This is a genomic window from Spongiibacter sp., from assembly GCF_041602295.1.
In the GTDB taxonomy this organism is placed as follows: Bacteria; Pseudomonadota; Gammaproteobacteria; order Pseudomonadales; family Spongiibacteraceae; genus Spongiibacter.
In genome coordinates this window covers 1-55,726 of record NZ_JBFIGO010000008.1, presented here as the reverse complement: position 1 = coordinate 55,726, position 55,726 = coordinate 1, and the positions used below count along the sequence as shown (strand labels likewise).

The window sequence follows — 55,726 nt, the reverse complement described above, 5'->3', positions numbered from 1 at the left end:
TCATCGTCAATGCCACCGCCTTCCGCACCGACATTGAGCAGTTCCAGGACCGCCTGTTCGACGGCCTGGGCTTTAATGTGGTGAATGCCGGTGAGCTGCGTCAGCAGGGCGTGGAAGTGGATCTGCAATCCCAGCTGACCTCGCGCCTGTTCCTCGCTATGGGGCTGAGCTATCTCGATTCGGAGTTTCTCGACTACCCCAATGGCACTAACCTGCCGGGTTTTGACGCCAGTCAGCCTCAGGACCTGTCGGGTACACGCAATAACTTCTCGCCCGAGTATCAGGGCTCGCTGACACTGGAGTGGCGCGACACCCTGGGTGACGAGTTAGAGTGGTTTTTGCGCGGTGAGTACCAAACGGTGGCGGAGCAAAGTGTGTCGGGGCAAACCGACAACAATCCCGCTTCCCGACAGGACGCCTACAGCGTGATGAACCTGCGCACCGGTATCAGCGCGGTGGCGGGTAGCTGGAGTGTTACCGGCTTCGTCAAAAATCTCACTGAGGAAGGTTACTGCCAGGCGACCTTCTATCAGCCGCTGGCGTCGGCGATTGGTTTGACCGACCCCGATACTGGCAATGCCATGACGCGTTGCGCGGTGGCAGAGCCGCGTAGCTACGGCATCGAGTACCGATACCGCTTCTGAGTGTGATTCCCTCCAGCGTCACTTCTTTGCCGCCTTCGACTTTGTCGGGGCGGCTTTTTTGTGGGCCTAGTTTGACCGGCGCGGGCCAGTATTTCCTGTGGCGCGGCATGATGTTCTGGTTTGGTGGTGGCTGCGTGTTGAAAATAAGCGGGAAATTGCGCTCGGCGGGATAACCAGCGTTATGCTGTCGGACCTTGCGGGTTTGGGTTGAGGCGGTTTCAGCGCTGGCAGGGGGCATAAAAAAAGCCGGCATAAGCCGGCCTTTTTCGAATATGGTGCCCAGGAGAGGACTTGAACCTCCACGGCCGTGAGGCCACTAGCACCTGAAGCTAGCGTGTCTACCAATTTCACCACCTGGGCGGGGTAAAACTACGACGTTTGCTGTCGAGGCGCGCAATTTACTGACATCGCGCTTTTTTGTCAACGCTTGAGTTACACTAGGAGCAATTTTTTATATCCCTAGTTTAGAGGAACTGCCACTGCATGCCAAAAGGCCGCAATCAACACAATGATCCCCACGCCGCTCGTGAAGCTGAACGCTATGAAAACCCTGTGCCCAGTCGCGAATACATTCTTGAGCAATTAAGCAACTCTGAGCAGGGCATGACGGCGGCTGCGCTGCGCAAGCGTCTGGATATTTCTGGCGAAGAGCAGGAGGAAGGGCTGCGCCGGCGCATCAAAGCGATGTTGCGCGATGGTCAGCTGATTGAGGGGCGTCGGGGCAAGTTGATGGCGCCGGTCGCTGGCGAGGCGATTCGCGGCCGGGTTCAGGGTCATCGCGATGGTTTTGGCTTTGTGCTGGTGGAGGATGACGAGGATGTCTACCTGCACAGCCGGCAGATGCAACAGCTGTTTGATGGCGATGTGGTGTCTGTCGAAGTCACGGGCAGCGATAGCCGTGGCCGCCGCGAGGGCGTGGTGGTAGAGGTGCTTGAGCGCAACACCCAGCAGCTGGTGGGCAAATTGATGAACCATCGCGGTCGCTGGATGGTGGTGCCGGATAACAGCCGTATCCAGAATTGGGTTGCGCTGGAAGATGACGATACCCAGGGTGCGCGCGAAAACGATTTTGTAATGGTGGCGATTACCCGTCAGCCGGGTATGCGCCAACAGGCCCAGGGCAAGGTAGTCGAGGTGCTGGGCGACCCAGCGACGGTGGGTGTGGCCACCGAGCTGGCGCTGCGCAGCCATGAAATCCCCTTTGAATGGCCGGATGCGGTGGAGGAGGAAGCGCGGCGTTTTGGCAGTGCACCTGCCGAAGCCGATAAGACGCACCGGGTCGACTTGCGCAAGTTGCCCCTGGTGACCATCGACGGCGAAGATGCGCGGGATTTTGACGACGCTGTGTATTGCGAGAAAAAGCGCTTTGGCGGCTGGCGCCTGTGGGTGGCTATTGCGGATGTTTCCCACTATGTGGCCATCGGTTCGGCGCTGGACGCCGAGGCTCACCGCCGCGCGACCTCGGTGTATTTTCCCGATCGGGTAGTGCCGATGTTGCCGGAGGCCCTGTCCAACGGCCTGTGTTCGCTGAACCCGGAGGTGGATCGTCTGTGCATGGTCTGTGAAATGACCATCAGTGCGCGCGGGCGTCTCAGTGGCTACCAGTTTTACGAAGGCGTTATGCGCTCCCATGCGCGGCTGACCTATAACGAAGTCGGCGCGATGTTGAAGGTTGAGGGGGCAGATCCGGCGAAAGACAGCGGTCGTCACCACAAGCTGCTGCCCCAGTTAAAGGAGCTGCACAAGCTTTATTCTGCCCTGCGTGATGCCCGCAGCAAGCGCGGCGCCATCGATTTTGAAACCGTTGAGACGCGCATCGTTTTTGACGACGAGAAGCGTATCGATGCGATTGTGCCGGTGCATCGCCACGATGCCCACCGGATGATTGAAGAGTGCATGCTGATCGCCAATGTGGCCACGGCCAAGACGCTGGAAAAGTCGGGGCTGGAGGCGCTGTTTAGGGTGCACAACGGCCCCTCTGAACAGAAGCTGAGCAATCTGCGCGAGTTTCTCGCTGAGATTGGTTTGGGCTTGAAGGGCGGGGATGACCCCTCACCCAGTGATTATCAGAAGCTGCTGGCCAGTTTGAAAGAGCGCCCCGACGGGCAGATGATTCAGACGATGATGCTGCGTTCGCTCAGTCAGGCGGTGTACCAGCCGGACAACGACGGTCACTTCGGGCTGAATTACAGCGGCTACACCCATTTTACCTCGCCGATTCGCCGCTATCCGGACTTGCTGGTGCACCGCGCGCTGCGTTACCTGTTGCGCAATGGCGGCGGCAAGGCGCCCAAATGCTTTAAGCCGGTGAAGGGTGCGCCAGCGCTGCCGCAGAAGAAGATCTACCCCTATGACATGGCAGCGCTGCTGACCTTGGGCGAGCACTGCTCGACCGCAGAGCGCCGTGCTGACGACGCCAGTCGCGATGTGATGGCTTTCCTCAAGTGTGAGTTTTTGCTGGAGCATGTCGGCAGTGAGTTTGACGGCGTGATTGCGGCGGTAACCGGTTTCGGGCTGTTTGTTGAGCTGCAGGACTTGTACATCGAGGGTTTACTGCATATCTCGGCCTTGCCCCAGGACTATTACCAGTTTGACCAGGCGCATCAGCGGCTGGTGGGTGAGCGCAGTCGGCGGGTTTATCAGCTCGGGGACAGTCTCAAGGTGCAGGTGCTCAGCGTTGACTTGGACGAGCGAAAAGTCGATCTCGGGATGGCGGTCGGTGAGGAAAAGCGCCGCCGCAAGCCCTCGGTGCGCGAGGCCCTGGCCAAGGGGCAGGTGCCAGCCGCCAAGGCGGGGAAATCTGGCAAGTCGGGTCGCGGTCGCGGCAAGGCGTCAAAGGCGGGTGCTAAAGACGGTGCCGCTGCCAAGAAAGCGGGCACGGGCAAGAAGCGCCGCCGCTAGTTGCAAGGGTTTTAGCGTTTGTCGGCAGCGGTCATAGAGGGCCGCTGCCAGCAGGGCTCGTTTGAGATAGGAAACACAGTGAAAGAACAGATTTTTGGCTTGCATGCCGTGACCACGGCACTGCAGCGCCGACCTGCGAGTGTCAGCGAAATTCTGGTTATGGAGGGGCGTCGCGACAAGCGGCTGGCGGCGGTGCTGGCGTTGGCGCAGCGCCACGGTATTTTAGTGCGCGAATGCTCGCGCAAGGCCCTGGACGAGATGGTCGATGGCCGGCATCAGGGGGTGGTGGCGCAGGCCGAGGCGCCCGCCCAGGCCCATGAAAAAGATTTGCCGGGCTTGGTAGCAGAGGCCGGTGGCCGTGCACTGCTGTTGGTGCTCGACGGGGTGACGGATCCTCACAATCTCGGCGCCTGCCTGCGCAGCGCCGATGCGGCGGGGGTAACGGCGGTGATTGCGCCCAAGGATAACTCCGCCAGTCTCAATGCCACGGTGCGCAAAGTCGCCTGTGGCGCCGCGGAAGCGGTGCCCTTTGTGCAGGTGACGAACCTGGCGCGCTGCCTGCGTCAGCTGCAAGAGGCCGGTGTGTGGACGGTGGGGCTGGCGGGCGAGGCCACGCAGTCGCTTTACGACTGCGACTTGCGCGGCCCGGTGGCGTTGATTATGGGCGCCGAGGGCGCGGGCATGAGGCGCCTGACCCGCGAGCAGTGCGACTATCTCGCCCACCTGCCGATGGCCGGCGAGGTGAGCAGCTTAAATGTGTCGGTGGCGACCGGGGTGTGCCTGTTTGAGGCGGTGCGCCAGCGGCTGTAATCGCGCGATTTGATTAAAAAATGCGCGAATTGCTTGCATCTGCTCAGGCGCTTGCCTAGAATTCGCGCTCTTGTTTTAACGGTAAACCCGCCGCCAGCGGCTGGCTTGCCCTCCTTGCCACACCATAAAGGGTGGCTTAACCCGTAAGGAGCATACAATGCGTCACTACGAAATCGTGTTCCTGGTCCACCCGGATCAGAGCGAACAGGTACCTGGTATGGTCGAGCGTTATACCCAGGCTATCGAAAAAGATGGCGGTAAAGTTCACCGCCTGGAAGATTGGGGCCGTCGTCAACTGGCTTACCCGATCAACAAAATCCACAAGGCCCACTATGTGCTGATCAACGCTGAAGCCAGCGCCGAAGCCATTGATGAGCTGACCACTAACTTCCGCTACAACGATGCCGTTCTGCGTAACCTCATCATCCGCCAAGATGAAGCCGTGACTGAAGAGTCGCCAATCATGAAGGCTGAGAAAGAGAGCCGTGAGCGTCGCAGCCGCAGTGATCAGCGCGGTGAGCGTACTGAGCGCCGTGACAGCGAGCAGTCAAATGATCAGTCTGAATCTTCAGAAGCCGCTCCGGCTGCTGAAAATAACGCTGAATAATTGCGGATTAAGTGAGGATTTAAGAGATGGCACGTTTTTTCCGTCGTCGTAAGTTTTGCCGCTTCACCGCGGAAGGTGTTAAGCAGATCGATTACAAAGATCTGGATACCTTGAAGGCCTATGTTTCAGAAACGGGCAAAATTGTTCCCAGCCGTATTACCGGGACTAATGCCAAGTATCAGCGCCAGCTGTCTACCGCGATTAAACGCGCGCGTTTTCTGGCACTGCTGCCGTACACCGACAGCCATAAATAAGCTGGGCGGTTAGCCATGCGCCCCTTAGCAGAGTTCATTATGAAAGGGCGCCTCCAGGCAGTCGCGGTCGCTGGTCTGGGGATTGGCAGCTTGATGTTTGCCTGGGTCGGCGCTGCGGCGGCTGCCCTGGTTACCCTGAGAAAGGGCATGACCGAAGGCGCCTTTGTCGTATTTTGGGCGCTGTTGCCAGCCATAGCTGTACTGAGTTACGGCCAGGATGTCGGTCCGCTGTGCATGTTGTTGGTGTCGGCGGTGGCTGCGGAAGTATTGCGCAGTAGCCGTTCTTGGCCGCTGGCGCTTTGCGCGGCGGTGGTCGGTGGTTTGGTCAGTGCGCTGATTTTGTACCACAGCGCCCAGGACTACTTGGCCGGGATTCTGGCGACGGTGCAGCCAATGCTGGACCAGTTGCAGACCCAGTCCCGCGGCCAGCTGCCACAAATCCTGACCGGTGATATTGCCGCAGTGATTGGCAGCAGTACGGTGCTGTGGAGCGGGCTGGCGCTAATGTTGGCGCGCTGGTGGCAGGCGTTGCTGTACAACCCCGGTGGTTTTCGCGAAGAGATGTGGTCTTTGCGCTTGCCGGCGGTAGTCACGGTGGTGTTGGTGGCGGCGATGTTGCTGTTTAGCCAGGCTGGCGAGGTTTACCGCTTTTGGGGGGTGATGTGTTTGTTGCCGCTCATTGCGGCGGGGCTGTCACTGGTACACGGGCTTGTCGGGCGACTGGCGCTGGGCCGCGTATGGTTGGTGGTGTTTTATATCGCGCTGTTATTGTTTGGACCGCTGTGGGCGGTGCTGATATTGGCAGCGATTGTAGATAGTTGGATTGATATCAGACGGCGTTTGCCGACGGCTCAGTAGAGCCTCGAGACAGGCGCGCAGAAGAGGGTTAGAACCATGCAAGTGATTCTGCTTGAGAAAATTGGCAAGCTGGGCAACCTGGGCGACCAGGTAAATGTAAAATCCGGCTACGGCCGTAACTTCCTCATTCCTTTCGGCAAGGCAGTTCCTGCCACCGACGCGAATGTTGCAACTTTTGAAGCCCGCCGTGCCGAGCTGGAAGCTGCTGCCGCTGAAAAGCGTGCTGAAGCTGAAGCCCGTGCCGCGAAGTTGGCCGAAGTGTCTGCAACTATTGAGGCGAATGCAGGTGAGGGCGGTAAGCTGTTCGGCTCTATTGGTACTCGCGACATTGCTGAGGCAATCACTGCTGCTGGCGTTGAAGTGAACAAAAGCGAAGTGCGTATGCCAGAAGGCCCCATTCGTGAAATTGGTAGCTATGAAATTGCTATCCAAGTACACAGTGATGTGGTGCAAAATGTTGCACTGGCGGTTGTTGCTGAGTAATCAGCCCTGGGGCAGTTCGCTGCCCTGTAGTGCATTGGCGTGATCGGTGGCGGGCTGGGGCTCGCGGCGGTGATCGCTGTGAAGAACGCGTGCGGCCTCGCTGGTCGGCGCGTTTTTTTTTTGCCACAATGGCCGACCCCATAGCCTGTGAGTGTGTCCGTGCAAACCGACGCCTATCCTGAATCTGAAGCGCCGCCAGAGTTTGATGATGGCGACTTTGCCAAACTGAAGCTGCCACCGCACTCGCTGGAGGCGGAGCAGTCGGTGCTCGGCGGTCTGATGATCGCCGGCGATGTTTGGGACTCGGTGGCCGACATGGTCGGCGAGGGCGACTTCTTCCGTCCTGAGCACCGCCTTATTTTTGCCTGCATGGCCCGCTTGGTCGCGCAGGAGCAGCCGATTGATGTGGTTACCCTGGCCGAGACTTTAGCCCGTAATGGTGAGCTGGAGTCGGTGGGTGGCACGGCCTATCTGGCAGAAATCGCCGGCGCCACGCCGTCGGTGGCCAATATTCGCGCCTATGCCCAGGCGGTGCGTGAACGGGCGATTTTTCGCTCGCTGATTTCCGCCGCCAACGCCATCGCCGATACCAGCTTCAACCCCGAGGGGCGCAGCAGCGACGAGGTGTTGGACGAGGCTGAGCGCTGCATCATGCAGATCGCGGAGGAGCGCCCAAAAGCCGGTGGTCTGGAGCCGATCAACCCCCTGTTGAAACAGGCCGTCGATAAAATTGACGAGCTGTTTAATAACGATGACGCGATTACCGGACTCAGCACCGGCTTTGAAAAGCTCGATGAGATGACCTCGGGCATGCAGAAGTCCGATCTGGTGATTGTGGCGGCGCGTCCGTCGATGGGTAAAACCACGTTCGCCATGAACCTGGTTGAAAATGTGCTGCTGCGCTACGATCAGCCGGTGCTGGTGTTCAGTATGGAGATGCCCGCCAATCAGCTGATGATGAGGATGTTGTCGTCGGTGGGTAAGATTGATCAGGGGCGGGTGCGCAGCGGTAAACTGGAAGAGGAAGATTGGCCGAAGCTGAGCGCTGCGGTCAGCAAGCTCAAAGATCGCCCTCTGTTTATTGATGATACGGCGGCACTGACGCCCACCGAGGTGCGCTCGCGGGCGCGCAAGGTACTGCGTGAGCACGGCAGCATCGGCATGATCATGCTCGATTACCTCCAGCTGATGCAGGTGGCGGGTAAAGGCAGCGAGGGGCGCACCGCGGAAATCTCGGAAATTTCCCGGTCATTGAAGGGCATTGCCAAGGAGTTCGACTGCCCGGTGATCGCCCTGTCGCAGTTGAACCGGGCCCTGGAGCAGCGGCCCAACAAGCGGCCGGTTAACTCGGATCTGCGGGAATCTGGCGCGATCGAGCAGGATGCCGACGTGATTATGTTTATCTATCGCGACGAGGTCTACAACGAGGAAACTCAGGACAAGGGGGTGGCGGAAATCATTATCGGCAAGCAGCGTAATGGCCCGATTGGCACCGCGCGCCTGGGCTTTATCGGCAAATTCACCCGTTTCGAAAATCTCGCCTTTGGCGACTACGACGATGCCGGCTACTAAGTAGTTAGTTGTGCCGGTCTACAGCGACGGCTGCTGGTCGTCAGCCTTTGGGCGCGACTGAGTGAAGCGACCAAAGAAAATTCCCACCTCAAACAACAGCCACATCGGCAGTGCCAATAGCATTTGTGAGATCACGTCGGGTGGCGTAAGCAGCATGCCGGCTACAAAACAGCCGACGATGACATAGGCCCGCTTGGCGGCGAGTTTGTCGGCGCTGGTGACGCCGGCGCTGATTAGCAATACGGTGGCGATGGGGATTTCAAAGGCAACGCCGAAAGCCAGAAATAACTTAAGCGCGGTGTCCAAAAAGCGGGAGATGTCCGGGGTATAAGCCACGCCTTCTGGCGCAATACTGCTGAAGAAACCAAATACCAGTGGAAATACCACGACATAGGCGAAGGCTAGCCCTAGGTAGAAGAGCACGACACTCGATGCCAGCAGCGGCACGGCTAGGCGCTTTTCGTGGCGGTACATGCCGGGTGAAATAAAGGCCCAAAGTTGGTGGAGTATCACCGGAATGGCCAGGCAGATTGCGGCAACCAGCACCAATTTAAAGGGCGCGAGAAAGGTTGAGGCGATCTCGGTGGCGATCATGCCGCCGCCGGGCGGCAGGTATTGTTGCAGGGGCTGGGAGACAAAAGTATAGATCTCTGCAGAGAATGGCATCAGGGCCAGGGCGCAAATCAACACCGCTAATACTATCCGCAGCAGGCGGTCGCGCAGTTCGGTAAGGTGGGCGATCAGCGGCTGCCCCTGATCCTGATCGGCGTCGATACTCATGGCGTCTTGTCGTGGTTGTCGGGCTTGTCGCCGCGGCTGGGGTCGTCGTTGGGCGACGGCGCGCTGTCGGCGTGGCTGCCAGTCAGTGAGCGCTCAGCCGCACGCACCTGGTCTGCGGCGCTGTCGAGATCACTCTGCAGCTTCTGCTTGCTTTCTTTCAGCGAGGCCATGATCGACTCGTTGTGTAATTGTCGGCGAATTTCGTCGGCGCCAACTTCTCGTTCAATCTCCTGGCGAATGCTGGCAAAGCTGCGTCGGAGTCGCCCCAGCCAAAGGCTGATGGTGCGCACTGCACTGGGCAGGCGTTCGGGGCCTAGCACGAGTAAGGCGAGCACAGCGATCAGCAGCAGCTCTGAAAAGCCGATGTCAAACATGGATTATTTTGACTCGTTCTTGTGTTCGCTGTCGGCTTTGCTGGGGTCTTCGTCGGCTTCTTTGTTTTCCAGGTTTTTGGCTTTGTCGTCGTCGCCGTCGAGGCTGTCTTTAAAGCCTTTGACTGCGCCGCCCAAGTCACTGCCAATATTTTTCAGTTTCTTTGTGCCGAACAGCAGCACTACGATTGCCAGAATGATCAGCAGTTGCCAGATACTAATACCGCCCAGTCCCATAACTGTTTACCTCATTTACTTGTCGTTATTGCCGCGTTGTGCTTTTTCTTCGTGGCCGGATAGGCCAAAGCGTCGCGCCAGCTCATTTAAGATATCGCCGTGGTCGGCGCCCAGTGTTTGTAGCATGACCATGCTGTGAAACCACAGGTCGGCGGTTTCGTAGATCACCTCGCTGAGGTCGCCGCTGCGCTCCGCGTCTTTGGCGGCGATGACGGTTTCGACGGCCTCTTCACCGACTTTTTCCAAAATCTTGTTCAAGCCCTTGTGGTACAGACTGGCCACGTAGGAGCTGTCGGCGTCGGCCTGTTTGCGCTCGGCCAGTACGGCGTCGAGTTGGGTCAGCAGGGGGTCGCTGTGCAGCTTATTTGTCATAAATTTGATCCGGGTCTTTAAGTATCGGCTCTCGGCTTTGCCATTGCTCATCCTGTAGGCCGCGGTAAAAACAACTTTGGCGGCCGGTGTGGCAGGCAATGTCGCCTATTTGCTCTACCTGTAATAACAGGGTGTCGCCATCGCAGTCCAGGGCGATATCGTGAAGGACTTGTACGTGGCCTGAGCTCTCGCCCTTGCGCCACAGTGCCTGGCGAGAGCGTGACCAGTAGATAGCGCGTTGTTCGCGAATGGTAAGCGCCAGTGACTCGCGATTCATCCACGCCATCATCAGCACGCGGCCGCTGTGTATATCTTGCGCAATGGCGGCGACAAGACCGTCGTTATTCCACTTTACTTCATCTAGCCAGTGCTTGCTGTTGGGCGCGGGCATTACACAGTATCCGGTTAGTATTACAGGCCGCTTACTTTAACTCAGCGGGAGCGAATTAAGAAATACAGGCCGGCGGCTGCCAGTGCCAAGCTACTGCTGGGCAGATTTTGCAGGTTCAGGCTGATCTCCGGATCGGCCAGCAGCGCGGCGCCCAGCAGCGCGACAATGCCCAGCCGTTGGTTGCGGGCGCGGCGTTCGCGCAGCGCGGCTTGTTGTTCGCTGTGCTGGAGCTGTTGTCGAAACGCCTCTTGTGGGTCTTGTTGAGGGAAGTGGCCGCGCTCAAGCAGTGCCTCGGGCAGTTGGGGCAGTTGTTCCAGCCAGCCGGGCAGGCGGTGACTGACGCGCTTCAACATGCTTTGTGGCGAGTAGCGGTCGCGCACCCAGCGTTCCAGGAAGGGCATGGCGGTGGCCCAGAGGTCCAGTTGTGGGTAGAGCTGGCGGCCTAGGCCCTCGACATTTAGCAGGGTTTTTTGCAGCAGAACTAGCGAGGGCTGTACCTCCATGTCAAAGCGTCTGGCGGTCTGGAATAAATAGACCAGTAATTGGCCAAATGAGATGTCTGCCAGCGGCTTTTCAAAAATGGGTTCGCTGACGCTGCGGATCGCGGCTTCGAATTCGTGGACCTTGGTGTGTGCGGGAACCCAGCCGCATTCCACATGTAATTCGGCCACTTCGCGGTAGTTGCGTTGGAAGATTGCCAGTAGATTGCGAGCCAGGTAGTACTGGTCGAAGTCGCTGAGGCTGCCAATAATGGCGCAGTCGATGGCGATGTATTGCGGTGATTGCGGGCGACCCTCTGCCACAAAGATATTGCCGGGGTGCATGTCGGCGTGAAAGAAGCTGTCGCGGAAGACTTGGGTAAAGAAGATTTCTACGCCGCGCTCGGCGAGCTTCTTCATATCGGTGCCCTGGGCCTTCAGGGTGTCGACATCGGTAACCGGTGTGCCGTGGATGCGTTCCATAACCAGGACATTGCGGCGAGTGTAGTCCCAGTAGACATCGGGCACGTAGAGCACTTCGGAGTCAGCGAAGTTGCGGCGCAGCTGTGAGGTGTTGGCGCCTTCGCGCTGCAGATCCAGTTCGTCGTAGATGGTGTGTCGGTAGTCTTCGACCAGCTCTTCGGGACGCAGTCGCCGACCATCGGGCAGGTGGCGGTGGACTAAGCGGGCGATGCTTTGCATCAGCTTGATGTCTTCGCCAATGGTGCGCTTGATACCTGGGCGCACCACTTTAACAACGACTTGCTGGCCGGTTTTGAGTGTTGCGCAGTGTACTTGGGCAATGGATGCGGAGGCCAATGCCTCGCGTTCAAATTGCTCGAAAACCGCATCGACGCTTTGGCCTAGTGCTTTCTCAATAACCGCGACCGCCTGTTCGCTGGGAAAGGGTGGGACGCGGTCTTGCAGGTGGGCCAGCTCATCGGCGACGTCGTCGGGCAGCAGGTCGCGGCGGGTGGACAGGAGTTGGCCAAATTTAATGAAGATGGGGCCCAGGGATTCCAGTGCTAAGCGCAGGCGCTGGCCGCGGCTCAGCGGCGGCGCGGGGCAGAGGCGCCAGGGGCCGAAGCGCAATAATAGTCTTGCGCGCAGCGGCAGCTGCTCCCGGGGGATTAGCAGGTCGACGCGGTAGCGACAGATGATGACGAGGATGGCGAGCAGCCGTCGCAGGCCCATGTTGTATTCCTTGCTCTAGGGCTTCAGGCGCTGCTGTAGCCGGCGAAGTTTGGCTTCCAGTCGTTCGCTGCGAGCGCTGACTGCATCGATGTCGCGAAATAGGGCTTCGGCCTGCAGCGGGTGGGGTAGCAGGCGGCTTTCTTCCAGTAGAAAGTCGCCGAGCTGACGCCGTAGGTTTTTGCCGGTGTGCCGCAGCCATTTGTGCCCGGCGCGCAGGCCGCGACCGATTTGGTGGGCGGCAATGTCACCAAAGGTGTCGGCCAGTGGTTGCTCCCAGTCCAGCTCTAGCTCGGCCAGTAATTTGCGCAGGGCCAGCAGTGGTGCGGTGTCGCCGCTGACTTGAATATTGCCATTGATCAGCGCGGCGCCGGGGTCTTTGGCGCTGGCCACGGTGGCGAATTCGCTCCAGCGACCGCGCAGCGCGGTACTGGCCGGTGTCGGTGCCTCAAGCATTAACTTGAGTCGCGAGCCGCTGACGACCAGGCCGAGATTGAGGTCGGGTTCGAGCAGTTCAAGGGCAAAGCGTTCGCCGTCGAGCTGCGCCAATTTGGCGCCACTGCTGGGGTCTAGCTGCAGCGCGCGGTTGACGGCGTCTTCCAGGCCGCTTAGCGCCGTGCTGCTTAGAATCGGCGGTATCAAGGTTTGATGCCCCGGTGCACGGCGACGACGCCGGCCGTCATATTGTGGTAGCGCACCTCGGCAAAGCCGGCCTCGGTCATCATGGCTTTCAGGGTTTCTTGATCGGGGTGCATGCGAATGCTTTCTGCGAGGTAGCGGTAGCTGTCTTCGTCATTGGTGATCAGCTTGCCCATGCGCGGCAAAATATCGAAGGAGTAGCGGTCGTAGACCTTACTCATCAGCTCGTTGGTCGGCTTGGAAAATTCTAATACCAGCAGGCGTCCGCCGGGCTTGAGGACTCTCAGCATGGAGCGCAGGGCGGCGTCCTTGTCGGTGACGTTGCGCAGCCCAAAGGCGATGGTAATGCAGTCGAAGCTGTTGTCTGGGAAGGGCAGGCATTCGGCATTGGCCTGGACGTATTCGATGTTGCCGACAATGCCGCGGTTGGTGAGTTTTTCGCGGCCCACTTTGAGCATCGAGTCGTTGATGTCGGCCAGTACCACTTTGCCTTCGCTGCCGACGATGCGGCTGAATTTGGCGGCCAGGTCGCCGGTGCCGCCAGCGATGTCGAGTACCGCATTGCCGCGGCGCACGCCGGATAGCTCAATGGTGAAGCGCTTCCACAGACGGTGGATGCCGCCGGACATCAGGTCGTTCATCAGGTCGTATTTGCCGGCCACCGAGTGGAAGACGCCTGCGACCATATTGACCTTGTCGCCTCGGTTGACGGTTTTAAAGCCGAAGTGGGTGGTTTTGTCGTCTGCCATAATCGTGTATTCCGCGGGGCTGGATAGGACTCTGTCGCTAATAATGCGAGCGCTATTGTATCTGCTGAGGCGGCGGCCTGCACGGCCGTCGTGTCAGATATCGAGTTTGTTGCGCATTTCCCTCATGCGGCGGCGCTGCTCTTCGGGGGCCAGTGGTCGCGGCTCGGGCTCTGGCAGGGCCTCGGGCTGCGGCGGGTTGAGTGCCTGGCCTTTGCGCACCTGCTCGCAGAGTGCTTGATAGTGACGGCGAAAAACCGGAAAGGCTTGTTGCTCGCTGTTGTTGGCGAGGAAGTACCAGTCGCTTTGGCGGCCTGCGTGATAAACCGCAGGGTGCGACCAGCGGTAGTCGTTCTTGGGTGACGGTGCGCGGCAGGCTTCCACGTAGGCGCTGTGTGGGTCGGGTAGGCCCAGCTCGCGGTCGTCGGGCTCGCAGTATTTTAGGATGCCCTTGATCGTAGGCAGAAATTCTGACTCGCGGATGGCGCGGTGGCAGGCTGCGGTAATTTGCTCAGGGGGAATATGGCAGAGGTTGCTGAACCAGAGTTTTTTGGCGTAGGACAGCTTTTCGCTATTGGCGAAGGCCTTGTTGTACTGGTTGTGATAAACCAGCTCAAACTCCGCGAACATGCGGTTGATGGCGTCGATCACCGCGCCCTTGTCGGGCATTGGTTCAGAGGCCGTCGGCCCAGCTGCGGTCGGTGTGCTTGTCGATGAAGCCAGTTGCTGCTTGGCCTGATCCAGAAGCTCTTTGCTGTCTCGCATCGTGTTTGTCCAGTTGGTGGCTGTGTGCCCAGCGGTATTTTACATGTTGCAAAAATTTTGTATTCCAGGAGCGTTGTGCCTGGCCACTGTCTCGCCAAAACAGGATGAATTCTGCTACCTGCTGGCGAGCGAAGTCGGCGTCAATGCGCGCCATGCGCAGTATCTCGAAGACCTCGGGGCTAGGTTGCCAGTTGTTGCTAATCGGCACAAAGGCCTGTTCGTGACTGACGGCGTTGGTGTAGCGGGCCCATTGCAGACGAATATGCTGCAGAAAGCGCGAGTTCCAATTGCTGTCTAGGGTGCCGCGTTCGCGCCAGTAAAGAATAAATTCGGGGATGGCGTCTTCGATAAAATGCTGGCTGATATTGTCGCGCAGTAAGATATCCAGGGCGTCGTGGCTGGGTCGCCAATCGCTGTCGATGGGCTGGTTTTTAGCCTGCTCAATGTCTGCGTACTGTTGCTTTTTCCAGCGTCGGCTGACGTACTGACTAAACGTGCTGCTCCAGGAGCTGCGTGCTTCGCCGCTTTCGCGGTAGTGGGCGATGAATTCGGGCAGGCAGGCGTCGATAAATTCGCTGCTGATCCGGCCGAAGCGGGTTAGGTATTCAATGGCGGCGGGATCTGGGCGCCACTCGGCGCTGATTAGCTGGCGGCCAGGTACCGGCTGTTGAGGGCGCGCGCTGTTTATTACTGGGCTTCTGGTGGTCGCTGCGGGGGCGGCTGGTCTGGGTTTTGGCGCTGTCCCGCCTTGGCGGCTGGGCAGCGCGAAGCGAATATTGCGAGCATTGCTGATTAGCGCACCGCCGATAATAATGAGCCCCTGGTCGTGCAGTTGCTGCAGTTGTCGGTCGATCTCGCTGCTCTGCCAGAACGGCAGTTGTTCCTCAAGCCGCTGGCGGTCGAGCAGGTGCCAGTCTTGACCCTGGCGTGGCCGGCTTTCCAAAAGCGGTTGCCACTCAGCCAATAGCTGGTATAACAGCGCGCCCTCCAGGCCGATAGTGGCGGCCAGAGTGGGCGATACTAGCAGGGGTCTTTCCAGTAGTGGCGCCGACATTTATTAAAATCCTCAGGTGACAGAGTATTGTACGGGCATGGTGCCTGCCCTGTCAGCAAAACAGCGGAGCACAGCGTGATGGCCAGAAATAAAACCGCCTATGTTTGCAATGATTGCGGTTCGGAACACGGCAAATGGCAGGGGCAGTGTCAGGACTGCGGGGCGTGGAATACCTTGGCCGAGGTGCGTCTTGGCCCGGCGGTAGCGGGAGCTGCGCGTAAAGGTTATGCCGGTGCGGTGGGCGAGCTGCAGAGTTTGGCCAGTGTGCGGGTCGAGGACTTGCCGAGGATTGCCAGTGGCTATGAAGAGTTGGATCGGGTGCTGGGTGGTGGCTTTGTGCCGGGGTCTGCAGTATTGCTGGGGGGGCACCCCGGCGCCGGAAAAAGTACCTTGCTGCTTCAGGTGTTGTGTCGCTTGGCGGCGGCGCGCAGTTGTTTGTATGTGACTGGTGAGGAGTCACTGCAGCAGGTGGCGTTGCGCGCGCGGCGGCTGGGTTTGGCGGCCGACGAGCTGCAGCTGTATTCAGAAACCAGTCTGGAGGCGATTCTTGCGCAGGCGGTGCAGCATCGCCCTGCGGTGTTGGTCGTGGATTCTATTCAGGTGTTGCATAGCGAACAGGCGAGTTCGGCTCCCGGCAGTGTGTCGCAGGTGCGCGAGTGTGCGGCGGCGCTGACGCGCTTTGCCAAGCAGAGTAATACCGTGCTGATTATGGTCGGGCATGTCACCAAGGACGGCGCGCTGGCTGGGCCGAAGGTGTTAGAGCATATTATCGACTGTTCCATTATGTTTGAGGGGGGTAGTGACAGTCGTTATCGCACCTTGCGGGGCCATAAAAACCGCTTTGGGGCGGTTAATGAGCTGGGGGTCTTTGCGATGACCGGAGAAGGTTTGAAAGAGGTGCGCAATCCCTCGGCGATTTTCCTTAACCGCAGTGAGGTGCAGGCCGCGGGCAGTGTGGTGATGGTGGTTTGGGAGGGTACCCGGCCACTGCTGGTGGAGATTCAGGCGCTGGTTGACGAGAGTAATTACGGCAATCCCAGGCGCGTGGCTGTTGGTTTGGAGCAAAATCGTTTGGCCATGCTGTTGGCGGTGCTGCACCGCCACGGCGGTTTGCAATTGGGTGACCAGGATGTGTTTGTGAATGTGGTGGGTGGCGTTAAAGTGCTGGAAACCGGTGCGGATTTGGCGCTGCTATTTGCCATTGTGTCGAGCTTTCGCGACCGGCCATTAGCGGAAGATTTGGTGGTGTTTGGGGAAGTTGGCCTGTCGGGCGAAATTCGTCCGGTGCCCAGTGGTCAGGAGCGCCTACAGGAGGCGCGTAAACACGGCTTTAGTCGCGCCATCGTGCCCAAAGCCAATGCGCCGCGCGGCGACATTGGCATGGAGGTGGTGGCGGTGAGCACGCTTGCCGAGGCCATCGAGGCGCTGTGACGACAGTGGGCTTTAGAATAGCTCGATGGGTTCGCCGTTGCCCGCTTCGTAAGCGCCTTCAGCGCCGCCGCTACTGATGGCGCTGGGGGCGTTGCCGGTGCGGAAGTACTCGAATATCGCGTTGCCCTGTCCCGGCGCGGCGAGGTTGCCGCTCTCTGGGTCGATGCGCACGGAGATAATGCCTTCCGGCTGCTTCAGGTGGCGTTCCTGGCGGCCTTGAAGGGCCTCTTTCATATAATCGATCCAGATAGGCAGCGCGACGGAACCGCCAAATTCACGGCGGCCCAGTTTCTGATTTTGGTCGAAGCCTATCCATGTGGACGTGACAACACCACTGCTGTAGCCGGAGAACCAGGCGTCGGTAGGGCCGTTGGTGGTGCCGGTTTTGCCGGCGGCATCGCCGCGTTTGAGTGTCAATGCCTTGCGGCCGGTGCCGCGTGTGATCACGTCTTTTAAAATACTGTCGATCAAAAACACCACTTCTTCATCGATTACGCGTTCAGCGCGGCGCGCCTGGTGTGCGGCGCTGTCGGCGCGCAAGTCGTCTAATGAGTCGGCTTCCATGCTGTCGATGTTGTCTTCGTCGGCCTTGCAGTTGTGGCAGGCGATTGCCGGGTCTGCCCGGTAAATGGTGTTGCCGTCGCGGTCGATAATTTGTTCGATCAGCCAGGGTGAGACTTTGTGGCCGCCGTTGGCAAATACCGCATAGCCGGTGACGACGTCCAATGGGGTGAGTGAGTGGCTGCCCAGGGCCAGGGAGAGGTCGCGGGGCAGCTTGCTGCTGTCAAAGCCAAAGCGCGCGACATAATCGATGGCGGTGTTGATGCCCAGTTCGCGCAGCAGACGAATGGATACCAGGTTGCGCGACAGGTAAAGGGCTTTGCGCAGTCGCATTGGGCCGTTGAATTTGCCGTTTGAGTTGCTGGGGCGCCATGTGCCCCCTAGGGAGGCGTCGTCAAAGACGATGGGTGCGTCATTGATAATACTGGCGGCGGTAAAACCGTTGGCCAGGGCGGCGGTGTAAATAAACGGCTTGAAGGCCGAGCCTGGTTGCCGTGAGGCTTGAGTGACACGGTTAAAGGAGCTGCGCTGATAGCTGTAGCCGCCCACCAGGCTGAGAATGGCCCCGCTGTCTGCGTCCAGGGAGACCAGGGCGCCCTGGATGGCGGGGAGTTGCGACAGCTGCCAGCGTTGGGGTGAGCCGTCGTTCATGCGCAGGCGGATAACGTCGCCGGGCGCGATAAGTTCATCTACGGATTCCGCTTCGTAGCTGTTTCGGTCTTCATTGATGTAGCGCACGGTGCCGGCGAAGCCCTGTTCCCATTCCAGGGTGCTTTGTTGGCCGGTGGCCAATAGCACGACGGCCCGTCGGCTTTCGATACTCAAGACCAGGGCGGGGTGCCAGGGGCCAACGCTGCCGATATCTTGCAGTTTGCGGCTGTATTGTTTGCGGGCTTCATCGTCCAGGTCGCCGTTTATTGGCCATTGCTGTTCTGGGCCGCGGTAGCCGTGGCGGCGGTCATACTCGGCAACGCCATTGAGGACCGCGTTCTTGGCGGCCTTCTGCAGGCGGCTGTCGACGGTGGTAATGACGCTGTAGCCATTTTCGTAGGCGGCACGGCCGTAGCGTCGCAGCATTTCTAGGCGCACCATCTCGGCGGCATAGGCGGCATTGACGTCGAGTTGGGTGCCGTGCTGGCGGGCGCTTATTGGTTGTGCGATGGCGTCATTGAAGTCGGCCTCACTGGTATAGCCGAGCGCATACATGCGGCGCAGTATCCAGTTTCGGCGGATGCGTGCGCGTTCGGGGTTGGCGATGGGGTTGTAGGCCGAAGGGGCTTTGGGGAGACCGGCAATCATCGCCATTTGTGCAAGGTTTAGTTCTTTGATGGATGTGCCGTAATAGGTTTGTGCCGCGGCCTCAATGCCGTAGGAGTGATTGCCGAGAAATATCTTGTTTAAGTAGAGTTCGAGGATGTCGCCCTTGCTAAGTTTGCGCTCGATCTCGATAGCTAAAAAGATTTCGGTGAACTTGCGGGTGAAGGTTCGCTCCTGGCTTAGGAAGTAGTTTTTGGCAACTTGCATGGTGATGGTGGAGCCGCCGGTTTGAATGCTGCCGCTGGTGATGAGCTGTGAGGCGGCGCGCAGCAGACTGGTGGGGTCGACGCCGCGATGCTGGTAGAAGCGGTCATCTTCGGCAGCGAGAAATGCGTCAATAAAGGTTTTGGGTACCTCTTGTATGCTTACTGGTGAACGTCGCTTTTCGCCAAATTCGCCGATTATCTGCCCATCTCTGCTATATATACGAAGGGGGGTTTGCAGTTGTACGTCGCGCAGCTGTTCGACTTCCGGTAGTCGCGGGGCGATATAGAGGAAGGCGGCGCAGAACACCATAAAGGTCCCACAGGCTGAAATTAAAGCCAGTAGGCTGAAGAAACGTAGTAGCGAAACGGTGCGAGCCATATTTTTCCAGTTATGCCAAAGGGCTATCAAAATGCGGAGACTAGGATACCCAAATCTGTGAAATTATCGGGGTATTTTTTTCATAACTATTTGCGCAATGGTATACACTGGTATTTAATCTTGCATATAAGAATTCGCCCTAAGTCCACGATGTAAATAGGAAAATAACAGTGCTAGATGGCTTGTTAGGCGGTCAAAAATCCCGCGGTGTGCTCGGCGTAGACATCAGTTCCAGCGCGGTCAAAGTGCTGGAACTGAGTCGCAGTGGCGAGAAATTGCGCGTTGAAAGTTATGCGGTTATGTCGCTGCCGCCACAGTCCGTGGTGGAAAAAAACGTTGTGGAAGTTGAGGCCGTTGGCGAGGTCGTGAAGGCGGTGTACAACCGCTCGCGAAGCAAATTGGTCAAAGCAGCGGCGGCGGTGCCCGGCTCGGCGGTTATTACCAAGATGTTGCGCATGCCCGCCGATATGAATGACAACGCCATGGAGGCGCAGATCTCCCTGGAGGCCGATCAGTATATCCCCTACCCGCTGGAAGAGGTGGCACTGGACTTTGAAGTGCAGGGGGTCGCCGAAGATGCGCCTGAACAGGTTGAGGTGATGCTGGTTGCCTGCCGTCGCGACAATGTCGACAGTCGTGTCGAGGCGCTGGAGGTCGGTGGCCTTGAGCCGAAAATAATGGATGTCGAGGCCTATGCGGTAGAGCGCAGTTATGGCCTGTTGGCACCGCAGTTGGGTGTCGATGAGAACACCGTGGTGGCGATAGTGGATATCGGTGCCAGCATGACCTCACTCAGCGTTATTGTTAATGGCGAAACGGTGTACACCCGCGACCAGTTGTTTGGTGGCCGCCAGCTTACCGAGGAGATTCAGCGCCGCTATGGGCTGAGTGCCGAGGAGGCCGGCTTGGCCAAGAAGCAGGGTGGGCTGTCCGATGACTATGACAGTGAGGTGTTGGCGCCGTTTAAAGAGGCGGTAATTCAACAAGTATCGCGGTCGCTACAGTTTTTCTTCTCGGCCAGCCAGTACAGTGAAGTTGACGCCATTTTTTTGGCCGGTGGGGTTGCGTCCATGCAGGGCTTGGCGGAGACCGTAGAAGAACGTTTGGCGGTGAAGACCGTGGTGGCCAATCCCTTTGCGAATATGTCAATTGCCTCCGGGGTAGACGCCATGCGTTTGAGTAATGATGCGCCGGCTATGCTAATTGCCTGTGGACTGGCTCTGAGGAGTTTTGACTGATGTCAAATATCAACCTGTTGCCGTGGCGGGAAGAGCGCCGCCATCAGATCCAGCAGCAGTTTCTGGCTGGGCTGGCAGCGGTGGTGGTGCTGGCGGGGCTGATTGTTTTGTTGACGATGAGTGTCGTGAACCGTGCGATCAGCAATCAAGAGAGCCGCAATGCCTATCTCCAGGGCCATATCACCCAAATCAATAAAGAGGTTGCGGAAATTCGTGATCTGGAAACGCGCCGTCAGCAGCTGCTCGACCGGATGAATATCATCCAGAGCCTGCAGGGGACGCGTCCGCTGATTGTGCGGGTATTTGATGAGATGGTGAGAACTCTCCCGGACGGCCTGTTTTTTACCTCGGTGGTGCGTGCTGGCGATCGCATCAGTGTTGAGGGGATTGCTGAATCCAATAACCGGGTGTCGAGCCTGATGCGCAAGCTCGATGCCTCGACCTGGTTCTCTGAGCCCAATCTCACAGCGGTTAAGGCGGCTGAAGAGTACGGCGAGCAGGCGAGTAATTTTACGCTGTCGTTCCGTATCAGCGCCCCTTCGCCGGCGAATGACGAATAGGAGATGGCTGTGGCTTGGCAGGAATGGATCGACGAAGTTAAACAGTTTGATTTTAATGATATCAACGAGGGCAATATCGGCGCTTGGCCGGTATTGGTGCGCGCCGGGCTGTGGCTGCTGGCCTTCGTGCTGGTCGTGACGGTGGGGTATTTTTATTTGATCGCCGATTTGCGGGTGGAGTTGGCGGTTGTCGAGGGCAAGGAAAGCCAGCTTCGAGCGGAGTTTGAGCGCAAGGCTTTTAAAGCGGCAAAACTCGAGCCGCTGAAAAAGCAAATGGCTGAGATGGAAGAGTCTTTTGGGATTTTGTTGGGGCAATTGCCTGCCGACACCGAGGTGCCCGGCTTGCTCGAGGATATGACCGAGAAGGCGGTGGATAATGGCTTGGAGATTGACAGTATTAAACTGCAGCCTGAGCGCACCCAAGAATTCTATATTGAACTGCCTATCGCGATCGAGGTTGAGGGCAGCTATCACGACTTGGCGGCCTTTGTGAGTGGTATCGCCAGCTTGCCGCGAATTGTCACGCTACACGATTATAAGATAAGCACCGATAAAGAGCTCAGTAGGCAGAAAATGTCCATTACGGCAAAAACCTATCGCTACAAAGAGATGGAGGGGGAATCGTAATGCGACTGCTACGAGTCTTTCTGCCCGCCGTGCTGCTTGCGCTGACGGCTTGTAGTGACGGTGGGCGCTACGCCGATATCGACGCCTTTGTGGCTGAAAAGCGCGCCGCTCCCAGTGGTGCCATTGCCCCGATACCGGCAATGCAGGCCTATCGCGCCTTCACCTATACGGCCTCGGGGCTGCGAAGCCCGTTTAGTAAGCCGGTTGATGTGAAGGAAATTGCCCGCCTTGAAGCGTCGTCGTCGGTGAAGCCTGATACTGACCGCGAACGCGAGTTTCTGGAGTCGTATTCTATCGACTCGTTGAGAATGGTCGGCACCGTGGAGTTGAATAAGGTGTTGTGGGCACTGCTAAAAACGCCGGACGGCGGTGTGCATAGAGTCAGGCAGAATAACTATGTGGGTCGCAACCACGGCAAGATTGTCCAGGTTGGTGGTAACTATATTTCGGTAGTCGAGATCGTCTCTACCGGTGGAGATGGCTGGGTAGAGCGGCCGCGCTCCCTTGAGTTGAGTGACGGCAAGTGAGAATTCGAGAGGCGGAGAGATTGATGAAAACCCGAATGCAGAAGCAGCGCGCTGTGCAGCGCAAGGCCCGTGGCAGTCGCGCACTGATTGGCCAGTGCCTGCTGCTACTCGCGTCCCTGTTTGCCTCTATGGTGACCTCGGCGGCCAGTCTTGTCGATGTGGAGTTTAATGCGCTGGAGGGCGGCCGTTTTGAGGCGCGTTTCCGTTTCACTGGCCCGGCGCCAGAGGTGAAGGGCTATACCATTGAAAAGCCCGCGAGAATTGCCCTGGATTTGATTGGCGCGGACAACCAGCTCAAGCAGAAGAAATACCCGCTGGCCTACGACAATGCCAGTAGCGCGGTGGTGCTGGAGGGGCGCGACCGCACTCGTGTGGTGCTCAACCTTGTCAGTCTGGCGCCCTATGAAACCCGTATTGATGGCGATGAGTTGGTGGTTTCCGTTGGGGGGGGGAGTAGCCGGGCCTATCTCAAGGAAAAGTATAACAACCCTGTGATTTCCATGTCCGAAGTTAAGTCCAAGGCGAACGGTAATCGGATTACCGATCTCGATTTTCGCCGCGGCGATGCGGGTGAGGGACGGCTGGTCGTCAAGCTCGCCGACGACAAGGCGGATATCAATGTGTTTGTCGAAGGGCCGCGAATTAAAATTGATTTCACCGGCGTGGATCTGCCTCCGAGCTTGCAGCGTCGCTTTGATGTCGCCGATTTCGCTACGCCGGTAAGCATGGTCAGTGCGCGCATGGGCGAAAAGGGGGCCAAGTTGTCACTGGAGGCGAAGGGGGAGTACGACTACCTCGCCTATCAAACGGATAACGAATACGTGGTCAGTGTCAAACCACTGACTCCGGCGGAGGTTCAGGAGCGTCGCAAGGAGTTTGCCTATGTCGGCGAGAAGTTGTCGCTGAATTTTCAGGACATTGAGGTGCGTTCGGTATTGCAGCTGATTGCCGATTTCACCGAGCTTAATTTGGTGGCCAGCGATACCGTCAAGGGCAATATCACCCTGCGCCTGCAAAATGTGCCCTGGGATCAGGCCCTGGAGTTGGTGTTGAAAACCAAGGGCTTGGATAAGCGTCAGGTGGGCAATGTGCTGATGGTGGCGCCAGCGGCAGAAATTGCCGAGCGCGAGCGCCTGGAGATAGAGGCGCAGAAGCAGGTGGAAGAGCTGGCGCCCTTGCAGAGTGAATTTATTCGTATTCGCTATGCCGACGCGGCTGAATTGTTCAAGCTGTTTGATAGCGATGAAGGCGGCGATGGCCGTGGCGACCGTGAGGGCTCTGCGAAAAGCATATTGTCGCCCCGCGGCAATGTGATCGTCGATGAGCGCACCAATTCGCTGCTGATTACTGAAACGGCGGAAAGGCTGGAAGAGTTTCGCCGTCTGGTGGCGCTGATCGATGTGCCGGTGCGTCAGGTGCAGATCGAGGCGCGGATTGTGCGCGCCTCCTCTGATTTCGATCGCTCGCTGGGGGTGCGTTGGGGTGGCGCCTATGTCAGGCAGCGGGGCAATGAAATCTACTCTGCCAACGGCACACTGGAGGGCGATCAGGCAACGCGCAATAACTTTGTCGATGCCCTGACTTCCGGGGCCAGCAGCTTTGAGGCGGTGCCCGGCTTGGTGACCGACCTTGGCGTGTCCAATGCGGCGGGATCGTTTGCCATCGGTTATATCGGCTCTGATGTACTGCTTAATCTCGAGTTGTCTGCGCTGGAATCCAAGGGGCGCGGTGAGGTGGTGTCGCAGCCGCGTATCGTGACCGGTGATAAGGAAGCGGCCATCATCAAATCGGGTACCGAGATTCCCTATCCGGAGAGTTCGGCCAGTGGCGAAACCACTATTGCCTTTAAGGAGGCGGTGCTGAAGTTGGATGTGACGCCCATCATTACCCCCGATGACCGCATCATTATGGATTTGATTATTAATCAGGACACCATCGGGGATTTGGTAATTGCCACCGGACTGGGTGGTCAGGTGCCGACCATTGATACCACCGAGTTGCAGACCCGGGTGCTGGTTAGCAACGGCGAGACAGTGGTATTGGGTGGGGTCTACGATCAGTTGGATGTGGAGACGGAGACCAAGGTGCCATTCCTGGGGGATATCCCCTTTCTGGGGCGTCTGTTCAAGTCCACCAGTGTGACCCGCGAAAAGCAGGAGACACTGATTTTTATTACGCCGCGCATTCTTGCCGACAGCTTGGTAGATTGATGGGGTCATGCGCAAAACAGAAGTAGTGTATTTGGTGGGGCCGATGGGGGCGGGAAAAAGCACCATCGGTCGTTTGCTGGCCGATACTTTGGGTGTGGATTTCTACGACGTCGATCGCGAGATCGAGGAGCGGGCCGGTGTCGATATTCCGTGGATCTTCGATATGGAAGGCGAGGCGGGCTTTCGCGAGCGCGAAACGCAGATGTTGAAAGACCTCAGTGACAGCAGTGCCGCGGTGGTGTCCACCGGCGGTGGTGCTGTACTCTGCGAGGAGAATCGCAGTTTGATGATGGCGCGGGGTACGGTGGTTTATCTGCGAACCTCTATTGATGAGCAAATACGCCGAACTGCCAAAGACCGCAAACGTCCGCTGCTTCAGCAGGGCGACCCGGAGGCGACTTTGCGTCGCCTAATGGCTGAGCGGGAGCCGCTTTATCTACAGCTCGCCGATCACAGTATTGCCACCGATCATCGCAGCCCGCGGGCGGTGGTGCAGGAGCTGGTCGCTAAACTCCAGGGCGGCGACCTCTAGCGTTTAGCCTGTTATACTCACCGCTTTCAGCCACTCCTTGACCTGATATTTCGGAAATTCACCATGAAACAGCTCCAAGTTTCTCTTGGCGAGCGCAGCTATCCTATTTTTATTGGTCGCAACTTGCTTGATAACCCGGATGTGGATTGGGCCTCTTATGTGCGCGGTAATCAGGCCTGTGTCGTCAGCAATGACCGGGTGGCGCCCTTGTATATGGCCGCGGCCAAGCAAGCCTTAGCTGGTAAGCGGCTCTCTGAGGTTGTGCTGCCTGATGGTGAAGCACATAAGAGTTTGGCGGTGGCGGCGACGGTGTTTGATCGCCTGTTGGAAGAGAATCACAATCGCAGTACCACTCTGGTCGCCTTGGGTGGTGGTGTGGTCGGCGACATGTGCGGCTTTGCGGCGGCGTGTTATCAGCGGGGGGTGGCGTTTGTGCAGTTGCCAACAACGCTGCTGGCCATGGTTGACTCCTCGGTGGGGGGGAAAACCGGCGTTAATCACCCGTTGGGAAAAAATATGATTGGCGCCTTTCATCAGCCGGTCTGCGTGGTTGCCGACTTGAGTTTGCTGGATAGCTTGCCGGAGCGGGAGTACGCCGCTGGCGTTGCAGAGATTATTAAATACGGGCTGATTTGTGATGCGCCGTTTTTCGCATGGCTTGAAGCGAATATTGCGGCCTTGATGGCGCGCGACGGCGAGGTATTGGCCGAGGCGGTGTATCGCTCCTGTGTGAATAAGGCGAAAGTGGTGGCCGAAGATGAGCGGGAGGGCGGGCGCCGCGCCATCCTTAATCTCGGTCATACCTTTGGCCACGCCATCGAAACCGCAGAAGGCTACGGCAACTGGTTGCATGGTGAGGCAGTGGCGGCGGGAATGTCCCTCGCTATGGCGTTGTCGGTGGAGATGGGCGACCTGTCTGTTGAGGTGCTGCGGCGCGGCAATCAGTTGCTGCAGCGGGCGGGGCTGCCGGTTAAGCCGCCATCGGCGATGACGGTTGAGCAGTTTCTACAGTTGATGGGGCGGGACAAGAAGGTTGTTGATGGCCGCTTGCGCTTGGTCCTGTTAAAAGGTCTGGGTCAGGCGGTGGTCAGCGAGGCTGCCAGTGTCGAGCAGATCGCTAAAGTGCTGCTGGCGGCTGGCGTGAAGGGATGATTGTTGGTTAAAATTTGAACGGTTTTTGCTCGTTTTTTGCTCGGCGTTTGTCCGCATAGGCCCGTCCGTGTAGAATGTCCCTCCTTTTTTCGGGTACGCAAGCGTGCGCCGAGCTGTCATTTCGACTATCTGCTTGTTTTTCTTATATATTTTGTGAGAGTCGTTTTATGAGTACAGGCCTGTACAGACCTGAAGATGTGCGCGACAACTGTGGTTTTGGACTGATTGCCCATATGGAGGGCCAAGCCAGTCACAAATTGCTCACCACCGCCATCGAATCACTGACCTGCATGACTCACCGCGGGGGTATTGCTGCGGACGGTAAAACGGGTGATGGCTGCGGTTTGCTGCTGAAAAAACCCGATGCCTTTTTGCGCAGTGCGGCTAAGGCCGCCTTTGGTGGCGAACTCTCCGAACTTTACGGTGTGGGTCAGATCTTTCTCAGCCAAGATGAGCAGCGCGCCGACGCCGCGCGACAAACTCTGGCACAGATCCTCGCAGATAACGGCTTGCAGCAAGCGGGTTGGCGGCCGGTGCCGGTGGACTCCTCGGTCTGTGGTGAAATTGCCCTCGACAGCTTGCCGCGTATTGAGCAGCTATTTATCAATGTTGAGAATCTCAGTGCTCAGGAACTGACCACGCGCTTGTTTATTGTCCGTCGCCAAGCTGAAATGGCGTTGGCGGACGATGGCGATTTTTATATTTGCAGCCTGTCTGCCGATGTCGTTTCTTATAAAGGCCTGGTCATGCCGGTGGATCTTCCGGCTTTCTATCTCGATCTCGCCGATCCGGAGTTGGAAACCGCTATTTGTGTATTCCACCAGCGCTTTTCCACCAATACCATGCCTCGCTGGCCTCTGGCACAGCCATTCCGGATGCTGGCTCACAACGGCGAAATCAATACTGTTGAGGGCAACCGCAACTGGGCTGAGGCGCGCACTAAGAATTTTTCCAGCCCGCGTATTCCCGATGTTGAAGCCTTGGCGCCGCTGGTTAACCGTACCGGTTCCGATTCTTCAAGCCTCGACAATATGCTGGAGCTGCTGGTCGCCGGCGGCATGGACCTGTTCCGTGCGGTGCGGATGTTGGTGCCACCCGCATGGCAGAATATCGAGCACATGGATGCCGACCTCAAGGCCTTTTACGAATACAACTCTATGCATATGGAGCCTTGGGATGGGCCGGCTGGATTGGTAATGACCGATGGTCGTTACGCTGTGTGTATGCTCGACCGCAATGGCCTGCGTCCGTCGCGCTGGGTGATTACTAAAGACGGTTTTATCACGGTCGCGTCGGAAATAGGGACTTACGGTTATCAGCCCGATGATGTCGTTGCTAAGGGCCGCGTTGGTCCCGGGCAGATTCTGGTGGTCGATACCGAGAGCGGTGAAGTGCTGCACACTAAGGATGTCGACGATCGACTGAAGTCTGCCCACCCTTACAAGCAATGGCTGCGCGACAATGCGAATCGCTTGCAGGATCAGCTGGGGCGGGGCAATCGTCCGGCACTGCCGGAGGCCGAGCACCTGGAAAGCTTGCAAAAATATTTCCAAGTCAGTTTTGAAGAGCGCGAGCAGGTATTGTCGCCATTGGCCGATAGCGGCAATGAAGCTGTCGGTTCCATGGGGGACGATACGCCTATGGCCGTGCTGTCACGCGGTCAGCGTTCGCTGTACGACTATTTCCGCCAGAAATTTGCCCAGGTAACCAACCCCCCGATTGACCCCCTGCGGGAGTCAATCGTGATGAGTCTGGAAACGCTGTTGGGTGCCGAGCAAAATGTCTTCGAGCAAACGGCCGACCACGCAGACCGGTTGATCCTCAGCAGCCCAGTGTTGTCCCCGGACAAGTTTGATCGGCTGATGGGCGTCGATTCGCCGCGCTACCCTCGAGTCACTATCGATCTGTGTTATGACCCCGCGTTAAAGAGTCTGGACCAAGCGGTCAGTGATGTCGCCGCTGCGGCAGAGCAGGCCGTGCGCGACGGCAGCGTTATTTTGATTTTAAGTGATCGCGCGGTTGAGCCCGGTTTGCTGACTGTGCACAGCCTGCTAGCCACTGGCGCAGTGCATCACCACCTGATTGCACAAGGTCTGCGTTGCGACGCCAACCTGGTTATCGAGAGTGGCAGCGCCCGCGACTCGCATCAGATGGCCTGTCTGTTTGGTTTTGGTGCTACGGCGGTGTATCCCTATATGGCCTTTGCCGTGCTCAGCGACATGCTCAGCAGTGGTGAAGTGCTGGGCGATGAGTTGGGCACGTATGAAAACTACGTGAAAGGCATCAACAAAGGGCTGCTGAAAATTATGTCGAAAATGGGCATCTCGTCCATTTCCTCATACCGTGGCGCTCAGTTGTTTGAGGCTGTGGGTCTCGATACCGATGTCGTTGCCCGCTGTTTTAAAGGTGTTGCCAGTCGTATTGCCGGTGTTGGTTTCAAACAGCTGCAGCAGGATCAGGAAGCACTGGCGACCATCGCCTGGCTGCCGCGCAAGCCGCTGGATCAGGGCGGCCTGCTGAAGTACGTGCACGGCAAGGAATACCACGCCTTCAACCCCGATGTGGTGATGCGCCTGCAAGAGGCTGTGAAAAGCGGCAACTACAGTGATTGGAAACAGTACGCCGAGCTGGTGAATACCCGCCCGGTCGCAACATTGCGCGACCTGTTGGACTTTAGCGATAAGGCTAAACCGATTCCTCTGGAAGAAGTGGAACCGATTGAGAGTATTCTCAGCCGCTTTGACTCCGCAGGCATGTCCTTGGGCGCTCTTAGCCCAGAGGCGCACGAAGCCTTGGCGGCGGCGATGAACCGCCTTGGTGCGCGCTCTAACTCCGGTGAGGGTGGTGAAGACCCCGCGCGGTTTGGCACTGAGCGCGTGTCTAAAATCAAGCAGATTGCGTCTGGACGCTTTGGTGTGACCCCCCACTATTTGGTGAACGCCGAGGTACTGCAGATCAAAGTTGCCCAGGGCGCCAAGCCTGGCGAAGGCGGCCAGCTGCCCGGGGGCAAAGTGAATGCCCTGATCGCTCGCCTGCGTCACTCGGTGCCCGGTGTCACGCTGATTTCGCCGCCGCCGCACCACGATATTTATTCTATCGAGGATTTGGCGCAGCTGATTTTTGACCTCAAGCAGGTAAATCCGCAGGCCCTGGTGTCCGTGAAACTGGTTTCTGAGCCGGGGGTGGGCACCATTGCTGCCGGCGTGGCCAAGGCCTACGCTGACCTGATCACGATTTCTGGTTACGATGGCGGTACGGCGGCGAGTCCGTTGACGTCTATTCGCTACGCGGGTTCCCCTTGGGAGCTGGGCTTGGCAGAAGCGCAGCAAACCCTGCGTGGCAACGGCCTGCGCGGCAAGGTGAGAGTACAGACCGATGGCGGCTTGAAAACCGGCCTCGATGTGGTGAAGGCGGCAATTCTCGGCGCTGAAAGCTTCGGCTTTGGCACCACGCCGATGGTGGCCTTGGGATGTAAATATCTGCGTATCTGCCACCTGAACAACTGCGCGACCGGTGTTGCTACCCAGGATGAGCGACTGCGCGATGACCACTTTATTGGCACCGTGGAAATGGTGATGAACTTCTTTAAGTTCGTTGCCGAGGAAACGCGCGAGTGGATGGCGAAAGTTGGTGTGCGCACGATGGACGAGCTGATTGGTCGCACGGACCTGCTCGTACAAAAGGCGGGCGAAACCGACAAGCAGGGCCTGTTAGACCTGTCGCCGATGTTGCATAAAGACCCGGAAGCCGAGGGGCAGCCTGCTTTCTGTCAGGTGGCCTTGAATGAGCCTTTCGACAAGGGCGAGAAAGCTGAGGCAATGGTGGCGGCAATACTGCCCACCATTGATGCCAAATCCGGTGGTGAGTTCACTTTCACGATTAATAACTGCGACCGCTCCATTGGTGCGCGCCTATCGGGTGAAATTGCTCGTCGCCACGGCAACCTCGATATGGAGTCCGCGCCAGTCGTGCTGCGTTTAGCGGGTACCGCGGGTCAGAGCTTCGGTGTGTGGAACGCCGGTGGCTTGCATATGTATCTGGAAGGTGATGCCAATGACTATGTCGGCAAGGGGATGGCCGGTGGCAAGCTGGTGATTTACCCGCCGCGCGGCAGCGCCTTCGCCAGTCAGGATACCTCGATTGTCGGCAACACCTGCTTATACGGTGCGACCGGCGGCAAACTGTTTGCTGCGGGCACGGCTGGCGAGCGTTTCGCGGTGCGCAACTCCGGTGCCCATGCGGTTATCGAGGGCGCAGGTGACCACTGCTGCGAATATATGACGGGTGGTAACGTTACGGTATTAGGTAACACTGGTGTGAACTTTGGTGCGGGCATGACCGGCGGCTTCGCCTATGTGCTGGACCAGGAGAACACCTTCGTTGATCGCTACAACAGCGAGCTGGTGGAGATCTGCCGGATTACCTCGGAGTCGCTGGAAGCCTATCGCGTCCATCTGCGCGGCAATATCGAGGAGTTCGTTGCAGAAACTGGCAGCGCTTGGGGGCAGCAGATCCTCGATAATTTCGATGATTACATCGGCAAGTTCTGGATGATCAAGCCCAAAGCAGCAAGCCTCAGCCGCCTGCTGGAAACCACCAGACGGCGTCCGGAATAGGCGATCGCGTAGCGAAGAGGTAGAGAGTATGGCTGAACGTTTGCAGAATACATTTCAGTTTCTTGACGTAGGTCGTCAAGATCCTAGCAAGAAAGATATGGTCCAGCGCCGCGAGGCGTTTGTGGAGATTTATGAGCCCTATAAAGAAGAAGAGGTGCAGCATCAGGCGCACCGCTGTCTGAGCTGTGGTAACCCGTATTGCGAGTGGAAGTGTCCGGTCCACAACTACATCCCTAACTGGCTGAAGCTGGTTAGCGAAGGCAATCTGTTTGAGGCGGCCGAACTCAGCCACCAGACCAACAGCCTGCCGGAGGTGTGTGGCCGTGTTTGCCCTCAGGACCGTTTGTGTGAAGGCGCCTGTACGCTTAACGATGGTTTCGGCGCTGTCACCATTGGTTCTACTGAAAAGTATATTACCGACACCGCTCTGGAGCTGGGTTGGCGCCCGGATATGTCTAAGCGGGTGTGGACCGATAAAAAAGTGGCGGTGATCGGTGCCGGCCCGGCGGGCATAGGTTGCGCGGATGTACTGGTACGCGCTGGCGTTAAACCCGTGGTGTTTGATCGCTACCCGGAAATCGGCGGTCTGCTGACTTTTGGTATTCCCGAGTTCAAGCTTGAAAAGTCGGTGGTTCAACGCCGCCGCCGCGTGCTGGAAGAAATGGGTGTGGAGTTTAGGCTCAATACCACCATCGGCAGCGATATCAGCATGGATGAGCTGCTGGCCGATTACGATGCCGTATTCATGGGAATGGGTACTTACAAATATATGAAGGGCGGCTTCCCCGGCGAGGATCTCGACGGTGTTTACGATGCCCTGCCCTTCCTGGTGTCTAATGTAAATCGCAACATGGGCTGGGAAGACAATGCTGGCGATTTCATCAGTGTTAATGGCAAGCGCGTTGTGGTGCTAGGTGGTGGTGATACCGCCATGGACTGTAACCGCACCTCCATTCGTCAAGGTGCGCAAAGCGTTGTCTGCGCTTACCGCCGAGACGAGGAAAATATGCCGGGCTCGCGCCGCGAAGTGCAAAATGCCAAGGAAGAAGGTGTCGAGTTCCTGTTCAACCGCCAGCCGGTGGCCATTGTTGGCAACGGCAAGGTTGAGGGCGTTAAAGTGGTGACCACCCAGCTGGGCGAGCCCGATGAGAATGGCCGTCGCCGCCCGGAGGAAATTCCCGGCAGTGAGGAAATCATTCCGGCTGATGTGGTGCTGGTGGCCTTTGGTTTTCAGCCGAATCCACCGGAGTGGCTGCAAGATCAAAATATCGCCCTGGAGTCTTGGGGTGGCGTGACAGCACCCGAGCAGCAACTGTTCAAATTCCAAACCACTAACCCCAAGGTGTTTGCCGGCGGCGATATGGTGCGGGGTTCTGATCTGGTTGTTACCGCGGTGTGGGAAGGTCGTCAGGCGGCGGAAGGCATTCTGGACTACCTGAAGGTATAACGGCGAAGGGCGCCGAGCTGAGTTGTGGCAACAGGTTTTGCTGCATCTCGGCTCGGCGCTGTTGTATTCACAGCAAGGTGATGGGCATATGAGCGAACTTAAAAACGATACTTTCCTGCGCGCCCTGCTGCGCCAGCCCGTAGACTACACCCCAGTGTGGATGATGCGCCAGGCGGGTCGCTATCTACCGGAGTATCGCGCCACGCGCAGCCAAGCTGGCGACTTTCTGTCGCTGTGCAAAAACACCGAATTGGCCTGCGAGGTCACTCTGCAGCCCTTGGAGCGCTATCCACTGGATGCCGCAATCCTGTTTTCCGATATTCTGACCATTCCCGATGCCATGGGCCTGGGCCTGTATTTCGAAACCGGCGAGGGGCCGCGTTTTCGTAAAACGGTGCGCAGTATGGCCGACGTTGAGGCGCTGCCGGTCGTCGATGGTGAAAAACACCTCACCTATGTCTGCGATGCGGTGCGCGCCATTCGCTCAGCACTGAATGGCCGGGTGCCATTGATTGGTTTTTCCGGTAGCCCGTGGACACTGGCAACTTATATGGTTGAAGGCGGTGGTTCTAAAGATCACGCCCGTTGCAAGGCGCTGGCCTTCGACGAGCCGGAAACCATGCATGCCCTGCTCGACAAGTTGGCGCAGAGTGTCACCGCTTACCTAAATGACCAGATTCGTGCGGGTGCGCAGGCGGTGCAAATTTTCGATACCTGGGGAGGCGCTTTGGGGCACCGCGCCTATCAGGAATTCAGCCTGCGTTACATGAAGCAGATCGTTGATGGCCTGATAAAGAATCATGACGGTCGCCCGGTGCCGGCGATCTTGTTCACCAAAAACGGCGGCCAGTGGTTGGAGTCGATGGCCGCTACTGGTGCTCAGGCGTTGGGTTTGGATTGGACCACCGATGTTGGTCAGGCGCGTGCGCGGGTCGGCGATAAAGTGGCGCTGCAAGGCAATATGGACCCGGCCATGTTGCGCGCCTCGCCGGCGCGTATTCGCCAAGAGGTGGCGACGATCCTCGAGGAATTCGGCACGGGTACTGGGCACGTGTTTAACCTCGGTCACGGCATTACGCCTGAGGTTGATCCGGCGCACGCGGGCGCGTTTATTGAAGCGGTACGTGAACTGTCACCGGCGTATCATCGCTAGTGTGATAGGTCTTGTTAGGCACAAAAAAACCACGCTCAGCGTGGTTTTTTTGTTTATGCCTCGCTCAGCTACTCAGGGCATGACTTCGATAAAGTGCCGCCATTTATTTTGCAGGCTGATAAACCAGTCGGGGGCGCCGTCGCCAGTGCCGGAAAACTCCAGTTCGGGGTAGTGGGCGGTGACTCGGTTTAATACGCTTTGCTCGCGGCTGTTGGCATCGATCATCAGCAGGTGGCGGCCACTGCTGAGGGCCTGCTCAAAGCGTTTAAAGTCGTGGTGGGGTTCCTGAATACCGAAGAGCCCGCCCTCCCAGGTAAAGAAGCCCAGCACAACGATGGCTAAAAATATAAACGGCGCCCAGCCGGCAACCTGGGTGACGCCAGAATAGTGGGCGGTGGCTAACACCAGGGCAAAGCCGCCAAGGCCGATCAGCGCACCGCGCTGCATGGCCAGCACAACATCTTTGCGCAATACCGCTTCAACATTGTGGAGTTTGCGCTTTTCCACGCCACTGTCATCGTGGCTGAGGACATGGATCTGTGGCCATGTCAGGCCGTTTTCTTCGAGGTCGTGTTCGATGGCGGCCAGCTTGTCTAGGTTGTCCACCAAAAAGAAGTATCGTTTCATTGGTTGCTCCCAAGCTTCTTTTGGCGGGTCGCACGCCTGTGCGGCTCGCCTCTGACGTTGCACTTTAAGTGTAGCAGTCTTCATGCTACGCCGTTTCGAGGGCTTCGGTGTACTTTATGGCAAAACGGTCTAGTAGCTGTTTTGCAAATTTCTTGTAGATATATCGCTGCTGCCCGCCGGGTTATAATTGTGTCGATAAACCTAGAGAGGGCATGCGGTGACGACAGCCGAACAGGACAAAGAGCGAATTCTCGCTGAGCTTGAACAGTGGCTCGATGCGGTGGTGATTGGTCAGCAGCTGTGTCCCTTTGCCGCGCGGCCGCGGCAGCAGGATGCTGTCCGTATTGTGGTCAGTGCCAGTACTGATCCCGAGCAGCTGCTGCAGCAGTTCTACGCCGAGCTGATGAAGCTGGCCGACAGTGAGCCCGCCGCGCTGGAGACGACCTTGATGGTGGTACCGGCCCTGCAGGCTTCCTTTGACGACTACTGGGAGTTTGTCGGGGTGGCGGAAAGCCTGCTCGAGCAGAGCCCGTGGCGCGGCCAGTTTCAGGTTGCGAGCTTCCACCCGCAGTATATTTTCGAGGGCTGTGAGGCCGATGACCCGGCCAATTACAGCAATCGCTCGCCCTGGCCAATACTGCACCTGTTGCGCGAGGACAGTGTGGCGGCAGCCATTGCCAGTCACCCGGATGTCAGCGCCATACCGGAGCGCAATGTCGAGCTGTTGCGGGCGATGGAGTCAGACACCTTGCGGGCGCTGTTTCCTTGGCACTTTGCTGCTGAACCCCGCCCCAACGACCCTCAGTGAGGGGGGAAGGTCGCCCAGATTTCGCCCACGGCGCGGTCAATCCGCTCGCGATTGACCTTGGGGTCCTGGTCGTCGAGTTCAACTACCAGTGAACCGCGCCAGCTCAGTTGTTTGCTGCGGCCGTCCAGTAGGTCGATCAGTATCTGGATATTGCGATTAACGGTGTCTTTGCCCAGCGGCACACCCACTGAGGTGCTCATGCCGAAGTTGCCGGAAAAACTGCCCATGCCAATGCCCAGCCGCGGGCTGCGATCGATGGTATTGGCGGCCTGCGCCACGTAGTAACGCACGATAAATTCGCCCCCTTCAGGACGCAGCCGGTAGAGGCCGGTGTCCAGTCGCGCTTGTAATGCAGTTTTGACTTGTTCGGCAAGAAATGGTGATAGCGCTTTGTCTGCGCCGCTATCGGCGGACCAGGTGTAGTGTTGATAACTGCTGAAATTAGTGCGCGGGTTGTAGTCGTTGTGCACTTTGCTGCTACTGCAGGCGCTGAGCAGCAGCGCGCTAAACAGGCTCAGGGCAATGTTTCGGATGGTCATGACAATCTCCCTCGGGTGGGCGAAAACGCGCAGCATGATTAATGTTATAGCTATTAGTCCGCAGCCGCGCGCGATAGTGCCGCGCTACCTCCGAACGCGTTAGCGGTTCGGCTCTGCGCATTGACGGTGTGCGGGACAGCTGACGAGGTGGTCATTGACCACACCCATCGCCTGTAAATAGGCATAGCAGATCGTGCTGCCGAAAAAGCGAAAACCGCGTTTTTTCATGTCCTTGCTAATCCTGTCAGAGAGCATAGTTGTCGCGGGTACTTCGGCGAGCTGCTGCCACTGATTTTCAATTGGCCGATGATCGACAAAGCCCCAGAGGTAGTTGGCAAAGCTGCCGTAGTCGCGCTGCAGCTGTAAAAAGCAGCGGGCATTATTGATGGCGCTGTCAATTTTCGCGCGATTGCGAACAATGGCTGGGTCGGCCATTAGTCGATCTATATCGTCGTTGTTAAAGGCCGCTACCGTCTCGGCGCAGAAATCGGCGAAAAGGCGTCGGTAGCCCTCGCGCTTGCGCAGTATCGTTAGCCAGTTTAGCCCGGCCTGAGCCGATTCCAGGATGATAAACTCAAACAATTTGCGGTCGTCGCGGCAGGGGCGCCCCCATTCTTCATCGTGGTAGCGGCGGTACAGGGGGTCGTCGCCGCACCAGTCACAGACTTTACTCACGCTGGTCTCCACAATTGTCAGCCTATGTCATAATGGCCAAAATATCAGACAGTGCGGTGTAAAGCTGCTTTTTGGGGGAAGGGATGAAATTATTGCGAGTCGCCACGGTAGTCAGTGTGTTGTTGGCATTGCTTGCCTGTGTGGAATCGCCCACCGGGCGGCGGCAGATGATGCTGTTTTCCAACGGTGAAATGTCGCAAATGGGAGTTGCCGCATTTGACGATATGAAACAGAAAATGACCGTCAATCGAGATGGTAAAATCAATGCCTATGTCAGCTGCGTAGCCGATGCGATTACCACCAGGCTGCCAGCGGAATGGCGGGGTAGCTGGGAGGTTGTGGTCTTTGACGATAAGTCCGCCAATGCCTTTGCCCTGCCCGGTAAAAAAATTGGCGTGCACACCGGAATTTTTGCAGTCGCGACGACGGCTGATCAGCTGGCGACCGTGCTGGGTCATGAAGTGGCCCATGTCTTGGCGTTACACAGTGCCGAGCGCATGTCTCTGCAAAGTGTGACGGGTACCGGTACGCAATTACTGGCGGTGCTGTTAGGGGATAGTCCTCAGAAAGCGACGGTGATGGGGATGCTGGGTTTGGGCGCGCAGTACGGTCTGGTATTGCCCTACGGCCGCGCGCAGGAATCTGAAGCCGACGTGTTGGGTGTCGACCTGATGGCGCGCTCGGGCTTTAATCCGGCGGCCAGTATTGAATTGTGGAAGAATATGAGCGCTGCTGCGGAGGCCCAGCCGCCGGAGTTTATGTCTACCCACCCCTCACATGAAACCCGCATCAACGACCTGAAACGTCAACAGAAAAACGCGGCGCCCTTGTATCAGCAGGCCAGGGCGCAGGGGATTCGTCCGAATTGTGGCTGAGTCGGGGCGACGATCTAGCCGACGAGGCCTAGTCGTCGCAGCAGGCGCTGTGATTCATCGATAACGCGGGGGATTCCGTGTCGGGTTTGCCAATGACCTTGGCGGGGACTCCCGCCACCAAGCTGTGTGGTGGCACTTCTTTGAGCACCACGCTACCGGCGGCAATATGCGAGCCTTCGCCGATGCGGATATTGCCCAAGATCTTGGCGCCGGCGCTGATCAATACGCCGTCGGCCACTTTGGGGTGGCGGTCGCCGTGTTCCTTGCCGGTGCCGCCGAGGGTCACCGACTGCATCAGCGACACATTGTTACCCACCACTGCCGTTTCGCCAATCACGATGCCCGTGGCGTGATCCATCAGCACGCCGTGGCCAATTTTGGCGGCCGGGTGAATGTCCACGCCGAACTCACAGCTGATACGATTCTGGAAAAACAGCGCCAGTGAGCTGCGCCCCTGTTGCCACAACCAGTGAGCCACACGGTAAGACTGCAGGGCGTGATAGCCCTTGAAATACAAAAAGGGGACCGACAGCCGGCTGCAGGCGGAGTCGCGCTCCAGCACGGCGCAGAGATCGGCACGCAGCGCCCGGCGAATGCAGGGCTCGGCGGCAAAGGCCCGGTCAATCACTTCGCGAACCAGCAGCGCCGACGCCGCCGGGCTGTCCAGGATATGGGCGAGGTGGAAGCTGAGCGCGTCTTCCAGGCGGTCGTGGTTCAAAATGGTGGCGTGCAGAAAGCTGGCCAGCACGGGTTCGCGCCGGACTTCCTCGGCGGTTTCCGCGCGGATGCTCTGCCATACTTTGTCGTCGGTCGCCGATTTACTCATAGTGCGGTCATCTGTATTCATTGTTGGCTGAGTATACCGTCTAAGCCCTTTCCGGTGACAGTCGTGTGCCTACTCCTCAGCGTGGCTAATCGTGCTGACACAGCGCCACAACAGCTGTCCGGCGCGTTGGTATTTGCGCTCAAAGGGGGTGAGCGGGCGATCGCTGTTAAAGGCTTCAACGGATGATGCTTGTCCGGCAATTTCCAGTGCGGCGGCAAATTCGCGAACATAGACCGGCCAGTTGCTGCGCAATTCTATGCGCCCGCCTAAGGCGACGACACTGGGAAACAGCGGTGAGCCCTGCACCCGGTAGCTCAGCTGGCTGGGCTTTGGCCAGGGGTTGGGATAGAGCAGATAGTGCGCTTCAGGCTGCCAGTTGGCTGCTACTGCGAGGCGCCAGAAGTCGTCGACGTCCGCGCGCAGTAGCAGGTAGTTATCGCAGTCGCTGCCGCGGTGGGCGGCGTGCTTGTTGAGCCGCGCGGCGGATTTGTCGACGCCGATAATCGCGTGCCCGGGGAAGCGCTCGGCCAGTTGCCAGGTGCTTTCGCCAACGCCGCAGAAGGAATCGAGGATAAGCGGCTTGCGCTGTTGGCTGAGCCACTGCTGGGCCTGCTGAAAGGCTTGCTGGTTGTGAGCGGCGTAGGGTTTGCGGAAGGGGTGCTTCAAGTGCTTAGTAACCACTTCGGCAAGGCGCTGGTGAATATCGTCCTGGCTGCTTTCAATGCGCCGCGACACCTGGCCGTCGCTGCTCTTTTTCATCAATTGGTAACCTTGTTTGAATTGCTACGCTGGCCCAGCCTTGCGACACTGTGCCGCTTAAATAACAACGACACGGGCGAGTTATGCGTCAAGATCGGCGCCCCTATTGGGTCAAAAAAAACTACCTGCGCTTCAGGCAGTGGTACACCCGGCATTTTTTGCGGCCGGCCTGTGATTACCTGGGCGATTATCCCACGTTTATGAAACCCTGGTATATCTCCATCTCGGGACCAAATATCGAGATTGGTCGCTGTGCGACGGTGATCGCCGAGCCCGAGGCGAGGGTAAAAATTGGCGTGTGGGGGCGCGAACCGGGGCAGGGGCGTATCCGCATTGGCGACTATGTGTTGATCAGCCCGGGCAGCCGTATTTCAGCCAGTGATGAGATTATTATTGGCGACAGTGTGATGATGGCCAACGGTGTGTATATCACCGACAGCGACTGGCACGACATCTACGATCGCACTGCCCGCAGCAGTGATGTGAAGCCAGTGCATATTGGCAATAACGTCTGGCTGGGGGATCACAGCACGGTGCTCAAGGGCGTGACGATTGGCGACAACAGCGTGGTGGCGGCGGCAGCGGTGGTCACCAAGGACGTGCCGGCGAATGTTGTTGTGGCCGGTAACCCGGCAAAAGTGGTTAAGCAGCTCGATGCAGACAGGCCAATGAAAACCCGCGCTGATTTCTTTGCCGATCCAGCGGGACTAGAAAAATTCTTCGACGGGGTGGACCGCATGGTGCTGGGTAAAAATGGCACCCTCAATTGGCTGCGCTGTTTGCTGAAACCGGGGTCGAAAGACTAGGGCAATACCCACAATAAAATCATTAAAACCAATACGAAGGGGATTACGATGACGATTGCACTATGGTGTGTTTTGATCGCAGGCATGATGTCGCCACTGACTGGCCTGCTGGCCAAGGGTGGCAAGGTCGGCGGCAAGGCCTACGACAACAACCATCCACGCCAGTGGCTGGCGCAGTTGGAGGGGCGCCCGGCCCGCGCTGTGGCGGCGATGAACAACAGTTTTGAAAGCTTTCCGCTGTTTGCGGCGGCCGTTATCATTGCCCACTTCAGTGGTGCGGCCGCTGGCACACTCAATCTGTTGGCCATGGCCTATGTGGCTATTCGCGTGCTCTACACAGTGTGCTATTTGATGAACTGGGGAGCCATACGCAGCCTGGTGTGGTTTGCGGGTTTGGCGGTGGTGATTAGCCTGTTCTGCATCGTGCCTTAAGCAGGCGCCAGCGCTTGGCATGCAGGGGCTTGCCTGAAGCCCTGCTGCATGCCGTTAACAGCGAGTCAGCTTTGCTCTGCTTGCAGCATTTCGGCCATTTTTTGATGAATTAAATTAATGGCTTTTAACGGCCGCAGCATGACCTTGAACTCGGTAATTTTGCCCGCCTCATTCCAGTGAATCATGTCCACGCCGTTGACGGTAATGCCGTCAACCTCTACCTCAAATTCCAGTACGGCATCCTGTTTGCCGACCACCTCGCGCACATAGTGGAAGCTGTCGTTGACCAGCACCTGAAAAGCGGCGGACAAATACATCGCCGTTAGTGCCTTGCCCTGTTGGGGGCGATGGACAATGGGGGAGAGGAATACGGCATCGTCGTCGAGTAACTGGTCGAGGCCGTTAATGTCGCGATTGTTGAGCAGCTGGTGCCAGGTGTCGAGAGTACTGGTCATTGCGGGCCTCTGTTTATTGTTTTGGCGTGGTGAATCTTCCGGCATGCAGTGTATGGCTTTTTGCCTGTGCTTAGCGACTATTTCTCCGCCGCCTTGCCCGGGCTGCGGGTAGGGCGCGGCCTGTTAAAGCGCAGTAGCGGCGTGGGTCGGCCCTCGCTGCCCAGTACAATGGCTTGGCCGTCGGCGCTGAAGGCAATCGCTTCTACTTGCCGTAGCACAGGCGCCCGCAATGGGCTGGGTTCGCTGTTTAGCGCCGCCAGCCAGCTTTGATTCGCTTGGCGGTGAAAGTAGTAACTTTCGATTGGAGTGCTGATGACGGCGCCACGGCCGTCGGCGGCAAAGTCGAGGCCGGTGGGGGAGTGCAGGCTGATGCGTCCTTCTCGCTGTGGGCGGTGGCGGGCTTTGCTGGGCAGGCTGGTGACCGCGCCCAACGCCGTCAGCACAATGGTGTGATCGGGCAGTGCGTCTAGCGAAAAGCGGTAGAGCTGGGGGTGGGCCTCGCGCTTGCTGAGTAAGTAGACCATCCGCTGTTGGGCATCGACGGCCAGTCCCTCGACATCCCGCGGGCCGCCGTCGAAAACCAGACTGTAGCGGCGCAGCAGCAGCGCGCTCGGCGCCGTTATACTGCCGCCTTCGCGCAGCAGGTAAATATCGATAAGCGGGCGTCGGGCGAAATTGTCGCCAGTGTCGCCGACCAGCAAATAGCTGCCACTGGCATCGCTAAAACTGGCCATGTCTTCCCAGTCATGAGCGTTGGCGCCGGACACAGGCGCGATTCCCAGTGTCTGCTCGCCGGGTTTTAACAGTAGCAGGCGCGGTCGATCGCCACTGTCATTGTGTGCCCAGTAGTAACCGCGGTGCTGATAGCTGGGCGCCAGACCACTGAGCTCGCTCAGCTGTGTGCTGTCTAGTGAGTCGGTGTGAGTTTGTGCATGGACTGTGATGGCGCGGCTGGTTGCCATGAGCATGGCGCAGATAAGACTGAAGGCGTGCAGGGCGGTGGGCATGGCGTAACTCGCAATGGGTCTGTCGGGCCGCGGCGATGACTGATGCAGTGATGGCAGTACTAGTGTAGTGGCTTGGCGGTATGCGTGGCTAGCGGCGCCGGGCGGAAGCCGGTGAGCTAGCTGGGCGGCGTTAGTGCGGTGCAAAAAAACAGCGAAGCGCCGCTGGCGATTCGCTGTTTGTCGGTGTGTCAGCCGGCTGCGGTGCAGCCGCGGACCGCAGTTATTACAGGCTGACGGCCAGGCGAGTGCCCTGGTCAATGGCGCGCTTGGCGTCCAACTCGGTGGCGAGATCGGCGCCGCCAATCAAGTGTACGGGCTTGTTCAGGCCATCGCTCAGCTCGCGGCGCGACTCCTGCCCGGCGCAGATGATGACATTGTCGACCTCCAGCGTCTGGGTTTCCTCGCCGATGCGAATATGCAGGCCGGTGTCGTCAATGCCCAGGTACTCGCAGCCTGCCAGCATGTTCACGCCCTTGTGCTGCAGGCCCGTGCGATGGATCCAGCCGGTGGTTTTGCCTAGGCCGTTGCCGACCTTGCTGGCTTTGCGCTGCAGCAGGTGTACCTGGCGAGGTGAGGGTGAGGGTTGAGCCTGCACGCCCTCGATGCCGCCGCGAGATTGCAGCTGCATATCCACGCCCCACTCCTTCATAAAGGTTTCGATATTCTGGCTGGCGTCGCTGCTGTGAGTCAGGGCTTCGGCAACATCGAAGCCGATGCCGCCGGCGCCGATGATCGCCACTTTCTCGCCGACCGGCTTGTCGTCGCGCAGCACGTCCAGGTAGCTCATTACCTTGGGGTGGTCGATGCCGGGGATCGCAGGGGTGCGAGGCACAATGCCAGTGGCCAGTACCACTTCGTCGTAGTCGCTGTCGTTGAGCATGCCGGTGTCGACGCGTTGGCCCAGCTTAAGCTCAACGCCGGCCAGTTCCAGGCGGCGGCTAAAGTAGCGCAGGGTTTCATTGAACTCTTCTTTGCCGGGCACTTTGCGGGCGATATTAAACTGGCCGCCGATCACCGTGTCGGCATCGAACAGGGTGACCTGATGGCCGCATTCGGCGGCGGTGCAGGCAAAGGCCAGTCCGGCCGGGCCGGCGCCGATAACGGCCAGCTTTTTCGGCGTGCTGGTTTGCGCAATGTTCAGCTCGGTTTCGTGGCAGGCGCGGGGGTTGACCAGACAGCTGGCGGTGCGCCCAGTGAATACGTGGTCCAGACAGGCCTGGTTGCAGCCGATGCAGGTGTTGATCTCGTCGCTGCGGCCCTCAACGGCCTTCACAATAAACTCGGGGTCGGCGAGGAAGGGGCGCGCCATCGACACCATGTCGGCGTCGCCGCGGGCCAGTACCTGCTCGGCAACTTCCGGGGTGTTGATACGGTTGGAGGTGATGACCGGCAGGCGCAGGTCCTTGCGGAATTTGGCGGTTACCCAGGTGAAAGCCGCGCGCGGCACCTTGGTGGCGATGGTGGGAATGCGCGATTCGTGCCAGCCGATGCCGGTGTTGATAATGGTGGCGCCGGCATCTTCGATGGCGCGGCCCAGGGTGAGGATTTCCTCGTAGCTGCTGCCGCCCTCTACCAGGTCGAGCATTGATAGGCGGTAGATAATAATAAAGTTTTCGCCCACTGCTTCGCGCACCCGGCGCACCACTTCGACGGCCAAACGCATGCGGTTTTCGTAGCTGCCGCCCCACTGGTCGTCGCGCTGATTGGTGCGCGCGGCGAGGAATTGGTTAATGAAATAGCCTTCCGAGCCCATGATCTCTACGCCGTCGTAGCCGGCTTGTTGGGCCAGCGTGGCGCTGCGGATAAAGTCTTGGATCTCGCTTTCAATCTCGTCTTCGCTGGCCGCCTTGGGGGTAAAGACATTAATCGGCGCGCGAATGGCGGAGGGGGCAATCGGATTTTCGTTAAAAGCGTAGCGGCCAGTGTGCAGAATTTGCATGCAGATCTTGCCGCCCTCGGCGTGCACGGCATCGGTGACAATGCGGTGGCCGGCGCAGTCGGCTTCGGTCTGCAGCATCTTGGTGTGTTCGTGGGTGGAGGCGCGTTTGTTGGGGCCAAAGCCGCCGGTGACAATCAGCGCCACGCCGCCGCGGGCGCGCTCGGCAAAAAACGCCGCCATGCGCTCAAAGCCGTTTTCCGCCTCTTCCAGGCCGGTGTGCATGGAACCCATCAGCACGCGGTTTTTCAGCTGGGTAAAGCCCAGGTCCAGGGGCTGAAGCAGGTTGGGGTAGGCGCTCATGGTGGTGTCCTCTCGGTGATATTATTTGTGCAACTTGACGCTGTCCAGATGTGCAGGCTAGGGCATAATGTAGACGGTGTCAAGATGGACAGTGTTTGGCCGGCCTGTTACATTGCCGGCATGAGTACTCCCGCAATTAGTAAGCCTGCCAAAAGCTACCATCACGGCGATCTGCGTGCGCAGCTGCTGGATGTGGCGGCGCGCCTGCTGCGCGAAGAGGGTGAGTCGGGCCTGTCGATGCGCCGCCTGGCGCAGGAGCTGGGGGTGTCGCGCACCGCGCCCTACCACCACTTTAGCGACAAGCACAGCCTGCTCTGCGGTATTGCCGAGGAGGGCTTTCGGCGCTTTCGTCAGATTAACGATGACCGTCAGGTCTGGGACGGCAGCGCGTTTAGCGAGGCTAAGTTGCTGGCCTTTGTGCGCCGCTATATCGACTTTGCGGTCAGCAATGCCGAATACTACGACCTGATGTTCGGCGGTCAACTGTGGAAGTCGGCAGCGCTGACGGAAAGCCTGAAGGCCGAGGCCTATACGGCGTTTCGCGAGTACGTGGCGAATATTCGCCAGCTGCAGGCTGGCGGCGCCTTTGCTGATGATTTTGACCCGCTGCGCTATGCCCAGCTCAGCTGGTCAACCCTGCACGGGATGAGCCGGCTGTTGATTGATGGCATCTATCTGGACAGCTCTACGGTCGAGGAGATGTGCAGCACCGCGGCGGCGATGTTTTGGCGGCAGTGCCGGCCGCGCTGAAGAGACTATTGATCGCCCCGCCCTGCTGGGCGACACTCCCCTAGCATTTTCCTTGTTTTATTTGGGAGCCCCAGTGTCTTCGGTTATCAGTGTTCGCGACCTCAGCAAAATCTACGATTCCGGTTTTCAGGCCCTGCGCGGCGTCAATCTCGATATTCAGCGCGGCGAAATTTTTGCTCTGCTCGGGCCTAACGGCGCCGGCAAAACCACCTTGATCAGTATTATCTGCGGCATTGTTAATGCCAGCGCCGGACAGGTGTCGGCTGGTGGCTGCGATATTGTCAGCGACTACCGCCGCGCCAGACAGCTGATCGGTCTGGTTCCCCAGGAGCTGTCCACCGACGGTTTTGAGAGCGTGTGGGCCACTGTGCGCTTTAGTCGCGGCCTGTTCGGCAAACCGAAGAACGACGCCTATCTTGAGCAGATCCTGCGTCAGCTATCCCTGTGGGACAAAAAAGACGAGCGCATTATGACGCTGTCGGGCGGCATGAAGCGCCGGGTGATGATTGCCAAGGCGCTGTCCCACGAGCCGGAGATTCTGTTTTTAGATGAGCCCACTGCCGGGGTGGATGTCGAGTTGCGCCGGGATATGTGGCAGATGGTGCACGGCCTGCGCGCGCGCGGCGTGACGATTATCCTCACTACGCACTACATAGAAGAGGCCGAGGAGATGGCCGATCGCATTGGTGTTATTCGCCGGGGAGAAATTGTGCTGGTCGAGGAAAAGCATCGGCTGATGGAAAAACTGGGGCAAAAACAGCTGCGCCTGCAACTGCAAAAACCGCTGCTGGAAATTCCGGCCGAGCTGCGCGGCTATCCGCTGAGTGTCGGAGAGGGCGGCGCCGAGCTGGTCTACCACTACGACAGCCAGAGTGAGCACACCGGTATTGCCGAGTTGTTTCGCCACTTGGAGGCCCACGGCATTGACTACAAAGACCTGCACTCAACGCAGCGCTCGCTGGAAGAGATCTTTGTCAGTCTGGTGGCTGAGCCCAGTGACAGCCAGCCAATGGCGGGAGTCGCATCATGAACTTTTATGCTGTGCGGGCGATTTATTTGTTTGAGATGAACCGCGCCTGGCGCACTCTGCTGCAGAGCATAGCCTCGCCAGTGATTTCGACCTCCTTGTATTTTGTGGTGTTCGGCTCGGCCATCGGCTCAAAAATGGTGGCGATCGACGGTATCAGCTACGGCGCTTTCATTATTCCCGGCCTGATAATGTTGGCGCTGCTGACCGAGAGTATTTCCAATGCCGCCTTCGGTATTTTCTTTCCCAAATACAATGGCACCATCTACGAGCTGCTGTCGGCGCCGGTGGCGCTGCCGGAGATTTTGTTGGGCTATGTCGGCGCGGCGGCGAGCAAGTCGATTATCATCGGTTTGATCATGCTGGCCACCGCCAGACTGTTTGTCGACTACAGCATCGCCCACCCGCTGTGGATGCTGGGCTTTCTGGTGCTGACGGCAATCACCTTCAGTCTGTTCGGTTTTATTATTGGTGTGTGGGCCGATGGCTTTGAAAAGCTGCAGATCGTACCGACCTTGATTGTCACGCCGCTGGCCTTTCTCGGCGGCAGCTTTTACTCGATCAGTATGCTGCCACCCATCTGGCAGAACATTACGCTGGCCAATCCGGTGGTGTATTTGATCAGTGGCTTTCGCTGGAGTTTTTACGGTGTGGCCGATGTGAATGTCGGGCTGAGCCTGGGCATGACCCTGCTGTTTTTACTGCTTTGCCTGATAGTGGTCAGTTGGATGTTCCGCCGCGGGTATCGGTTGAAAAACTGATGCGAGGCGGCATAAAAAATCCCCGCTGCGGCGTCGCGGCGGGGATTTTTTTGTGCCTGTGAGCGGCCTAGCAGGGGCCGCCGGCAGCGACCCAGTCGCTGAGTAGCTCGACGAAACGCGGGTGGTCGACGGGCGGCAGGCTGCGACCTTCGCCGGGGGCAAAGCCCCACAGCACCAGCGCGTCTTCGCTCATATGCTTGAGCAGGGCCGCCAGGTCCTTGCCGCCATTTTTGCTCTGGTCTTTCAGCGCTTCACAGAGTTGCTGGGGATTGAGGCCTTCCCAGCCCATGCTCAGCGGTGCCAGCCCCCAATGGGGGGCGCCGGGGACTTTGTCGTCGGCGACGTTCTGCTTCTGATGGCAGGCCGAGCACTGCAGGGTGGGCACGCCGTGATTGTCATCGCCACGCATCACCAACTGGTCGTGGCGGCGGCGCTCGTCACCCTGGCGGGGAAAGTCGGTCACCGTGTGGCAGTTCAGGCAGCGGGGGTGGGTGAGCACCTCGTAGATCGGCGCGAACAGCGGCGACTGGGCCAGCGCGCCGCCGCTGAAGCTGAGTGCGGCCACGGCGCAAAGGCCCAGCCAGGTAGTGCGTATGCCTTGCATAGGACGGCTCCTTAAGCGCGGTGTTGCGGGGCGAGGGTGTAGCCGAGATTCTTCAGCGGCAGCTCGCGAATGGTTTCGCCGGTGGCGGCCAGTATGGCATTGGCCAGTGCCGGCCCGAGTGCCGGCACGCCCAGTTCGCCGACGCCGCCGGGGGCTTCCTCGCTGGGCAATACCACTGTGTCGATGGGAGGCGTCTGGTACATGCGCAGCATTTGATAGTCGTCAAAATTGCTCTGCTGTACCACGCCATCTCGCAGTTCGATCTCGCCGTAAAATACGCTGGTCAGGGCGAAGATGACCGCCGACTCCACTTGGGCTACCACCAAGTCGGGGTTGACGGCCGTGCCGACATCCACCGCGCTGACAATGCGGTGGATGGTGATCTCGCGGTCCTCCGACACGCTCAACTCCACCACCTGGGCAACATAGCTCATCCAGTGGCCCAGCACGGCAATACCCTGACTGCGGCCGGCGCTGGCCGCGCCCCAGTTGGCTGCCTGGGCGGCGGCGTCGAGCACCGCCAGATGGCGGGGCTTGCTGGTTAACATGTCGCGGCGGTATTGGTAGGGGTCGCGGCTGTAACGCAGGGCGATGTCGTCGATAAAGGTTTCCTGGGCAAACACGTCGGTGAATTTATTCACCGAGCGCATCCACAGTGCCGGCATTTCCGGTTTGATGGTGAGGTGCGCGTCCATCAGCACGTTTTCAATATCGTAGGGCATGCCGGTTTCCAGGTCGGTGAGTTCCTGAAGCGGTGGCAGCTCCATCTCCGCGATGGCGTCGAGCTGTTCCTCGATATACAGCGAGGCGGTGACATCCTGGGTCACGGCGCGGTGACTCCAGGCGGTGATATTGCCCTGATTGTCCAGCGCCGCGGCAACGCGTACCGCGGCGGCGGGGCGGTAGTAGCCGCCCTTCATGTCGTCTTCGCGGGTCCACATCACTTTTACCGGCTGCTGGCTGGCCTTGGCCACATGGCAGGCATCGCGTACGTAGTCGGACAGGGTGTTGCCGCGGCGGCCAAAGCCGCCGCCGGAGGACATGGTGTGAAAGTCGACCTGCTCGGGGGGCAGGCCGAGAATTGCTGCGGCGAACAATTTGTCGATGGTTGGTGACTGGCTGCCGGTCCAGATTTCGGCGCTGCTGCCGGTGTAATTCACCGTCACGTTCAGCGGTTCCATTGCTGCGTGGGCCTGAAACGGAAAGAAATAGTCGGCGGAGCGATTTTCGGCTGCGGCCAGCTGCGCCACGGGCACCAGTCCGTCAACGCGGATCGGCAGCCCCGGCAGATCGAGCTTGCCGGTGTATTCGCCGCGCGTGGCGGCGCTGTCGGTGCGGCCCGCCAGGAGTTCGTTCCAGCTGACCTCCAGCGCCTTGCGACCCTTTTCTGCCGACCAGTAGTCGTCGGCCACCACCGCGACCCCGGAGGGGATATTGTGCACCTCGCGCACGCCGGGCACCGCCAGCGCGGCGTTGCTGTCGACGCTCTGCGGCTGGCCGAAAAAGCGCGGTGGCCGGGCGATGACGGCAGTGAGCATGTCGGGGATGTCGACGTCGATGCCGTATTGATGGCTGCCGTTGACTTTCTCGGCGGCGTCGATGCGCTGCTTCGATTGGCCGATAATTGTGTATTGGCTTGGGTCTTTGAGCGGCGGGTTTTCCGGGATGGGCTGCTGGGCGGCATCCTCGGCGAGTTCGCCGTAGCTGGCGCTGCGGCCGTTGGCATCGTCAAACACGAAACCGTTGGCGGTGCGCAGGCTGCTCGGGGTGGTCTGCCAGCGGTCGGCGGCGGCAGCGATCAGCATTTGTCGCACGGCGGCGCCCACCTGGCGCTGGGCGGAGAAGTAGCCGCGAGTGGTGGCGCTGGCCACGGTAAACTGCAGCAGACTGCCGAAATAGGGGTTGTTGAATTGGGCGGCCACCGGCGAGTGCTCGGCGGTGACCCGCGACCAGTCGGCGTCGAGTTCCTCGGCGACGATCATCGGCATGGCGGTCAGGGCACCCTGGCCAATTTCTGAGGCGCCAACCAAGATGTGTACCCGGCCGTCACTGCTCAGGCGCAGAAATTCGCCGACGGCAAATTGCTGGGCATCACTGGCTTCGCCGCCATCGGATGAATCGCGGTTGTCGCGGCGCTTGGAACCGCCGCCGCCACAGGCAACCAACAGGCCGCCGCCGGCAATGGCGCTAACGCGCAGGAAGTGTCTGCGGGTGAATCCTGAACTGCTCATGGTGCCCCCTTACAGCTGCTCGCTGGCGATTTTGTGGATGGCCTTGCGAATGCGTGGATAGGTGCCGCAGCGGCAGATATTGCCCGACATCGCTTCGTCGATGTCGCGATCGCTGGGCGAGCGGTTTTCGGTGAGCAGGGCGGTGGCTGCCATTATCTGTCCGGACTGACAGTAACCGCACTGGGGCACATTGAGTTCCTGCCAGGCCGTTTGCACCAGCCTGCCGATGCGATCGCGGTCGATGACTTCTACCGTTTTAATGTCGTGGTTCTCGGCGGCGCTGACCGGCATCACGCAGGCGCGGGTGGGCTGGCCGTCGACATGCACGGTGCAGGCGCCGCACAGTGCCTGGCCGCAGCCGTATTTGCTGCCGGTGAGTTTGAGGTTTTCCCGCAGTACCCACAGCAGGGGCTTGTCGGCGGGAACATCGACGGTATGGTCTTCGCCGTTGACTCGAATCGTGAACATGGTTTCTCCTGCCCCTTGTTATGTTTAGCGGTCTAGGGGGCTAGTCTGTGTACGGTTTTGAACGGATGCGCGCCGCCGCTGCACGTATTTTAACCAGCGTATAGGGCGATTGAAAGCTGGATGTTTACGCTGCTTACCGGCCGTTGGATCAGCGGAGCTGGCGCCTGCGCTGGGTGGCGAGCGGGCTGGCCGCTTAGTAATGCAGCTGCAGTGGCGGCTCCTGCAGCAGGGCCAGCTGTTCGCGCAGCATTAAAATATGCTCGCCCCAGTAGCGCTCGGTATTAAACCAGGGGAAGGCGCGGGGGAAGGCCGGGTCGCCCCAGCGCCGGGCTAGCCAGGCCGCGTGATGCATAATGCGCAGGCCGCGCAGGGCCTCAATCAGCCCCAGTTCGCGGGGTTCAAAGGGGCGGAACTCCTCGTAGCCCTCCACGAGTTCCATCAGCGCCTTTTGGCGGGCGTCATTCTCTCCGGATAGAAACATCCACAGATCCTGAATCGCCGGGGCCATCCGGCTGTCATCAAAATCCACCAAATAGGTGTCGCCACCGCGCCACAGGATATTGCCCACATGACCGTCGCCGTGGCAGCGGATATTGCGCGCGCCTATCTCGTCATAGCGCTGGCTGATCAGTGCCAGCAGGTCGCGGCTCAGGCTTTGGTAGGCCTCGCGCAGGCTGGGGGGGATAAAGTCGTTTTCCAGCAAAAAGTCGCGGCTGCTTTCGCCAAAGCTGGCCGGGCTGAGCGTGGGTCGGTGCCGGTAGTCGCTGGTCTCGCCCAGCAGGTGCAGTCGGCCAAACAGCCGCCCCAGCTGAAACAGGTTTTCCATGTCGTCCAGCGCCGGGGCGTGGCCGCCGCGGCGGGGGTAGAGGGCAAAGCGGTAGCCGGCGTGTTCAAACAGACTTTGGCCGTCCTGGTTTTGCCAGGGCGGGATAACCGGGATGTCGGCGTCGTGCAGCTGCTGAGTGAAGTGGTGTTCTTCGAGGATTTGCTCGGCGCTCCAGCGCTGTGGACGATAAAACTTCACCACTAGGGGTTCGGCCTCTTCGAGGCCGAATTGGTAGACGCGGTTTTCATAGCTGTTGAGGGGGAAGACCCGCAAGTCGCTGACAAAGCCCAGACTTTCTACGGCGTCGATCACCCGGTCGGGGTCCAGTGCGGCAAAGCTTTGCTGCGCGTGTACATCGCGCTGTGCGGTATTGGCGTGTTCGGTCATAGCGGCTCCCCTGTGCGACGAGCTACTGGCCGGGCTCGGGGGTTCGCGCCAGGCACCAGATGTCCACTCGCCTTGCTCCGGCGGCCAGCAGTATAGCGGCCGCGGCATTGGCTGTCGTGCCTGTTGTCAGGACATCGTCGACGACAGCGATATGGCGGCCGTTAATGCTGCTGGGGTGTTGCAGGGTAAAGGCGTCGCGCAGGTTGCGGCGCCTCTGGGCGGCGTTTAAGCCCTGCTGTGGTGGCGTGTGACGGCCGCGGCGCAGCGCGCTGCACACCGGCAGCGACAGCGCGTCTCCCCAGTGCTGGGCAAGCAGCAGTGACTGGTTGTAACCGCGTGTCCAGCGCCGCCGCCAGTGCAGGGGGATGGGTACCAGTAGCTGTGGGCGATGGCTGCCGGCGGGGTCGCGGCAGTGCTGCAGCCACAGCTGTGCCAGTAGTCGCCCGCTGGCCAGTTGGCGGTGGTATTTAAAGTTGACCAGTAGCTGGTCGCAGGGGAATTGATAGCGCAGTGCGCTAAGGCAGTGCTCAAACCGCGGCGGGCGGCGCAGGCAGTGACCGCAGAGCCGGGCGTCCGGGCTGTTTAGCGGCAGGGCGCAGCGCAGACAGCAATGACCCAGCCAGGGCAGTTCATCGCGGCAGGCGGCGCAGAGCTCTTGGCGGTGATGGCTGGGAGCCAGGCACAGCAGGCAATGACAGGGGAATAGCAGCTGCAGGGCGTTGTAAACCATAAGCATCCATGCTGGTTGACAGTGTTTGGGCGGCCTGTATCATTATAGGCTTTGAAAATCATGCCAGAGAATAGCTATGAGCAGTGCGGCAACTTTTCCCATTCGTCACGACTGGACCGCCAAAGAGGTTCAGGCCCTGTTTGAACAGCCATTTAACGACCTGCTGTTTCAGGCGCAGAACGCGCACCGGGCCCATTTTGATGCCAATACCGTGCAGGTCAGCACGCTGCTGTCGATCAAAACCGGCGCCTGCCCGGAAGATTGCAAATACTGCCCGCAGAGCAACCGCTACGATACCGGCTTGGAAAAAGAAAAGCTGATGGAAGTGGAGAAAGTGCTGGCCGAGGCGCGCGCGGCGAAAGCGCAGGGCTCTACCCGCTTTTGTATGGGCGCAGCCTGGCGCTCGCCGAAGAAAAAAGACATGCCCTATGTGACCGCGATGGTGAAGGGCGTGAAGGAAATGGGGCTGGAAACCTGCATGACGCTGGGTATGCTCAGCGGCGAACAGGCGGCGGAGCTGGCCGAGGCCGGCTTGGACTATTACAACCATAACCTCGATACCTCGCCGGAGTACTACGGCGAGGTGATCACCACCCGCACCTACGGCGATCGTTTGAACACCCTGGCCAATGTTCGCGATGCCGGCATTAAAGTGTGCAGCGGCGGTATTGTCGGCATGGGCGAGTCGGTGAAAGACCGCGCCGGCCTGTTGATTCAGCTGGCGAATTTGCCCGAGCACCCGGAAAGCGTGCCGATTAATATGCTGGTGCGCGTCGAGGGCACACCGCTGGCCGAAAACGCCGATCTCGACCCCTTCGATTTTATTCGCACCATTGCCGTGGCACGGATTCTGATGCCCAAGTCGCATGTGCGCCTGTCTGCCGGTCGCGAGGAAATGAACGAGCAGATGCACGCGCTGGCTTACTTTGCCGGTGCCAACTCGATTTTCTACGGTGAAAAGCTGCTGACCACACCCAATCCCAAGGCCAACAAAGACCTGCAGCTGTTCGAACGCCTGGGTATCAAGCCCGAGCAGCGCTGCACCGATGTCGATGACGAGCGTGCTGAAGAGGCCTTGCGGGGCGAGGTGGAAAAAGCCCACAACGATAAATTCTTCTACGACGCGACTGCCTGATCGCAGTGGCGTCCACCTCCATGGAGCAGCAGCTTCAGCTGCGCCTCGCCGAGCGCCGCCAGCGGTCGCTGTATCGTCAGCGCCGCGAGTTGGGCTCGGCGCAGGGCGCGCGCCTGCGTTTGGACGGTCGCGAGGTGCTGCAGTTTTGCAGCAATGACTACCTCGGTCACGCCGCCCACCCCAAATTGATAGAGGCTATGCAGGGCGCCGTCAAGCGCTACGGCGTAGGTGGCGGCGCCTCGCATTTGGTTTGCGGTCACTCTGAGCTGCATCAGCAGCTAGAGCAGCGCCTGGCGGCCTTTACCGGCCGCGACCGGGCGCTGTTGTTTTCCACTGGCTATATGGCCAATCTCGGGGTGATTGCCGGTTTGTTGGGGCGCGGCGACCACCTGCTGGAAGATCGCCTGAATCACGCCTCGCTGCTCGACGGTGGCCTGCTTTGCGGCGCCAAAATGCAGCGTTTCGCCCACAGCGACAGCGGCGATTTACAGCGCCGGCTGCAGCAGTTGCCCGCTACGGGGCAGCGGCTGGTCGCGGTGGATGCGGTCTACAGCATGGATGGTGATATCGCGCCGCTGGGCGATATTGCCCGTGTTGCCGCAGATAATAGCGCCTGGCTGATGGCCGACGATGCCCACGGTTTTGGTGTGCTGGGCGCGCGCGGCGCCGGCACGGCGGAGCTTTTAAGCTTGGGGCAGGCCGAATTACCGGTATTGATGGCCACCTTGGGCAAGGCGCTGGGCAGCTTTGGCGCATTTGTCGCGGGTAGCGAAACCCTGATTGAGAGCCTGATTCAATTTGCCCGCCCCTATATCTATACCACCGCAATGCCGCCGGCGGTGGCCGCCGCCACGCTGGCCTCGCTGGATTTGCTCGACGAGGAGTCTTGGCGGCGTGCGCGTCTAGCGGAGCATATCGCCCTGTTCCGCCGCGAGGCCGCTGCGCTTGGGCTGCCGTTGCTGGCGTCGCAGACCGCCATCCAGCCGCTGATGATTGGCGATGACGCGCTGGCACTGCGTATCAGTGCGGCGCTGGAGGCTCGCGGCATCTTGATCTCGGCGATTCGCCCGCCCACGGTGCCGCCTGGCACGGCGCGCCTGCGCATCACCTTGAGTGCGGCCCATCGGCGTGAGGACCTTGAGCAGTTGTTAACGAGTCTGGAGGCGGTTTGCCGGGAAATGGCGCCGCAGTTACTCGAGGCCGGGCAATGACCGAGCTGTTTCGCGAGCGACTGGCGGCGAGTGGCGATGCGCGGGCGGAATTGGTGTTGCTGCACGGCTGGGCCAGTGATAGCGATATTTGGCGGCCGCTGTTGCCGGCGTTGCGTCAGCAGTTTTCCGTCACCTTGGTTGACCTGCCGGGCTGTGGCCGCAGCCCGGCCTTGGCGACAGCGAATATCGACACGGTGATTGATGCCCTGCTTGCGGTGTTGCCGGCGTCTGCGGTCATTGTCGGCTGGTCGTTGGGCGGCATGATCGCTAGCGAGCTGGCACGCCGTTACCCGGAGCGGGTGGCGGCGGTGGTGAGGGTGGCGAGCAATACGCGTTTTGTGGCCACCGTCGACTGGCCACATGCGATGCCGGCAGAGACCTTCGAGCACTTCTACCGAGACTTTATGGCGACGCCGCAGAAAACGCTGCGGAGATTTAAAGTGCTGCAACTGCAGGGCGATGCCCGTGCTCGCAGCCTGCGTCGACAGATGTCGGCGGAGGTTGCCGACGCCGGCGCTCAGCGCTGGGGCTTGGATTGCTTGCGAGAACTCGACCAGCGCCAGCTTGTGGCCGAGTTGACTTGCCCGGTGATGAATATTTATGGCGACGGCGATGCTCTGCTGCCCGTAGCCGCGGCGGCACTCATTCCGGCTCAGCGCAGCCACTGCTACACCGGGGCCGGTCACCTGCCGTTTCTTTCGCAGCCGCAGCGCTTTGTCGACGACTTGCAGGATTTTGTTGGCCAAGTACTGCCCGAATGCCCCGCGGTGGTCGGTGAACGGCATTTTGAAAAGCGCGATGTGGCGCGTTCATTTTCCAGAGCTGCGCAGAGCTATGACGGCGCGGCGGTGCTGCAGCGGCGGGTGGCCGATCAGCTGTTTAGCTGGCTGGAACAGGGTGAGAGCCGGCCGGTAGAACGTGTGGTCGACCTCGGTTGCGGCACGGGGTATAGCTTGTCGGCGCTGCGCGCTAAATATCCGGCGGCTCAGCTGTGCGCCCTAGACCTGGCGGAAGGCATGCTGAACTACGCTCGCCGCCAGCACGGCGAGCACTGTCAGCAGTGGTTGTGTGGCGATGCTGAAGATCTGCCGTTGGCTGATGCCAGCGTCGATGTGCTGTTCTCCAGTCTGTCGCTGCAGTGGTGCGAAAATCTTGCGGCACTGTTTTCTGAGATTGAGCGCGTGCTTCGCCCCGGGGCTTGCGCCTATATCGCCACTCTGGGGCCGCAGACACTGTATGAGTTGCGCGAAGCCTGGCGTGAGGTAGATGGCTATCAGCACGTCAATGATTTTGCTCCGCGCGAGGCGCTTGTTGCGGCGATTGCCGGGGCGGGCTTGCAGCCGCAGTGGCGCCGCGACACGGAGGTGCTTTACTACCCGACGCTGGTGTCGCTGACCCGGGAGCTGAAAGAGTTGGGGGTTGGCAACGTGAATCGCGACCGGCCGCAGGGCTTGTCTAGCCGCCGGCGCCTGCAGGCGCTGCAGGAGGCCTATGAGGTGTTCCGGGTCGAGGGTGGCTTGCCGGCGAGTTACCAAGTTTGGTATTTGCATTTACACAAGCCCCTGGGCGAGGAGCTCTGCTGATGTCACTGCGCAAGCGCTATTTTATTGCCGGCACGGATACCGATGCCGGTAAAACTCTGGTGGCCTGTGGCTTGCTTGTTGCGGCTGCAGAACGCGGGTTGCGGACTATGGCCCTGAAACCGCTGGCGGCGGGCGCCGAGCGGGTCGACCAGCAGTTGCGCAACGGCGATGCCTTGCAGCTGATGGCGGCCATGTCGGAGTCGCTGTCCTACGAGCAGGTGAATCCCGTGGTGTTTGCCGAGCCGATAGCGCCGCATATTGCCGCCGAGCGCGCGGGCCGGCGGTTGACGGCGGGGCAGCTGGCGGGGTTTTGCCGAGGCGCGATGATGCGTTCCAGCGACTTGCTATTGGTCGAGGGCGCTGGCGGTTGGCGGGTGCCACTCAACCAGCGCGAAACGCTGGCCGATTTAGCGCTGGCGTTGAAGTTGCCGGTGGTGTTGGTGGTGGGCATGAAACTGGGCTGTATTAATCACGCCCTGCTGACCGTGGAGGCTATTCGCAATGATGGTCTGCCGCTGGCCGGTTGGGTGGCCAACCATATTGATGCCGGGATGGCATGTCCGGAGGAAAATCTTGCCAGCCTGCGGAGCTTGATACCGGCGCCCTGTCTCGGTGTTGTCCCCCCCCTGGGGTCGCAGGCGGTAGCCAGTGACGTGTCGCCCTACCTTGATTTGTCACCGTTATTGGCAGACTGATAGCGGCTGGTTCGTGTCCAGTACTTGCCGGCACTGTGCGATGGCGGCGATCACGCTGCTTGCTTCACCATAGGCCTGACCCAGCTCATCGAACATTTGCTGCACCGTTTGTCGCTGTAGAAAATTGGAAAAGATGTAGCTGTGAAACAGGCAGCCGTGT

The 55,726-nt window shown here is 59.1% G+C and carries 55 protein-coding genes and 1 tRNA gene (1 of these 56 cut by a window edge); 30 read left to right on the top strand and 26 right to left on the bottom strand.

Features of this window, described 5'->3' with window-relative positions:
• A protein-coding gene (locus ABYM29_RS03050; protein WP_372861954.1) for a TonB-dependent receptor crosses the window boundary here: on the top strand, positions 1-644 show its 3' portion. The gene continues 1,732 nt to the left of window position 1, outside the view; the window shows 644 of its 2,376 coding nt (coding positions 1,733-2,376); its start codon lies beyond the left edge, outside the window; it ends in the stop codon at positions 642-644.
• Between the two features lie 273 nt (positions 645-917).
• Here the strand turns inward: ABYM29_RS03050 and ABYM29_RS03045 are convergent.
• A tRNA-Leu gene (locus tag ABYM29_RS03045) sits at positions 918-1,004 on the bottom strand.
• Between the two features lie 123 nt (positions 1,005-1,127).
• Here ABYM29_RS03045 and rnr point away from each other — a divergent pair.
• The 6 genes from rnr (at position 1,128) to rplI (ending at position 6,557) form a co-directional block, all read left to right on the top strand.
• Positions 1,128-3,545: a ribonuclease R gene (gene rnr / locus ABYM29_RS03040; RefSeq protein WP_372861951.1), complete on the top strand. Its 2,418-nt coding sequence runs from the start codon at positions 1,128-1,130 to the stop codon at positions 3,543-3,545.
• Between the two features lie 78 nt (positions 3,546-3,623).
• Entirely contained in the window at positions 3,624-4,355 is a 732-nt protein-coding gene (rlmB, locus tag ABYM29_RS03035; RefSeq protein ID WP_372861948.1) for a 23S rRNA (guanosine(2251)-2'-O)-methyltransferase RlmB, read from the top strand.
• Between the two features lie 157 nt (positions 4,356-4,512).
• The gene (gene rpsF, locus ABYM29_RS03030; protein WP_372861945.1) at positions 4,513-4,962 is read left to right on the top strand and encodes a 30S ribosomal protein S6; all 450 of its coding nucleotides are present in this window, start codon (positions 4,513-4,515) and stop codon (positions 4,960-4,962) included.
• Between the two features lie 26 nt (positions 4,963-4,988).
• Entirely contained in the window at positions 4,989-5,216 is a 228-nt protein-coding gene (gene rpsR / locus ABYM29_RS03025; RefSeq protein ID WP_027874105.1) for a 30S ribosomal protein S18, read from the top strand.
• Positions 5,217-5,255: 39 nt separating this feature from the next.
• Positions 5,256-6,074: a hypothetical protein gene (locus ABYM29_RS03020; RefSeq protein WP_372861943.1), complete on the top strand. Its 819-nt coding sequence runs from the start codon at positions 5,256-5,258 to the stop codon at positions 6,072-6,074.
• Positions 6,075-6,110: 36 nt separating this feature from the next.
• On the top strand, positions 6,111-6,557 hold the full coding sequence (rplI, locus tag ABYM29_RS03015; RefSeq protein ID WP_372861940.1) for a 50S ribosomal protein L9: 447 nt from the start codon (positions 6,111-6,113) through the stop codon (positions 6,555-6,557).
• On the opposite strand, the gene ABYM29_RS03010 is transcribed toward rplI, so the two are convergent.
• On the bottom strand, positions 6,558-6,686 hold the full coding sequence (locus ABYM29_RS03010; protein ID WP_372861938.1) for a hypothetical protein: 129 nt from the start codon (positions 6,684-6,686) through the stop codon (positions 6,558-6,560).
• A 30-nt stretch (positions 6,687-6,716) separates the two neighbouring features.
• Here ABYM29_RS03010 and dnaB point away from each other — a divergent pair, with 30 nt between their 5' ends.
• A complete protein-coding gene (gene dnaB, locus ABYM29_RS03005) occupies positions 6,717-8,129 on the top strand; it encodes a replicative DNA helicase (RefSeq protein ID WP_372861935.1) in 1,413 nt (470 codons plus the stop codon).
• Between the two features lie 18 nt (positions 8,130-8,147).
• Here the strand turns inward: dnaB and tatC are convergent, their stop codons facing one another.
• The 10 genes from tatC to ABYM29_RS02955 form a co-directional block, all read right to left on the bottom strand.
• Positions 8,148-8,909, bottom strand: a complete 762-nt coding sequence (tatC, locus tag ABYM29_RS03000) for a twin-arginine translocase subunit TatC (protein WP_372861933.1) — start codon at positions 8,907-8,909, stop codon at positions 8,148-8,150.
• On the bottom strand, positions 8,906-9,283 hold the full coding sequence (gene tatB, locus ABYM29_RS02995) for a Sec-independent protein translocase protein TatB (RefSeq protein ID WP_372861930.1): 378 nt from the start codon (positions 9,281-9,283) through the stop codon (positions 8,906-8,908). The genes tatC and tatB overlap by 4 nt, the downstream gene beginning before the upstream one ends.
• A 3-nt stretch (positions 9,284-9,286) precedes the next feature.
• Entirely contained in the window at positions 9,287-9,517 is a 231-nt protein-coding gene (tatA, locus tag ABYM29_RS02990; protein WP_372861928.1) for a Sec-independent protein translocase subunit TatA, read from the bottom strand.
• A gap of 15 nt (positions 9,518-9,532) precedes the next feature.
• Positions 9,533-9,889, bottom strand: a complete 357-nt coding sequence (locus ABYM29_RS02985) for a phosphoribosyl-ATP diphosphatase (RefSeq protein WP_372861926.1) — start codon at positions 9,887-9,889, stop codon at positions 9,533-9,535.
• A complete protein-coding gene (gene hisI, locus ABYM29_RS02980) occupies positions 9,879-10,280 on the bottom strand; it encodes a phosphoribosyl-AMP cyclohydrolase (protein WP_372861923.1) in 402 nt (133 codons plus the stop codon). The genes ABYM29_RS02985 and hisI overlap by 11 nt, the downstream gene beginning before the upstream one ends.
• A gap of 41 nt (positions 10,281-10,321) precedes the next feature.
• The gene (gene ubiB / locus ABYM29_RS02975) at positions 10,322-11,953 is read right to left on the bottom strand and encodes a ubiquinone biosynthesis regulatory protein kinase UbiB (protein ID WP_372861921.1); all 1,632 of its coding nucleotides are present in this window, start codon (positions 11,951-11,953) and stop codon (positions 10,322-10,324) included.
• 15 nt (positions 11,954-11,968) lie between these two features.
• Positions 11,969-12,592, bottom strand: coding sequence for an SCP2 domain-containing protein (locus ABYM29_RS02970; protein ID WP_372861920.1), 624 nt, complete (start codon positions 12,590-12,592; stop codon positions 11,969-11,971).
• Complete coding sequence (gene ubiE, locus ABYM29_RS02965; protein WP_372861917.1) at positions 12,589-13,338, bottom strand: bifunctional demethylmenaquinone methyltransferase/2-methoxy-6-polyprenyl-1,4-benzoquinol methylase UbiE; 750 nt, start codon at positions 13,336-13,338, stop codon at positions 12,589-12,591. Before ubiE ends, ABYM29_RS02970 begins: the two co-directional genes overlap by 4 nt.
• Positions 13,339-13,431: 93 nt before the next feature.
• Complete coding sequence (locus ABYM29_RS02960; protein ID WP_372861914.1) at positions 13,432-14,004, bottom strand: replication protein P; 573 nt, start codon at positions 14,002-14,004, stop codon at positions 13,432-13,434.
• 4 nt (positions 14,005-14,008) lie between these two features.
• Positions 14,009-15,154 (bottom strand): DnaT-like ssDNA-binding domain-containing protein, encoded by a 1,146-nt coding sequence (locus ABYM29_RS02955; RefSeq protein ID WP_372861911.1) that lies wholly within the window; start codon positions 15,152-15,154, stop codon positions 14,009-14,011.
• Between the two features lie 78 nt (positions 15,155-15,232).
• On the opposite strand from ABYM29_RS02955, the gene radA reads away from it, so the two are divergent.
• Positions 15,233-16,585 carry a DNA repair protein RadA gene (gene radA, locus ABYM29_RS02950; RefSeq protein ID WP_372861908.1) on the top strand — a complete coding sequence of 451 codons (1,353 nt, stop codon included), beginning with the start codon at positions 15,233-15,235 and terminating at the stop codon, positions 16,583-16,585.
• A gap of 12 nt (positions 16,586-16,597) precedes the next feature.
• On the opposite strand, the gene ABYM29_RS02945 is transcribed toward radA, so the two are convergent.
• Positions 16,598-19,048: a penicillin-binding protein 1A gene (locus ABYM29_RS02945; protein WP_372861906.1), complete on the bottom strand. Its 2,451-nt coding sequence runs from the start codon at positions 19,046-19,048 to the stop codon at positions 16,598-16,600.
• Between the two features lie 170 nt (positions 19,049-19,218).
• Here ABYM29_RS02945 and ABYM29_RS02940 point away from each other — a divergent pair, with 170 nt between their 5' ends.
• From ABYM29_RS02940 to hemE, 10 genes are all read left to right on the top strand, one after another.
• Positions 19,219-20,286, top strand: coding sequence for a pilus assembly protein PilM (locus tag ABYM29_RS02940; RefSeq protein ID WP_372861904.1), 1,068 nt, complete (start codon positions 19,219-19,221; stop codon positions 20,284-20,286).
• Positions 20,286-20,846 carry a PilN domain-containing protein gene (locus ABYM29_RS02935; protein ID WP_372861902.1) on the top strand — a complete coding sequence of 187 codons (561 nt, stop codon included), beginning with the start codon at positions 20,286-20,288 and terminating at the stop codon, positions 20,844-20,846. The genes ABYM29_RS02940 and ABYM29_RS02935 overlap by 1 nt, the downstream gene beginning before the upstream one ends.
• Before the next feature lie 9 nt (positions 20,847-20,855).
• Positions 20,856-21,473 carry a type 4a pilus biogenesis protein PilO gene (locus ABYM29_RS02930; protein WP_372861900.1) on the top strand — a complete coding sequence of 206 codons (618 nt, stop codon included), beginning with the start codon at positions 20,856-20,858 and terminating at the stop codon, positions 21,471-21,473.
• The gene (locus ABYM29_RS02925; RefSeq protein WP_372861898.1) at positions 21,473-22,000 is read left to right on the top strand and encodes a pilus assembly protein PilP; all 528 of its coding nucleotides are present in this window, start codon (positions 21,473-21,475) and stop codon (positions 21,998-22,000) included. The genes ABYM29_RS02930 and ABYM29_RS02925 overlap by 1 nt, the downstream gene beginning before the upstream one ends.
• A gap of 23 nt (positions 22,001-22,023) precedes the next feature.
• The gene (gene pilQ / locus ABYM29_RS02920; RefSeq protein ID WP_372861895.1) at positions 22,024-24,210 is read left to right on the top strand and encodes a type IV pilus secretin PilQ; all 2,187 of its coding nucleotides are present in this window, start codon (positions 22,024-22,026) and stop codon (positions 24,208-24,210) included.
• A 7-nt stretch (positions 24,211-24,217) separates the two neighbouring features.
• The gene (gene aroK / locus ABYM29_RS02915) at positions 24,218-24,742 is read left to right on the top strand and encodes a shikimate kinase AroK (RefSeq protein WP_372861893.1); all 525 of its coding nucleotides are present in this window, start codon (positions 24,218-24,220) and stop codon (positions 24,740-24,742) included.
• Positions 24,743-24,805: 63 nt separating this feature from the next.
• Positions 24,806-25,894, top strand: coding sequence for a 3-dehydroquinate synthase (aroB, locus tag ABYM29_RS02910; protein WP_372861890.1), 1,089 nt, complete (start codon positions 24,806-24,808; stop codon positions 25,892-25,894).
• Positions 25,895-26,061: 167 nt separating this feature from the next.
• Positions 26,062-30,510, top strand: coding sequence for a glutamate synthase large subunit (gene gltB / locus ABYM29_RS02905; RefSeq protein ID WP_372861888.1), 4,449 nt, complete (start codon positions 26,062-26,064; stop codon positions 30,508-30,510).
• 28 nt (positions 30,511-30,538) lie between these two features.
• Positions 30,539-31,957, top strand: a complete 1,419-nt coding sequence (locus ABYM29_RS02900; protein ID WP_372861885.1) for an FAD-dependent oxidoreductase — start codon at positions 30,539-30,541, stop codon at positions 31,955-31,957.
• 88 nt (positions 31,958-32,045) lie between these two features.
• On the top strand, positions 32,046-33,110 hold the full coding sequence (gene hemE / locus ABYM29_RS02895; RefSeq protein WP_372861882.1) for a uroporphyrinogen decarboxylase: 1,065 nt from the start codon (positions 32,046-32,048) through the stop codon (positions 33,108-33,110).
• Between the two features lie 72 nt (positions 33,111-33,182).
• Here the strand turns inward: hemE and ABYM29_RS02890 are convergent, their stop codons facing one another.
• Positions 33,183-33,737, bottom strand: a complete 555-nt coding sequence (locus ABYM29_RS02890; RefSeq protein WP_372861878.1) for an NAD/FAD-utilizing enzyme — start codon at positions 33,735-33,737, stop codon at positions 33,183-33,185.
• 217 nt (positions 33,738-33,954) lie between these two features.
• Here ABYM29_RS02890 and ABYM29_RS02885 point away from each other — a divergent pair, with 217 nt between their 5' ends.
• On the top strand, positions 33,955-34,545 hold the full coding sequence (locus tag ABYM29_RS02885; RefSeq protein WP_372861875.1) for a DUF1415 domain-containing protein: 591 nt from the start codon (positions 33,955-33,957) through the stop codon (positions 34,543-34,545).
• Here ABYM29_RS02885 and ABYM29_RS02880 read toward each other — a convergent pair.
• The gene (locus ABYM29_RS02880) at positions 34,539-35,084 is read right to left on the bottom strand and encodes a DUF4136 domain-containing protein (RefSeq protein ID WP_372861873.1); all 546 of its coding nucleotides are present in this window, start codon (positions 35,082-35,084) and stop codon (positions 34,539-34,541) included. The two genes, ABYM29_RS02885 and ABYM29_RS02880, sit on opposite strands and share 7 nt — an antisense overlap.
• 99 nt (positions 35,085-35,183) lie before the next feature.
• A complete protein-coding gene (locus ABYM29_RS02875) occupies positions 35,184-35,759 on the bottom strand; it encodes a DNA-3-methyladenine glycosylase I (RefSeq protein ID WP_372861871.1) in 576 nt (191 codons plus the stop codon).
• Positions 35,760-35,842: 83 nt separating this feature from the next.
• Here ABYM29_RS02875 and ABYM29_RS02870 point away from each other — a divergent pair, with 83 nt between their 5' ends.
• A complete protein-coding gene (locus ABYM29_RS02870; RefSeq protein ID WP_372861869.1) occupies positions 35,843-36,634 on the top strand; it encodes a M48 family metallopeptidase in 792 nt (263 codons plus the stop codon).
• 28 nt (positions 36,635-36,662) lie between these two features.
• Here ABYM29_RS02870 and cysE read toward each other — a convergent pair whose 3' ends face one another.
• Together cysE and ABYM29_RS02860 are read right to left on the bottom strand one after the other, a co-directional pair.
• Positions 36,663-37,460, bottom strand: a complete 798-nt coding sequence (gene cysE, locus ABYM29_RS02865) for a serine O-acetyltransferase (protein WP_372861866.1) — start codon at positions 37,458-37,460, stop codon at positions 36,663-36,665.
• Between the two features lie 69 nt (positions 37,461-37,529).
• Complete coding sequence (locus ABYM29_RS02860) at positions 37,530-38,219, bottom strand: tRNA (guanosine(46)-N(7))-methyltransferase TrmB (RefSeq protein WP_372861864.1); 690 nt, start codon at positions 38,217-38,219, stop codon at positions 37,530-37,532.
• An 83-nt stretch (positions 38,220-38,302) separates the two neighbouring features.
• On the opposite strand from ABYM29_RS02860, the gene ABYM29_RS02855 reads away from it, so the two are divergent.
• Positions 38,303-39,025, top strand: a complete 723-nt coding sequence (locus ABYM29_RS02855) for a DapH/DapD/GlmU-related protein (RefSeq protein ID WP_372861862.1) — start codon at positions 38,303-38,305, stop codon at positions 39,023-39,025.
• 48 nt (positions 39,026-39,073) lie between these two features.
• A complete protein-coding gene (locus tag ABYM29_RS02850; RefSeq protein WP_372861859.1) occupies positions 39,074-39,457 on the top strand; it encodes an MAPEG family protein in 384 nt (127 codons plus the stop codon).
• A 65-nt stretch (positions 39,458-39,522) separates the two neighbouring features.
• On the opposite strand, the gene ABYM29_RS02845 is transcribed toward ABYM29_RS02850, so the two are convergent.
• The 3 genes from ABYM29_RS02845 to ABYM29_RS02835 form a co-directional block, all read right to left on the bottom strand.
• A complete protein-coding gene (locus ABYM29_RS02845) occupies positions 39,523-39,912 on the bottom strand; it encodes a nuclear transport factor 2 family protein (RefSeq protein WP_372861857.1) in 390 nt (129 codons plus the stop codon).
• A gap of 77 nt (positions 39,913-39,989) precedes the next feature.
• The gene (locus ABYM29_RS02840; protein WP_372861855.1) at positions 39,990-40,919 is read right to left on the bottom strand and encodes a hypothetical protein; all 930 of its coding nucleotides are present in this window, start codon (positions 40,917-40,919) and stop codon (positions 39,990-39,992) included.
• 223 nt (positions 40,920-41,142) lie between these two features.
• Complete coding sequence (locus ABYM29_RS02835; RefSeq protein ID WP_372861852.1) at positions 41,143-43,158, bottom strand: FAD-dependent oxidoreductase; 2,016 nt, start codon at positions 43,156-43,158, stop codon at positions 41,143-41,145.
• A gap of 84 nt (positions 43,159-43,242) precedes the next feature.
• Between ABYM29_RS02835 and ABYM29_RS02830 the strand changes: the two genes are divergently transcribed.
• The 3 genes from ABYM29_RS02830 to ABYM29_RS02820 all read left to right on the top strand — a co-directional run bounded on the left by ABYM29_RS02830 (position 43,243) and on the right by ABYM29_RS02820 (position 45,696).
• Positions 43,243-43,908, top strand: a complete 666-nt coding sequence (locus ABYM29_RS02830; RefSeq protein WP_372861850.1) for a TetR/AcrR family transcriptional regulator — start codon at positions 43,243-43,245, stop codon at positions 43,906-43,908.
• Positions 43,909-43,981: 73 nt separating this feature from the next.
• Positions 43,982-44,938 carry an ABC transporter ATP-binding protein gene (locus ABYM29_RS02825; RefSeq protein WP_372861848.1) on the top strand — a complete coding sequence of 319 codons (957 nt, stop codon included), beginning with the start codon at positions 43,982-43,984 and terminating at the stop codon, positions 44,936-44,938.
• Entirely contained in the window at positions 44,935-45,696 is a 762-nt protein-coding gene (locus ABYM29_RS02820) for an ABC transporter permease (protein ID WP_372861846.1), read from the top strand. Before ABYM29_RS02825 ends, ABYM29_RS02820 begins: the two co-directional genes overlap by 4 nt.
• Before the next feature lie 67 nt (positions 45,697-45,763).
• On the opposite strand, the gene ABYM29_RS02815 is transcribed toward ABYM29_RS02820, so the two are convergent.
• The 5 genes from ABYM29_RS02815 to ABYM29_RS02795 all read right to left on the bottom strand — a co-directional run bounded on the left by ABYM29_RS02815 (position 45,764) and on the right by ABYM29_RS02795 (position 50,942).
• Positions 45,764-46,300: a hypothetical protein gene (locus tag ABYM29_RS02815; protein ID WP_372861844.1), complete on the bottom strand. Its 537-nt coding sequence runs from the start codon at positions 46,298-46,300 to the stop codon at positions 45,764-45,766.
• 11 nt (positions 46,301-46,311) lie between these two features.
• On the bottom strand, positions 46,312-48,531 hold the full coding sequence (locus tag ABYM29_RS02810) for a molybdopterin cofactor-binding domain-containing protein (RefSeq protein WP_372861843.1): 2,220 nt from the start codon (positions 48,529-48,531) through the stop codon (positions 46,312-46,314).
• A 9-nt stretch (positions 48,532-48,540) separates the two neighbouring features.
• Entirely contained in the window at positions 48,541-48,999 is a 459-nt protein-coding gene (locus tag ABYM29_RS02805; RefSeq protein WP_372861840.1) for a (2Fe-2S)-binding protein, read from the bottom strand.
• Positions 49,000-49,192: 193 nt separating this feature from the next.
• On the bottom strand, positions 49,193-50,212 hold the full coding sequence (locus ABYM29_RS02800) for a serine/threonine protein kinase (RefSeq protein ID WP_372861839.1): 1,020 nt from the start codon (positions 50,210-50,212) through the stop codon (positions 49,193-49,195).
• Between the two features lie 22 nt (positions 50,213-50,234).
• Positions 50,235-50,942: a ComF family protein gene (locus tag ABYM29_RS02795; RefSeq protein WP_372861837.1), complete on the bottom strand. Its 708-nt coding sequence runs from the start codon at positions 50,940-50,942 to the stop codon at positions 50,235-50,237.
• Between the two features lie 76 nt (positions 50,943-51,018).
• On the opposite strand from ABYM29_RS02795, the gene bioB reads away from it, so the two are divergent.
• The 4 genes from bioB to bioD are packed head-to-tail and all read left to right on the top strand — an operon-like array spanning position 51,019 to position 55,566.
• Positions 51,019-52,077, top strand: a complete 1,059-nt coding sequence (gene bioB / locus ABYM29_RS02790) for a biotin synthase BioB (protein WP_372861835.1) — start codon at positions 51,019-51,021, stop codon at positions 52,075-52,077.
• 20 nt (positions 52,078-52,097) lie between these two features.
• Entirely contained in the window at positions 52,098-53,288 is a 1,191-nt protein-coding gene (gene bioF, locus ABYM29_RS02785; RefSeq protein WP_372861833.1) for an 8-amino-7-oxononanoate synthase, read from the top strand.
• Positions 53,285-54,871, top strand: coding sequence for a malonyl-ACP O-methyltransferase BioC (gene bioC, locus ABYM29_RS02780; protein ID WP_372861831.1), 1,587 nt, complete (start codon positions 53,285-53,287; stop codon positions 54,869-54,871). The genes bioF and bioC overlap by 4 nt, the downstream gene beginning before the upstream one ends.
• Entirely contained in the window at positions 54,871-55,566 is a 696-nt protein-coding gene (bioD, locus tag ABYM29_RS02775; protein ID WP_372861828.1) for a dethiobiotin synthase, read from the top strand. Before bioC ends, bioD begins: the two co-directional genes overlap by 1 nt.
• Positions 55,567-55,726: the final 160 nt, after the last annotated feature.

Bases quoted from the DNA above. Each gene is read 5' to 3' on its own strand.
- ABYM29_RS02900 (WP_372861885.1), top strand. From the start codon at position 30,539: ATGGCTGAACGTTTGCAGAATACATTTCAGTTTCTTGACGTAGGTCGT.
- ABYM29_RS02820 (WP_372861846.1), top strand. From the start codon at position 44,935: ATGAACTTTTATGCTGTGCGGGCGATTTATTTGTTTGAGATGAACCGC.
- ABYM29_RS02960 (WP_372861914.1), bottom strand. From the start codon at position 14,004: ATGCCCGACAAGGGCGCGGTGATCGACGCCATCAACCGCATGTTCGCG.
- aroK (WP_372861893.1), top strand. From the start codon at position 24,218: ATGCGCAAAACAGAAGTAGTGTATTTGGTGGGGCCGATGGGGGCGGGA.
- ABYM29_RS02850 (WP_372861859.1), top strand. From the start codon at position 39,074: ATGACGATTGCACTATGGTGTGTTTTGATCGCAGGCATGATGTCGCCA.
- ABYM29_RS02800 (WP_372861839.1), bottom strand. From the start codon at position 50,212: ATGACCGAACACGCCAATACCGCACAGCGCGATGTACACGCGCAGCAA.
- hemE (WP_372861882.1), top strand. From the start codon at position 32,046: ATGAGCGAACTTAAAAACGATACTTTCCTGCGCGCCCTGCTGCGCCAG.
- ABYM29_RS02805 (WP_372861840.1), bottom strand. From the start codon at position 48,999: ATGTTCACGATTCGAGTCAACGGCGAAGACCATACCGTCGATGTTCCC.
- bioF (WP_372861833.1), top strand. From the start codon at position 52,098: ATGGAGCAGCAGCTTCAGCTGCGCCTCGCCGAGCGCCGCCAGCGGTCG.
- pilQ (WP_372861895.1), top strand. From the start codon at position 22,024: ATGAAAACCCGAATGCAGAAGCAGCGCGCTGTGCAGCGCAAGGCCCGT.
- ABYM29_RS02855 (WP_372861862.1), top strand. From the start codon at position 38,303: ATGCGTCAAGATCGGCGCCCCTATTGGGTCAAAAAAAACTACCTGCGC.
- ABYM29_RS03020 (WP_372861943.1), top strand. From the start codon at position 5,256: ATGAAAGGGCGCCTCCAGGCAGTCGCGGTCGCTGGTCTGGGGATTGGC.
- gltB (WP_372861888.1), top strand. From the start codon at position 26,062: ATGAGTACAGGCCTGTACAGACCTGAAGATGTGCGCGACAACTGTGGT.
- cysE (WP_372861866.1), bottom strand. From the start codon at position 37,460: ATGAGTAAATCGGCGACCGACGACAAAGTATGGCAGAGCATCCGCGCG.
- tatB (WP_372861930.1), bottom strand. From the start codon at position 9,283: ATGTTTGACATCGGCTTTTCAGAGCTGCTGCTGATCGCTGTGCTCGCC.
- bioB (WP_372861835.1), top strand. From the start codon at position 51,019: ATGAGCAGTGCGGCAACTTTTCCCATTCGTCACGACTGGACCGCCAAA.
- ABYM29_RS02835 (WP_372861852.1), bottom strand. From the start codon at position 43,158: ATGAGCGCCTACCCCAACCTGCTTCAGCCCCTGGACCTGGGCTTTACC.
- ABYM29_RS02985 (WP_372861926.1), bottom strand. From the start codon at position 9,889: ATGACAAATAAGCTGCACAGCGACCCCCTGCTGACCCAACTCGACGCC.
- ABYM29_RS02815 (WP_372861844.1), bottom strand. From the start codon at position 46,300: ATGCAAGGCATACGCACTACCTGGCTGGGCCTTTGCGCCGTGGCCGCA.
- rpsR (WP_027874105.1), top strand. From the start codon at position 4,989: ATGGCACGTTTTTTCCGTCGTCGTAAGTTTTGCCGCTTCACCGCGGAA.
- tatC (WP_372861933.1), bottom strand. From the start codon at position 8,909: ATGAGTATCGACGCCGATCAGGATCAGGGGCAGCCGCTGATCGCCCAC.
- ABYM29_RS02795 (WP_372861837.1), bottom strand. From the start codon at position 50,942: ATGGTTTACAACGCCCTGCAGCTGCTATTCCCCTGTCATTGCCTGCTG.
- ABYM29_RS02830 (WP_372861850.1), top strand. From the start codon at position 43,243: ATGGACAGTGTTTGGCCGGCCTGTTACATTGCCGGCATGAGTACTCCC.
- ABYM29_RS02840 (WP_372861855.1), bottom strand. From the start codon at position 40,919: ATGCCCACCGCCCTGCACGCCTTCAGTCTTATCTGCGCCATGCTCATG.
- ABYM29_RS02935 (WP_372861902.1), top strand. From the start codon at position 20,286: ATGTCAAATATCAACCTGTTGCCGTGGCGGGAAGAGCGCCGCCATCAG.
- aroB (WP_372861890.1), top strand. From the start codon at position 24,806: ATGAAACAGCTCCAAGTTTCTCTTGGCGAGCGCAGCTATCCTATTTTT.
- ABYM29_RS02860 (WP_372861864.1), bottom strand. From the start codon at position 38,219: ATGAAAAAGAGCAGCGACGGCCAGGTGTCGCGGCGCATTGAAAGCAGC.
- ubiB (WP_372861921.1), bottom strand. From the start codon at position 11,953: ATGGGCCTGCGACGGCTGCTCGCCATCCTCGTCATCATCTGTCGCTAC.
- tatA (WP_372861928.1), bottom strand. From the start codon at position 9,517: ATGGGACTGGGCGGTATTAGTATCTGGCAACTGCTGATCATTCTGGCA.
- hisI (WP_372861923.1), bottom strand. From the start codon at position 10,280: ATGCCCGCGCCCAACAGCAAGCACTGGCTAGATGAAGTAAAGTGGAAT.
- ABYM29_RS02845 (WP_372861857.1), bottom strand. From the start codon at position 39,912: ATGACCAGTACTCTCGACACCTGGCACCAGCTGCTCAACAATCGCGAC.
- rplI (WP_372861940.1), top strand. From the start codon at position 6,111: ATGCAAGTGATTCTGCTTGAGAAAATTGGCAAGCTGGGCAACCTGGGC.
- bioD (WP_372861828.1), top strand. From the start codon at position 54,871: ATGTCACTGCGCAAGCGCTATTTTATTGCCGGCACGGATACCGATGCC.
- ABYM29_RS02870 (WP_372861869.1), top strand. From the start codon at position 35,843: ATGAAATTATTGCGAGTCGCCACGGTAGTCAGTGTGTTGTTGGCATTG.
- radA (WP_372861908.1), top strand. From the start codon at position 15,233: ATGGCCAGAAATAAAACCGCCTATGTTTGCAATGATTGCGGTTCGGAA.
- ABYM29_RS02890 (WP_372861878.1), bottom strand. From the start codon at position 33,737: ATGAAACGATACTTCTTTTTGGTGGACAACCTAGACAAGCTGGCCGCC.
- rpsF (WP_372861945.1), top strand. From the start codon at position 4,513: ATGCGTCACTACGAAATCGTGTTCCTGGTCCACCCGGATCAGAGCGAA.
- ABYM29_RS02945 (WP_372861906.1), bottom strand. From the start codon at position 19,048: ATGGCTCGCACCGTTTCGCTACTACGTTTCTTCAGCCTACTGGCTTTA.
- ubiE (WP_372861917.1), bottom strand. From the start codon at position 13,338: ATGGCAGACGACAAAACCACCCACTTCGGCTTTAAAACCGTCAACCGA.
- ABYM29_RS02810 (WP_372861843.1), bottom strand. From the start codon at position 48,531: ATGAGCAGTTCAGGATTCACCCGCAGACACTTCCTGCGCGTTAGCGCC.
- ABYM29_RS02925 (WP_372861898.1), top strand. From the start codon at position 21,473: ATGCGACTGCTACGAGTCTTTCTGCCCGCCGTGCTGCTTGCGCTGACG.
- bioC (WP_372861831.1), top strand. From the start codon at position 53,285: ATGACCGAGCTGTTTCGCGAGCGACTGGCGGCGAGTGGCGATGCGCGG.
- rnr (WP_372861951.1), top strand. From the start codon at position 1,128: ATGCCAAAAGGCCGCAATCAACACAATGATCCCCACGCCGCTCGTGAA.
- ABYM29_RS02880 (WP_372861873.1), bottom strand. From the start codon at position 35,084: ATGACCATCCGAAACATTGCCCTGAGCCTGTTTAGCGCGCTGCTGCTC.
- ABYM29_RS02955 (WP_372861911.1), bottom strand. From the start codon at position 15,154: ATGTCGGCGCCACTACTGGAAAGACCCCTGCTAGTATCGCCCACTCTG.